The sequence below is a fragment of the Pseudomonas sp. ADAK2 TE3594 genome (assembly GCF_053628675.1).
The window spans coordinates 2,319,021-2,375,715 of record NZ_JBRJGV010000001.1; the positions used below are offsets into that span (position 1 = coordinate 2,319,021).

Below are 56,695 nucleotides of genomic sequence, written 5' to 3' on the forward strand. Positions count from 1 at the left end.
TGGGTTTCGCGCCATTTCGGCGAAGCCCAGGCCATGAACGGAATGGTGTACATCGGTGCCGTCGGTTTGTTCTCGTTGCGGCCCAGGGTGTTATGGCCAGTGGAGTCGAAGACGTCTTCGCCATGGTCGGAGAGGTACAGCAGGAAGCCGTTCGGATCAGACTTGGCGTAGTCCTTGATCAGGCTCGACACCACGAAGTCGTTGTACAGCACCGCGTTGTCATAGCTGTTGTATGTCGGCACCTGATCGTCACGCACGCCATCCGGAACACCTTTGCGGTCGGTGAACTTGTTGAACGTCGGCGGGTAACGGTACTGATAGCTCATGTGCGTGCCGAGCAAATGCACGACGATCAGCTTGCGTGGTGCCGCATCGGCCAGCGCCTTGTTGAACGGCTCTATCACATCGCCATCGTACTGAGCGGCGTTCTGGTTGCGGTTGTTGTTCAGGTACACCTGCTCGTCGGCCTGCTCGGAGAAGGTCGTGAGCATGGTGTTGCGCTTGGTCATGGTCTGCTGGTTGGTGATCCAGAAAGTCTTGTAACCCGCCTGTTTCATCATGCTGACCAACGAGGGTGTCGACAGGTACAGGTCCGGGTTTTCTTCGTCGGCGAACGTCAGCACCTGCTGCAACGCCTCGATGGTGTAAGGGCGTGGGGTAATGACGTTATCGAAAACCGCCAGTTGATCCTTGAGCTTGTCCAGCTCCGGCGTGGTTTGCCGAGGGTAGCCGTACAGGCTCATGCGCTGACGGTTGGTGGACTCGCCGATCACCAGCACCAGGGTCGCCGGCTGATTGGCCATCGAATCGGAGAGGTTCTTGAGCGGTGGAATTTTGCTGGCGCTGTGAAGCATGTCTTGCATGCCGGCCAGGGTATCGAGGTAGCGGTGATAGGCCACGGCCATCTGCCAAGGCACGGCGGGCTCGATGCGGGTTTCGAATTTCTCGAAGCCACCCGCCAGGTTGCCGGTGCGCGCGGTTTGCTTGATCAGCGGGTAACCGACCACGGCCAGCAGAATCGCCGTCGCCGCGACCAACGCCTGGCCGCGTGGCAGGTGTACCGGACGCAAGCGGGTCCACAGGAAATACGCGAACGCGGTATGGGCGAGGAAAGCCGGCACCATCCACCAGGCAAAATACTGGGTCATGTACTCGCCGGCTTCAGACACGTTCGATTCGAACATGATGAAGATGACGCTCTGGGAAAATTCCTGCTGATAGATGAAGAAATAACCAAGGCTGGCCATCGAGCAGGCCCACAGCACCACGCCGATCAGCGCGGCCATCACCCGTGTTTGCTTGGGAAACAGCAGCATCGGCGCGAGCCAGATGGCGCTCATCACAAAGGCCTGGCGGAACCCGGTAAAACCGGAAGTGCCTGTCAGTTGAATCAGCAGTTGGGTGATGCCGGAAAAATACCAGAAGAACAGAAATAACCAGAGAAATCCTGCCCAATCAAAACCTTTCGCAGACGTTTTGCTGCGTTTAAACAAAGCCATTCAGCGCTCCAGCCTGATAATTACTTCGGCCGTCGGCACTCTCCCTGTCGCAGACGAACGAACGCCGCGCGGATACCGAGCGGCCACAATGAGCCGGAGTATCGACAAGAAGGTGTGAAAACTTTGTGAGTTGCCAGAGCTGGCAGAATTGCATCGAGTCGGAAACAGCGGTGGCTGCTTCCGAGTCAAACGAGGGGGTCAGGCGTGAGGGGCGCGTTGGGTGACGGGCAAGGGCTGAGTCTGATTGCCTTGGGTCAGCAGGCGTAATTGCGCGACTTCCCGCTTCAACTGGTCGCGCTCGTCTTTGAGCTGGCGCAGTTCATCGCGACGGATCGTTACGTAAAGGGTTTGTGCTGGCAGTGCTGTGTGTACGGTGCCCATTGCTCACCTCGCAAATGGCTGTCTCAACTGTAAGTTCGCTCCCGATTTCGGGTGCTGACTTACTATCGGCGCCAATTTTGGTTTCTTTTGCCCCCGAAGGGAACTTTTTTATTTTTCATGGTCGTTGTGTCTTCGGGACGATTCCCGGCGTTATCAGTCTGGATCGGGCACAATGCCCGGAAACTATGTGCCAGCGCTCTGGACTAACCCTCATTAGTCGCGTTGGGCTATAACCTTTGACACACTTTATTTGTAGTAGGGAGCATCAGTACATGCAACTCGGGATTATTGGACTGGGCCGCATGGGCGGCAATATTGCGCGACGCCTGATGCTCAACGGGCATACCACCGTTGTTTACGACCGCAATAGCGCCTTTGTCGACACCCTGGCTGAAGAAGGCGCCACCGGTGTTGCCGACTTGCCAGCGCTGGTCGCTGGCCTGGCCAAACCGCGCGCAGTGTGGGTCATGCTGCCCGCCGGCGCACCCACCGAAGACACCATCGACACCCTGAGCACCTTGCTTGACGCTGGCGATACCATTATCGATGGCGGCAACACCTTCTATAAGGATGACATCCGCCGCGCCAAAACCTTGTCGGAAAAAGGCCTGCACTACATCGACGTCGGCACCTCCGGTGGCGTCTGGGGCCTGGAACGTGGCTACTGCATGATGATCGGCGGCGATGCCCAGACCGTTAAGCGCCTCGACCCGCTGTTCGAATCCCTGGCCCCGGGCATGGGCGACATCCCGCGTACCAAGGATCGCCAGTCCGATGACGATCGCGCCGAGCGCGGTTACATCCACGCAGGCCCCGCTGGTGCCGGGCACTTTGTGAAGATGATCCACAACGGTATCGAGTACGGAATGATGCAGGCCTTCGCCGAAGGCTTCGACATCCTCAAGACCAAGGCCAGTACCAACCTGCCGGAAGATCAGCGCTTTGACCTGAACGTCGCTGACATCGCCGAAGTATGGCGTCGTGGCAGCGTGGTGTCGTCCTGGCTGCTCGACCTGACCGCCGACGCCTTGGCCAGCGACCCGAAACTCGACGGTTACTCAGGCTCGGTGGCTGACAGCGGTGAAGGTCGCTGGACTATTGAAGCCGCCATGGAGCAATCAGTGCCCGTGCCGGTGCTGTCGAACTCGCTGTTCTCGCGCTACCGTTCGCGCGGGCAAGGCACCTTTGGCGACAAGATTCTCTCGGCCCAGCGCTTCGGCTTCGGCGGCCATGTGGAGACCTCGAAAAAATGACCCATGTGATCCGCAGGAAATCCAAGGCAGAACCCGCACCGCCGACCACGCTGTTTCTGTTCGGTGCCCATGGTGATCTGGTCAAGCGCCTGCTGATGCCGGCGCTGTACAACCTGAGTCGCGACGGTTTGCTGGGAAATGGACTGCGGATCATCGGCGTTGATCACAACGCCATCAGTGACGAAGCCTTCGCCAAAAAACTCGAAGATTTCATTCGGGCGGAAGTGGCGGCCAAGGTCGGCAAGGGCGATCAAGCCCTTGATCCGGCGTTGTGGGCCAAACTGGCCGAGCACATCAGCTACGTCCAGGGCGACTTCCTCGACGAGCGCACTTATGAAGCGCTGGCGGCGAAAATTGCCGCCAGCGGCACTGGCAATGCGATTTTCTACCTGGCCACCGCACCACGCTTTTTCAGCGAAGTGGTGCAGCGGCTCGGCGCTGCCGGATTGTTGCAAGAAACCCCTGAAGCGTTCAGAAGGGTGGTGATCGAAAAACCTTTCGGCTCCGACTTGCACACCGCCGAAGCCTTGAACGCGTGCCTGCTCAAAGTGATGACGGAAAAGCAGATCTACCGGATCGATCACTATCTGGGCAAGGAAACCGTGCAGAACATTCTGGTCAGCCGGTTCTCCAACAGCCTGTTCGAAGCCTTCTGGAACAACCATTACATCGACCACGTGCAAATCACCGCCGCCGAAACCGTCGGCGTGGAAACCCGTGGCAGTTTTTATGAGGTCACCGGCGCCCTGCGGGACATGGTGCCCAATCACCTGTTCCAATTGTTGGCGATGGTGGCCATGGAACCGCCGGCCGCGTTTGGCGCCGATGCGGTACGCGGCGAAAAAGCCAAAGTCGTCGGGGCGATTCGCCCCTGGACAACCGAGGAAGCGCGAGCCAATTCGGTGCGCGGCCAATACACTGCTGGCCAGATCGATGGCAACTCGCTGCCTGGTTATCGCCAGGAAACCAACGTGGCGCCCGACAGCACGACCGAAACCTATGTCGCGCTCAAAGTGATGATCGACAACTGGCGCTGGGTCGGCGTGCCGTTCTACCTGCGCACCGGCAAGCGCATGAGCGCGCGCGATACCGAGATTGTCATTTGCTTCAAGCCGGCGCCGTATGCGCAGTTTCGCGACACCGAGGTCGATGAGTTGCAGCCGACCTATCTGCGGATCCAGATCCAGCCCAACGAAGGCATGTGGTTCGACCTGCTAGCCAAGCGGCCGGGGCCGGCGTTGAACATGGCCAACATCGAGCTGGGTTTTGCCTACAAGGATTTCTTTGAAATGCAGCCGTCCACTGGCTATGAAACGTTGATCTACGATTGCCTGACCGGCGATCAGACGCTGTTCCAGCGCGCCGACAACATCGAGAACGGCTGGCGCGCCGTGCAGCCATTCCTCGACGCCTGGCAGCAGGACGCAACAGTGCAGAGCTATGCGGCGGGCGAAGATGGGCCAAAGGCCGCTGACGAGCTGCTGACCCGCGACGGCCGCGTCTGGCACAGCGTCGGATGAGTGACGTAACGCAACAGCCCATCCGTTTTCTGCTCAGTGACATGGACGGCACTTTACTGCTTCCCGATCACAGCCTCAGCCAGCGCACGATCGACGCAGTCCGTGCCTTGCGCGAGGCCGGCGTGCTGTTCAGCCTGGCCACCGGGCGTCCGCCCAAAGCCATGTTGCAACAGATCGAAGCCCTGGGGGTCGATCTGCCGACGGCAGCCTTCAATGGCGGCACCCTCGTAAATCCGGACGGCAGTTTGCTGGTTGCGCATTATTTGCCGGCCACGGCAGCGCTGACGGCGCTGACGCTGTTTGCCGATCAGCCGGACATTGAGGTTTGGGTATTCAGTGGCGGCGACTGGCTGTTGAAGGATCAGTACGGCCCGATGGTCCCGCGAGAGCAGCACGGCCTGGGTTATCCGCCGGTGGTGGTCGAGAGTTTCGAGCCTTGCATGGCACGTATCGACAAAATCGTCGCCGCCAGCAGCAACACCGAACTGTTGATCGAACTGGAAGCGCAGTTGCTGCCCAAGGTCGAAGGGCAGGCGCAGGTCTCGCGTTCACAACCGATCTATCTGGACGTGACGGCGATGAAAGCCAACAAGGGCGAGGCATTGGCGACACTGGCCGAGTTTCTCGGGGTGCCGCTGGAGCAGACCGCCGCCATGGGTGACGGTGGCAACGACCCGGCGATGTTTCACCGGGCCGGGTTGTCGATCGCCATGGGGCAGGCGGAAGAGGCGGTGAAGCGTCAGGCCGACGTGGTGACCGGGGCCAATACCGAAGACGGCGCAGCCCAGGCGATCGAGCGGTTTATCCTGAGTTCGGTCTGAGCCGCGTTATCGTTCTTCGCGGGCAAGCCTCGCTCCTACAAGGGAGGGCACGATCAACGCCAACCCCGTAGGAGCGAGGCTTGCCCGCGAAGGCGTCAGACCTACCACCTCAAAGCCAAAAGCTCACCGCATACCAGCCCAACACGCCCATCACCACGGTGTAAGGCAACGCCATCCACACCATCCGCCCATACGACAGGCGAATCAGCGGTGCAATCGCCGAGGTCAGCAGGAACAGGAACGCCGCCTGGCCATTGGGCGTTGCCACGCTCGGCAGGTTGGTGCCGGTATTGATCGCAATCGCCAGGGTTTCAAAGTGCTCGCGGCTCATGTGGCCGGAAATGAACGCTTGCTTCACTTCGGTGATGTAAATGGTCGCTACGAACACGTTATCGCTAATGGCCGACAGCAAGCCATTGGCAATAAACAACATGCCCGGCTGTTGATCTGCCGGCAGCGCCAGCACCCACTGGATCAACGGCGTGAACAGTTGCTGATCGTGAATCACAGCCACCACTGCGAAAAACACCACCAGCAGCGCCGTGAACGGCATGGCGTCCTTGAAGGCGTTGCCAATCCGATGCTCGTCGGTAATGCCCGTGAACGCGGTGATCAGCACGATCACCATCAAACCGATCAGGCCGACTTCAGCGACGTGAAACGCCAGCCCGGCAATCAGGATCAGCGCCGCCACCCCTTGAACCAGCAACGCCGCGCGCTGACGTGAAGTGCGTTCGGCGTTGTCTTCGGCGGCGTAGTTGGCCAGCACGGTACGCACGTTGTCCGGCAGCAGCGTGCCATAGCCGAACCAGCGCAGTTTCTCCAGCAGCACACAGGTCACCAGGCCGGCTGCCAGCACCGGCAACGACACTGGGGCGATCTTCAGAAAGAACTCGGCGAAGTGCCAGCCCATCTCATGGCCGATCAGCAGGTTCTGCGGCTCGCCGACCAGCGTGCACACGCCACCCAACGCCGTGCCGACCGCGCCGTGCATCAGCAAGCTACGCAGGAAAGCGCGGAACTGTTCGAGGTCGGCATGGTGGAGCGTGGGCAAGTGCCGGTCATCGCTGAACTCACTGTCCTGACGCGGATCGTTGCCCGAGGCGACGCGGTGATACACCGAATAAAACCCCACGGCCGCGCTGATGATCACCGCGGTCACGGTCAACGCATCGAGAAACGCCGACAGAAACGCCGACAGGAAGCAGAACATCAACGCCAGCAGTGCCTTGGAGCGAACCCCCAGCAGCAAGCGCGAGAACAGAAACAGCAGCAGGTCTTTCATGAAATAGATGCCCGCCACCATGAACATCAGCAGCAGGATCACCGGGAAGTTATGCACCAACTCGTCGTAGAGTGCCTGGGGCGTGGTCATTTTCAGCAGCAGCGCTTCGACCAGCAGCAGCCCACCGGGCATCAGCGGGTAACATTTCAGCGCCATGGCCAGGGTGAAAATGAACTCCAGCACCAACAGCCAGCCGGCCGCCACCGGACCGACCGTCCATAGCACCAGGGCGTTGAGAATCAGGAAGCCGACAATGCTTGCCTTGTACCAGCGGGGTGAGTGCCCGAGAAAATTGTGCGCGAAGGCCTGGGCCATTGAGCCGGACATCGGCTACTCCTTGTATTAAGAAGCGCGCAACTTGCCGTAAGAGGAAGGGAAGATCAAGTGCAGGAAAATGACGTTGGCCTAACACCGAAAACGCGCGACGACCGCGCGGCGGTTTCCGTCCAGTGAATAGCCGCCTATGACCATGCATCCGTCGGCCTGAATGGCCAATGAAGTAGCGGTATGCGAGCCGCGACTCAGGTGGGTGCGACACCAGCCGATGCCCTTGGCAAAACTGCGATCCAGCTGCCCACTGGGTAAATATCGGGCAAAAATGAAATCGGCTTCGACCCCGCCGACCGTCGCTCCGACTGTCAGCACAGATCCGTCCGACTGAACCCCGGCGGCGGTCCAGTGGCAGCCGCTGCGGTCGACGCCCAATAGCTTTGGCTGGCCACCGTTGCAATGAATATCGGGTCGGCCATTACTGTGGATTTTCAGAGACAGGCAGAGCATCGGGTCGCGACTGCTGCCAAAACAATGCAAGTCACCACTTTCATGCTGGACGATCTGGCAGACCTGAGCGCTGTTCTCCCGTGCCTTGAAGGTCATGAAACCATCCACGGCGAAGCTGTCGTCCAGTCGGCCATCCGGGTGATAACGCGCCAGCAGGCCTTCCTCGGGAAAATTGATTGATCCGCTCACCAGGATCCGGCCATCGCGCTGCACCATCAGGCTGCTGAGCCGGGTGTTCATCAACAAGTGCCGAACCATGACGAAGCCGCGGCCGTTGAAGCTGCTGTCCAGAGAACCGTCGGTATTGAGCCGTATCAGCATGCCGACGTGATCGGTCGGTTCGAAGTAATGATTGGCCAGCAGCAGGATTCGACCGTCGTCCTGCACACAGACATCACAGGCTTCGGCGCTCGGCACGCCGGGCGGTAACCAGGCGTCGCGAGCGCCCCGGGAAAGATCTCCCGGCAGGCGCACCACGCAACGTCCATTGTCGCCGAAACCCTGAGCCGGGCAGCCCTGCTGATCAAACATCGCCAGGGCGGGCAGCGTGCGGTGTGCATTTTCGTAGTGCAGGCCGGCCACCAGAATGTGCCCGTCGGCCAATACCCGCACCTTGCCAGCCATGGCCTCGAAGCCGTGTGCGAACTGCCCGCTGATGCTGCCTTGTTTGCCGAATGCCAGATCCGCCGAACCCTCTGCAAGCAGGCGGGCCAGGCCAAAGCGCTGGCCGCCCGGCGTACCGACCTTTGCCGCCACCAACAACCGGCCGACGTGATCAATCGCAACGTCATTGGCCATGCTGGAGAGACTGCTGGCGAAATACACTTGAGTCTTGCCGGTGCCAGCGAAACTCGTATCGAGCCGTTCGGCGCCATTCACGGTTGCAGGTAAGGCAAAAGCAGGCTGGGGTGACATGCATGCATCTCCTTGCCAGTCGTCCTTATCCGGGTGCCCGGACGGTGACTGCATGAGCAAATCATTCAATCCCTGAATGACTCGGCGCACAACTGTCTTCATGAGCCGGTGGAGGGGCGTTTTGTGCCAGAACAATGTCTTTTCGAACCATTGCCAAGCCTGCCAAGTAATCGGGCAGGTTAGAAGTTGAAACAGGGGAGTGGTGTCACGCGGCTGACCGAAAAAAATCGTCAACTAAGAGGAAGTGGGGGTGCGGATTACCGAGCGGTAATCCGCGAAAACAATTAGTGCGGCATGGACCACGATTGCAGCTTGTAACCTTCCTGGCTCAACTCGGCACGGGCTTCTTCCAGCACATGTTCAAGTTGCGCGGGATCGGAGTAGGCGCTGCTTGGAATCTGTTTGCGGCTGATGCGCGTGTTGGTGCGATCAATGATGGCCAGGCTTAGTTCGCTACCGTCTTGTAGAGCCCAGGCCACGCATTGAAAGGGCTGGAAGGCGCGGTCGGCAATCAAAAGTGCTTCGTTGATACGGAGCGGGGCGTTCATGGGATCTTCTCGCTGTATGCCCAATCAAGTGATGTGCCGTCGGTTGGGCTTACCGTTCGGCTGGTTACTTGTACTGATGTCCGCAACCGGGGGTTGGGTCACACAGAATCAAAAGAATTTTCAACTTTCTTTATTGGATTCGGTATTCAGGCCGTTTCTGAAAGCTGAATGAAAGGTTCAACTCGTTAGGCAACTAATCAAGTGACTTCTTATAACTAATAAGCAAACTGCCCTATAAGCAATCGATACAAGCCTGCGTCAAAATCTTGCTAGTGTTACAACGAAGCCCGCCAAATGACTGTTTTTAATAATATTTCCTAAAATTTGGCGTCAAGGAACAGTCATGATCGAAGCGCCTGCCTTACGACGTCTTTTAGTAGTGGATCCTTGCGACGACTGTCACCGTTTGTTGCCGGGTTTACGCGCCGTGGGTTGGGATGTTGACAGCTGTACCCTGGAAAACGCCAACGAACGAACCTGCGATGTCGGCTTGTTGCGTTTGCAGCCCTTTCATCTGGAGCGCCCGGAAGCCGTCAAGGAATTGATCACCCGTAGCGGTACCGAGTGGATTGCGGTGCTTAATCAAGAAGTCCTGCGATTGCAAAATGTCGGGGACTTCGTCTGCGAATGGTTTTTTGACTTCCATACCCTGCCGTTCGATGTCTCACGGGTTCAAGTCACCCTGGGTCGCGCGTTCGGCATGGCGCGCCTGCGCGGCCAGGGCACGGTTCATATCGATCAGCCTGAACATGAACTGCTTGGCGACAGCAAACCGATTCGCGAACTGCGCAAACTGCTGAGCAAACTGGCACCCACCGAATCTCCGGTGCTGATTCGCGGCGAAAGCGGCACCGGCAAGGAATTGGTCGCCCGCACCCTGCATCGAGAATCCCAGCGTCGCAGCAAACCGTTCGTGGCGATCAACTGCGGCGCGATTCCCGAACACTTGATCCAGTCCGAACTGTTTGGCCATGAGAAGGGTGCCTTTACCGGCGCTCATCAGCGCAAGGTCGGGCGGATCGAGGCGGCCAACGGCGGAACGTTGTTTCTCGATGAAATCGGTGATCTCCCCCTGGAACTGCAAGCCAATCTGCTGCGTTTCCTGCAGGAAAAACACATTGAACGTGTAGGGGGGCACCAGCCTATTCCGGTGGATGTGCGGGTATTGGCGGCGACGCACGTCGACCTTGAAGCGGCCATTGAGAAGAAACTCTTTCGCGAAGATCTGTATTACCGTTTGAATGTCTTGCAAGTCATTACCGTGCCGCTGCGTGAACGCCATGGCGATCTCTCGATGCTGGCCAACCACTTTTCCCATTTCTACAGCCAGGAAACCGGCCGTCGCCCTCGCAGCTTCAGCGAGGACGCGCTGATCGCCATGGGCAAGCACGATTGGCCGGGCAATGTCCGCGAGTTAGCCAACCGGGTACGGCGCGGGCTGGTTCTGGCCGAAGGACGGCAGATCGAGGCGCGAGACCTGGGGTTGATCAGTCAACACGCCACCGCTTCGCCGATGGGCACCCTTGAAGACTACAAGACCCGCGCCGAGCGTCAGGCGTTGTGCGATGTGTTGAACCGGCACAGCGATAACCTGAGTGTCGCCGCCAGAGTTCTGGGGGTGTCGCGGCCGACTTTTTACCGATTGCTGCATAAGCACCAAATCCGCTAGGGCGGGTGAAACGAAAAGGCCCGCTGCGACTTCCATCGCAGCGGGCCTTTTCCATGGGGGTGAAACGGTTAGAAGTAGTACGGGAATTTCAGGCTGAAGGAAAAGTCTGGCGAGTCGTCGGTCAGTCCGATGGACAGGTTGGGAACGATCGTCAGGTTATCGGTTGCTGCCAGGGTCATACCGATGTTGAAGTTGGCCGAGTTGTAATCGCTGTTGGAAATCGATTGCCAATCGCCACCATCCGGCTTGATCTTGCTCTTGCGGGCGAACTGATCGGTGAACGAAAACGACATACTCATCTTCTCGTTCAAGGCGAATGCAATGCCGGCGCCGACCTGCCAGGAATCGCCCAGTTTCACATCGCCGGGCACCTTGGAGTTGACCTGAGGGCTGATGTCGCTGAAAGAGTCTTCCATGTTGTAGGTGTAGGCCAGGCTGCCGAACAGCACGGCCGGGTCGAAGCTCTTGACCAGTGAGATACCCGGGGTGATCGACCAGACACCATTGCCGGTCGGCAAGTCCTCGGGTACCGAGAGGTTGTCGTTGTTCGGGTCATTGACCAGCTTGATGCCGTAAGGGTCCTTACCGGTCGGCGCCTTGACGCGCAGTGTAACGACCGCGTCGGGCAGATTGGCCGACTCATCCAGAAACTTGTAGGCAACGCCAAAGTTCACATCGCCGATGGTCGGGTCGCGGGTCACGGTTGCGTCCGACGTCACCGGGCCTGCACCTCCGGCGCCACCGGAGGAATACGTTGATTCGCGATACACCACGGGGACGTTGATGTCGAACTGCCAACGTTGGGCCACGTTGTAGCGGGCGGTCAGGTCCAGGGTCCAGTTATCCGCCTTGATACGGTCGAGGTTGATATTGCCGAGGAAAATCGCGTCCAGTGCCAGGAAGCCGTTGAGTACCAATGCACGGGTATCGTAGTGCGTGTAGGTCAGGCCGGTTTCGACGCTGAACTTGCCGCCACCGAAGAAGCCGCTGGCTTCGTCATACAGGTTGGAAACGCTTTGCGCAGGCGCCGAATCATCCTTGAGCGATTGGCCGTATGAACTGCCTGTGGTTCCCGGCGCACCGGCAGCCACCGTCTGGCCACTCCTGGGCGTTTCCGCAGGGGATTTGGTCAGGCGTTTGGGAGCGGGTGTCGCAGGTGCTTCTTCGACTTGGCGAACGCGTTGCTCGAGTACCATCAGCGCGTTCTGTTGTGCTTCGTAACGCTGTTTCAACTCCATGAGTTCTTGTTTTAGTGCTTCGACCTGGGGGTCCGGTGCTGCGTACAGCAGTGTGGCCGGGGCCAGGCTACTCAAACAAACGATTGCTCTAAACGTCAACGATCGGTGCATGGGTTAGCCGTCCCTTCTGACTACATCGGGTGACACTGAGCGTAGATCAGAATCCTTGAGCGCGAAGACCTTTGAGTTGGTCCAGGTTGCCATTCAGCGACCCGGCTGTCGCGTTGTCACGCAGCACGACATTGAAGGATGTGAGGTTGCTGACCTGGTTGCCACCGCCGAGCAACGTCGTATTCTGCATCAGCCCACCCTGGGCCAGGCGTTGTACGGTACTGCCCTGGTTGTTGTTGGCGACAATGTTGAGTTGCACACCCGTACCGGTCGAGGAAACACTCAGCGAGCCCGCGCCATTGGCGCCGACCAACGTCGAGCCTGCGGCCAATGCTTGGCCCTGCTGTTGCGTTGCTGGCGCTTGGCTAGCCTTTGTGACGTTGATATCAACGTTGTTGTAGGCAGTGTTATGGTCGCCGGCAGCACGCACGACTTGAGTGACGCCTTCGGTGCTGTTGAGGCCGCTACCGCCAGTGACGGTACCGGTGCCTTGCGAATGCGCTGAGCCATTACCTTTTTCGTTGATAATCGACACATAGAACTGTGGCTTGATGGTCGATTGTTGAATCTGCATCGAGGAAGTTGCCCCGATCACTTCACCGTTGGCATTTTGCCAAGTGCTGGTCATGACGATGCCGAAACTGATGATCCGTCCCGGCATGACATAGCGGCCTCGCAGGGTCGCCAATTCCTGATCCTTCAGTTCAATGGGTTTGAACGTCTGTGCCTGGGTCGGCAGGCTGGCGGCCAGGCAAACCATGGCTAGCCAGAGTGGAGTCTTCATTGGATGCTCCCGGAGCGTCGTGCTCCTTGTCATTAGAAGAAGTCGCTTTGGATGAATCCGAAATCCATTAACTCTGCGTCTCGCACCGGGGTGAAGGCGTTGATGCGGTTCTTGGCGGTCAGTGGCAAGGGCGGGTCGAGCAACGCATTGGTTTTGTCGTAGCCCTGACCGATCACGGCAAAGATGATGCCGTTCCAGCCTTTTACAAAGTCGTCGACTTTGTAGCGTTTATGACCGAGTACCGGATCTCCGATATAGACCCAGCCCTCATGGACTTTTTGCATGACCACAAAATGTTTGTAGCCACGGATATCCAGGAGTACCACAACCGGAATTCTGATTTCGCTCAACGTTTGCGGCGCTACCCGGTAGCCACGGGCCCGCATGCCGATACTTTCCACGTAACGCTTCATGTCGAGCATGGAGAAGCCCTGGACGCGGACAAGATCTTGATCGGAGTGGGCCAGCATGCCTTCGATGATCTGTTCTTCATTCACGTCCAGCCAATAGGCCTGGCGCAATATGGTTGCCAGCGCAGCTGCGCCGCAACTGAAGTCGGTTTTCTGTTGCACCAGGTCGGCAAATTTACGCTCGCGCATGCTCTGGATCGGCTTATACACCACCGCGCCGCCCGGCAGGACGGAAAGCGGCATTTGTGCAGCCTCGCTCACACTGGCCACGTAAAGCAAAAATGCCAAGGCGATAATGCGCATGGTGGGACGCCTTCTGGGTGTGTTGAAACAGGCCCCCGTAAGGGGGCCTCCAGAGACAGCAATTAGAACGAGTTGTTGGAAATGGCCAGCGAGTTGCTTTGTTGGTTACCCACACCGGCAGCTACGTTGACGCCGAGGTTGCCACTGCCACCATTCACCGAACCGCTCAGGGTTGCAGTGTTGGTCACAGGGTTTGCCCAGCCAGTTGGAGTCAGCACTTGATAGGAATAGGTGTTGCTCAAATCAAAAGAGCTGCTTTCACTGAAAGTTTTCGATTTGTCGTACGAAGATTCGGACTCTTTACTGCCCGATTTTTCGAACGAGGAGTCGGACGATCTGTCCCACGATTTATCGTACGATCTTTCGAACGAGGAATTGCTCGATCTATCGCGCGATGCGTCAAGGGATGCATCGATCGATGCGGTAAGCGATCCATCGAAAGTATCGGTGCGGGTGCGTTCGCGACGGCCATCATCCCGAGTAACGGTCCTGGTGGCATTCGCAGCAGCGTCCACGGCTACGTTCAAAGACGCACTGCGAGTAGAGCTGCTATCCGAGCTCCTGGAGCCGCTCGAATCAGAGCTCCTGGAACCACTCGCCGCGGAGCTCCTGGAACCGCTCACGTCAAAGCTCGAAGAAGCGCTTTTATCAACGCTCACATCGGATGACTTGTCGCGAGAGGAGCTACCGCTGGCCGTTCTGGTAAATGTGAACGTATCCTGGCGGTACGTCCGATCGGCGTTGTTATTTACGACCAGGCCAGGACCCTGTTGATCGGCAGAGGCGGTGGCTGTTGCGTTACCGAGCGGAGCATTGGTGTTGGCAATGGCCATGGTGTTTTTCTGCTGGTTAAGGTCGCCACCCGCAATGTTGATACCCATGTTACCGCTGCCACCATTACCCGAGCCGCCCATCACGGCAGAGGCTGTGCTGCCGAAGTTGTTGACCCTGTTGTTGTTGCTGTATTGCGTGACGTCGGCGGTGGCTTCGGCAGTGCCGAACACGAAGCTGTTGTCCTGGCTGGAGTTTGAGGCAGCATTGGCGATGGCGGACGCGTTGTCTTGTTGGTTGCCGTTACCGGCAGCCACGTTGACACCGACGTTGCCGCTGGCGCCTGTGGCGGAGCTGCTCATCTCGGCTTCGTTGACCGTCCCCTCGTTACGGATGCGGTTGCCGGTACTGCTCTGGTTATCCCACGCATTGGCTGTCGCATAGACAGGGATCTTTGTTGGAGGAGGGGGTTTATGACCATGGTGGTGGTCATTGTCACGCCAATCGTTCGCTTGTACAGCAACAGCCATGACCGCAGCAATTGCGAAAACCAGAGGCTTTAGTGCCATCGAAGGTTTCATGGTGATTCTCCGTACTTATTTTAGGTTAAGTGTTGTTTCTACCTGTTTGGGTCAATCCGAGACCCGTACGCTCAGGGTGTTGGCCGTTCGGTTTCCCACCCCGGCGCTCTGATTCAACTGGATCACCCCACGGCTACCGGTGAAGGCCTGATCGCTGGTAGCGACCTGGCGATAGCCTGGTGCAGAGTCAGTTGGATCGGAGTTGGTGATCAGCGTCACGTTCTGCTGCATGAGGACGCTGTCGTCGATACTTTGCGGCTGTGTACTGACGCTTATCCGCAGGGCGTTGGCTTGCTGGTTGCTCGCGCCCGCGCTCTGGTTGACGCCCAGTACGCCGTTGCCGTGGCTGAAGGAGTCGCCTTGAATGCTGGATCGGGCATCGATCCTGGGGTCGACCTGCGTACGCAGCCGTTGGCGAATCTGTGTGGTAGCACTGGCGTTGTTGCCAATGGCGATGGCGCGGGCGTTGGCCTGTTGCTGCTGATCGCCTGCCGCCTGGTTGACCGAGAGGACGCCCTGGTGCTGCATGCCCGAACCGTCGATGTCGGCGTTATTGATGACGGGCGATTGGGCAAAGGTCGATGCACTGCAAAACATGGCGATCAGCAGCAGCGTACGATTCATCTTAACGGTCTCCCGTTACGACTCTCAGAGCACCCAGGCCTTGCTGGATGTTTGAATTGACCATGTTGGCAATACCGTTGCCCGAATTTCCCGAACGTCCAGCGGGGAGGTTGGAAAGCTGGGTCTGGTTGGTGAGATTGCCACCCAGGTTGTTGGTGTTTTGAGTGACCAGGCGGGAGATGCCTGCACCACTGGCGACGCTGGCAAAGTCGCCGTCGCTCAACTCGTCCGTTTGTCTGAGGACTTGTTTGGACGGGTTGGCATTGGCGGTCGTGGGGCCAGGGTCGGGCATCACCGGCGCACGCGTTGCCATGCGCGGCTGGACATCTCGTTTGATAATGATGAGGCCGTTATCAGCCTGTACGGGCAGGCAGACACTTGAACCCAGTGCGCATCCGATCAGCAGGAGGCTGTAGATGCTTCTATCAAATTTCCCCACGGCGGCAATTCCTTCTTTGTTGTGGCTGGTCCTGGTCAGCGTTGTGGAAGGAGTGAGCGAAAGCTGTGCCGGTTTTTGATTGTTGTTTTAATTCAGAGGGTTATCGGTCAACGCTAGTGGATCGATGAAAGGGTGTTTCAGGTCTGAGACAACCGCCGGGCCGGCAATATTGATAAGAGATCGCAATAGCACTGGATCCAAGCTTTGCGCGGGATGTATCAGCGCTCTAACACATCGCATGACAAGACGATGACCAGTGTTGAAACAGGCTGTTCGAGAGGGATGGGGTGTTTCAGAAGCGGACGTATTTTGCAAAAATACTGCAACAAATGCAGGAGTATTTGACCAGTGCCCATCAGTTCCGCGCAATCCAATGTGGGAGCGGGCTTGCCCGCGAAGGCAGCGGCACAGTCAACATTGATTTTGCCTGATACACCGCTATCGCGGGCAAGCCCGCTCCCACAGGGATTTTGGTGTTGGCCCAAATAGGGAAGGTCAGTGCCCGAGCAGCTGCGTGACCGCTTGCAATGCCTGAAGCCGGCGTTCGGCCCAATCGCCCTGAAGCACTTGAACAGGCTGTCGATGCTGTTCCAGCCATGCCAGGGTCGCGTCGAAAAAAGCCCGGCGTTCATCCAGTTCCGGCTGGCAACGCTGGCCATCGTCCGTCCAGTCGACCTGCTCGGGAGACAGCAGCAAGTGCAAGTCATAGTGCCGAGCCCGCAGCGCCTGCTCGATCCAGGCAGGGCAATCGCCAAACAGGGTCTGGCTCCAGAGCATGTTGCTCAGCAAGTGAGTGTCGAGAATCAGCAGCTGCGGCCCGAGGGCGCGGGCGTCATCCTCCCATTGCAGCTGGCCGCGAGCGATTTCGGGGATATCGGCCGGGCACGTGTCGCGCGCCTTCTGCTCAATGAACCAGCGCACGTATTCGCCCACCAGAGCACCGCCGAATTGCTCTTGCAGTTCGGCGGCGAGCCAGCTCTTGCCGCTGGATTCAGGCCCCGTGAGTACCAGTACTTTCATGTGCGCAACGCCGGGTCGGCGCGCCATGTCCGCCAGCCGTGCACCGCCAGCAGTGCGAATACCCCATAGAGGCCGGCGGTCAGGTACAGCGCTTTATAGATGAACAGGCCAACAAAGATGATGTCCAGCGCGATCCACAGCGGCCAGCATTGCAAACGTTTTTGCGCCATCCATAACTGCGCCACCAGGCTGAAACCGGTCAACGCCGCATCGAGCCAGGGTTGGGCGGCATCGGTCCAATTAGCCATTGCGGCCCCCAGCAGCAAACTGCCGAGCGTGCCGACGGCCAAGCCGAGCGCGGTGGATTTGCCATCGAGCAGGCTGACCTGCCGCCCACTATGAGTCACCCCCGAGCGAGTCCACTGCCACCAGCCGTAGAGCTGCAACGCGGCGTAGATCACTTGCAGCAGCATGTCCGAGTACAGCTTCACCTCGAAAAAGATCCAGCTATACAACAACACCATGACCAGGCCGATCGGCCAGCACCAGGGGTTCTGTTTGACCGTCAACCAGACGGCAATCACGCCGAGGGCGGCAGCAAACAGTTCAAGCCCGGACATGGAGGTTCCTTGGTGTCGTAAAAATGAGGGGGGCGAATTGTACCCGGATTGTGGGGAGTGGGGCTTGTTGTGGGGACGGGGGCTTGCCAATGCCAGTCAATCAAACGCAATTCCTGTGGGAGCGGGCTTGCCCGCGAAAGCGGTGTGTCAGGTGGCATCGATATTGACTGTGCCGCCGCCATCGCGGGCAAGCCCGCTCCCACAGGGGATAGCGGGAATGCCGGGGCGCAGTTACACCCGAAACTGCTTGAGCAACCCGTTCAACTGTTCGCTCAGTTCCTTGAGGTGAACGCTGGCCACGCTCGACTGTTCGGCCGCCAGTGCCGTGCTGTGGGACCACCCGGCTGCCTGGGTGACGTTCTGATTGATGTCTTCCACCACGTGGGCCTGCTGCAACGTCGCACTGGCAATCGAGGCGTTCAACCCGTTGAGGTTGCGCAAGGCCTGGCCGATGGCATTCAGGCTGGCGCCGGCCAGACCGGCCTGCTCGATGGTCAGTTGCGATGCACGGCTGCTGTCGCCAATCACCTTGACCGCTGCTTCGGAATGGCTTTGCAGGCGTTCGATCATCGACTGGATTTCCGCCGTCGACTTTTGAGTGCGCTGGGCCAACAGGCGTACTTCATCGGCAACCACCGCAAACCCGCGACCTTGCTCGCCGGCCCGAGCGGCTTCGATGGCGGCGTTGAGAGCCAGCAGGTTGGTTTGCTCGGCGATGGAGCGGATCACTTCCAGAACGCTGCCGATTTGCGTGCTTTCGGCGGCCAGCGTACGAATCACTTCAACAGCTTGATCGATGGTCGCAGACAGCTTGTCGATCTGCTGCAAGCTGCCATCGATATTGACCTGTCCCTGCTGCGCCTCAGATTCGGCATTGCGCATTTCGCTGGCCGCGTGTTCGGCGTTCTTGGCCACGTCCTGCACGCCGTAGGTCACTTCGTTGATCGCGGTCGCCACCAGTTCCATCTGTTGCGACTGCTGCTGGCTGCGTTGCTGGGCTTGCTCGGCATCGTTGCCCAGTTCGCGGGAAGACTGGCCCAGCGCGCCGGCGGATACCTGCAACTGACTGATCACCAGGCGCAGTTTCGCGGTGAAGGCGTTGAAGTGCCGGGCCAATTGCGTGACTTCGTCCTGGCCGTGGGTATCGAGGCTGCGGGTCAGGTCGCTTTCACCGCTGGCGATGTTGGCCATGGCGTTCACGGTTTCCTGGAGCGGGCGCACGATGCTGCGGGCAATCATGATCACCAGCAACGCCATGATCAGGGCAATCACCAGGCCCACGAAAGACGCCTTCCAGACCTGTACATAAAACTCGGCCTGCATGTCATCGATGTACACGCCCGAACCGATCACCCAACCCCAAGGCTCGAACAGTTTCACGTAGGAGGTTTTTTCCACCGGCGCGCTGGCGCCCGGTTTCGGCCAGCGGTAATCGACCATGCCGGCACCCTTGGCCTTGGCGATGGCGACCATCTCGTTGAACAGCGCGAAACCGTCGGGGTCGCGAATCGTTGAAAGGTTCTGGCCTTCAAGTTTCGGATTGGTCGGGTGCATGACCATGACGGGCGTCAGATCATTGATCCAGAAATAGTCATTCTGGTCGTAGCGCAAACCGCGCACGGCGGTCAGTGCCTGCTTTTGCGCGGCGTCGCGGGTGAGGGTGCCGGCAGTTTCCAGGCCTTGATAGTAGGTGAGGATGCCACTGGCGGTCTGCACCACGTGCTGGGTCTTTTGGGCCTTGGCCTGATAGAGATCGTCGTGAATCTGCTTGAGCATCAACACGCCCAACGTCAACAGCATCACCACGGCCACGATCAAGATGAGCCACAAGCGTCGGCTGATCGACACACTGCGCAAGCTGTTCATAACGCTGTTACTCCGTTTTCTTGTTCTTGTCATAAACGATCGCCAGCATCCAACCACACTTTGCCGATCGGGCCTATGCGACTCAGGTCCTATTACGCGGCAGCGTAAATGAGGCGTGTCTGATAGGATTTCGGCCCCGCACGGAAAAACCTGAGTCCAGGTTGATTTTTCACGAAGTTTTTACGGTTTTGTGTGGATATTGCGCGCGCGGGGCTTCAGCCAAGGCTGATTGCGTTTAACGCTTTACAAATTATTAACGGAGCATGCCTGGGGGTATTGCTTCTTGGGGGATTGATGGATCTTTGGACGGCCTTTCAGGCATTGATTTTAGGCGTTGTAGAAGGGCTGACGGAGTTCTTGCCCATTTCCAGTACCGGGCACCAGATCATTGTGGCGGACTTGCTCAACTTTGGGGGCGAGCGGGCCATGGCCTTCAACATCATCATTCAGCTCGGGGCGATCCTGGCGGTGGTCTGGGAGTTTCGTCGCAAGATCTTCGACGTGGCCATCGGTTTGCCGACGCAGCCCAGCGCTCGACGCTTTACCGCGAACCTGTTGATCGCCTTCCTGCCGGCCGTGGTATTGGGGGTGATTTTCGCCGACTTGATTCACAAGTACCTGTTCAACCCGATTACCGTGGCCACCGCATTGGTCGTGGGCGGGATCATCATGTTGTGGGCTGAACGCCGTCAGCATGAAGTGCATGCTGAAAGCGTCGACGACATCACCTGGAAAGATGCCTTGAAAGTCGGCTTTGCCCAATGCCTGGCGATGATCCCCGGAACCTCGCGTTCCGGCTCGACCATCATTGGCGGTTTGCTGTTCGGGCTGTCGCGCAAGACGGCCACCGAGTTCTCGTTCTTCCTCGCCATGCCGACCATGGTCGGCGCGGCAGTGTACTCGGGCTACAAATACCGCGACCTGTTCGTGCCGGCTGATTTTCCGGTGTTCGCCATTGGCTTCGTCACGGCGTTCATCTTTGCGATGATCGCCGTGCGGGGCTTGCTCAAGTTCATCGCCAGCCACAGCTACGCGGCGTTCGCCTGGTATCGCATCGCGTTCGGTCTGGTGATCCTGGCCACTTGGCAATTCGGCTGGGTCGACTGGACAGCGGCCAAGCCATGAGCGATTCCGGTGCGCGCAACAATAACCCCGGACGCAAGCCCGGGGGCGCCATGCAGAACCTGCGGCTGAAACTGCTGGTATTCGTTGTGCTGTGCGCAGTGCCGTTGTTTGGCTCGGTGTCGCTATGGCTGCACGGGGTGTCGGTGATTCCCCTGGCGGCCTACGGCATCGTCAGCGTGCTGGCGTTTTTCCTGTACTGGAGCGACAAGCACAAGGCCCGCGCCGACAGCTGGCGTACGCCGGAGAACGTCTTGCACGCGGTGGAACTGGCGGGTGGTTGGCCGGGCGCCTTGCTGGCCCAGCAAGTGTTTCGGCACAAGACCCGCAAAGTCTCGTTTCAACTGGTGTTCTGGCTCATCGTGCTGATGCATCAGGTGTTCTGGATCGACCAGCTGTTTCTGGGCGCTAACCTGTTTGCGTTGTTTTAAAGCGCTTCAAAGCAATAAGCCGACCTGCGTGCGCTTGGGCAACTTGCTCACCACCAATTGGTGGGAGCGTTGCAGCAAGCCTTGCAGTTCTTCGGTGCCCAGCGGGTAGGGCGTTTCCATGATGACCCACTGGGCCCGGGCCAGATACGGCGCCGGGTGAATGCCCGGCCGGTCGCAGTGGCCCAGGAACAGGTCCTTGTCGACCTTGAAAGCCAGGGACTGTCCGCGCAGGTTTTGCAAAGCGAACATCTTGTTCCCGGCAATCGAAAACACCCGCACGCCACCCCACTTGTAGTCCTCCCGCGCACCAGGCAGCGCCAGGCAAAATTGCGCGACGTCCTCTTCGCTCATTAATCGCGCTTTCATAACAGTCTGTCCCCACAAGCATTGAATGATTCGATCAAATGGTCGATCCAGGCGCGCACCGCTGGCATCACCCCGCGTCGATGAGGGTAGACGGCTTGCAGCCAGCCGCCTGGCAATGACCAGTCGGGCAACAGTTGCACCAGCGTGCCGTTTTCCAGCTCCTGCTCGCAATACATCATGGGCAGCACGGTAAAGCCCAGCCCGGACAGGGTACAAGCCTTGCGCACGAGAAAATCATCGACTCCCAATCGGGCTTCGAATGTCATTTCACAGGCCTTGCCATGCTGGTCGAGCATCCGCAGATGCACCAGCCGATCGGCTTCCAGGGCGCCCAGTATCGGTACGTTTTTCAAGTCGTCCGGGGTTTTGATCTGCCGCTCGCGAAGAAACGCCGGGCTGGCGACCATGACGGTCTGTGCCTGACGCAGGCGGCGGGTGACCAGCAATGGATCTTCATCACCCAGATCCCGCACTCTCAAGGCGACATCGACGCCTTCGGTCACCAGATCAACCCGGCGGTTGAGCAGCATCACCTCCAGTTGCACCTGCGGAAACTTCTCCAGAAAGTTACTGATTATTCCCGGCAGCACTTCGTGGGCCAACCCGACAGGGCAGGACACCCGCAGTCGTCCCCGGGGTTCACTGGACATGCTGGCCACCGCTTCGTCGGCCATCTCGGCTTCCAGCAGCATCGCCTGACAGTGCCGCAGGTAGCGCTCGCCTACGGCGGTCAGGTTGAGTTGGCGGGTAGTGCGTTGCAGCAGGCGCGCGCCCAGGCGCTCTTCCAGCTCGGCAATGCGTCGCGACAACCGGGACTTGGGAATCCCCAGCAAACGCCCGGCCGCTGCGAAACCGCCGGCGTCGACCACCTTGGCGAAGTAATAGAGGTCGTTAAGGTCTTGCATGATTCAAATCCGATTGTTCTATCAGTGAGACGAACTATCGCATTGTTGCTGACTAATCAGCTATTGGTTTCGTCGATAGGATTGTCTCCATCAGATCGCCGGGTGGCGATCCTCACCTTGGAGATCCCACATGAAATTACTGCATATCGATTCGAGCATTCTGGGTGACAACTCGGCTTCCCGTCAGTTGAGCGGCGAAGTCGTCAAAGCCTGGCAAACCGCCGAGCCTGGCGTAGCGGTGACTTACCGCGACCTGGCTGCCGATGCCATCAGCCATTTCTCCGCCACCACCCTGGTTGCCGCCGGTACCGCCGCTGAGCTGCGCAACGCCGCGCAACAACACGAAGCCGAGCTGAGCGCGCAGACCCTGGCCGAATTCCTCGCCGCCGATGCCGTGGTGATTGCAGCGCCAATGTACAACTTCACCATTCCGACCCAGCTCAAGGCCTGGATCGACCGCATCGCCGTGGCCGGTCAGACTTTCCGCTACACCGAAGCCGGCCCTGAAGGCCTGTGCGGCGGCAAGAAAGTAGTCATCGTTTCGACGTCTGGCGGTTTGCATGTTGGCCAACCAACCGGCACTGCTCACGAAGACTACTTGAAGGTGCTGTTTGGCTTCATCGGCATCACCGACATCGAGTTCGTCCGCGCCCATGGCCTGGCCTACGGTGATGAAGTGCGCACTAAAGCCATGAGCGACGCCCAGGCGCACATCAGCGAGCAATTGTTCGCTGCCGCGTAAGGCTTGCGTAAAGTCGTAAACAGCTCGGGCAATACCCTTGAAACTCTGTATTCTGGTCATCGTGATGGCCAGGTACGGAGTTTTTTGTTTCTGGCGGTGATCAGTTTCTGGCCCAGGTTATGCACCCGAGGCTTAACATCTGCGGTCAGGTAACAAGGTGGGGCATCCCATGGCGCGTCTTTGTGCAACGCTACTGATTTGCCTGCTCGGCAGCCTGAATTCAGTGCACGCCGCGCCTGCGCCGCATCCTCACTGGAGCGTCGGCTTCCATGAGATGACGTTCCTCGATCCGCTGGACTTGCAGCCGATGCGCGCCATTGCCTTTTACCCGTCCAGTGAAAGGGAACATTCCAGCACGCTCGAGGGCTACACGGTCGAAGCCGGTGAAGACACCAAAGTCGCCATCGGACGTTTCCCGATGCTGATGCTGTCCCACGGCAACACCGGAACCCCGCTGGCCCTGCACGACCTCGCTACCTCATTGGCGCGCAAGGGTTTCGTGGTGGTGGCGGTGATCCATCCCGGCGACAACTCCAAAGACCATAGCCGCCTCGGCACCTTGAGCAACCTTTATGGTCGGCCGATCCAGATTTCCGAAGCCATTACCGCGACACTCAGCGACCGGATGCTCGCGCCCTTCGTCAATGCCGAACAGGTCGGTGTGATTGGCTATTCGGCGGGCGGTGAGACTGCGTTGATCCTGTCCGGTGCCACCCCGGATCTGGATCGTCTGCGCCGTTATTGCCAGGAGCGCCCGGATGATCACGATGCCTGCAACACGCAGGGCGAACTGATCGTCGACCGCGATGACTTGCAGCCAGTGGCAGACCCGCGCGTGCATGCCTTGCTGCTGATGGCGCCGCTGAGTCTGAAGTTCGGCCGCCATACCCTGGCCGACGTGCATGTGCCGGTGCTGCTATACAGCGGCGATGGCGACAAACTGGTGGCGTTCGACAAAAACGCCGCAGCGCTTGCGCGCAAACTACCGACCGCACCGGACTTCAAACTGCTGGCCGGGGCAGGGCACTTCGTGTTCCTGGCGCCGTGCAACGAAGAACAGATCGCCGCCATGCCGGCACTGTGCACCGATGCCGACGGCGTCGACCGCAAGGATATTCACCGCAACATGATCTCCGAAGCCGGACGGTTCTTCTCCCATGCCTTGGGCAAACCCACCCGCGCCGGGATGCAAACCGCGGATCAATAAACTCCCCGGACCTCTTGTGGGATCGAGCCTGTGGCGAGGGGGCTTGCCCCCGTTTGAGTGCGTAGCACTCACAAAATTTTTGGTACATCAGAGATTTGGGGACTGCTTCGCAGCCCAACGGGGGCAAGCCCCCTCGCCACAGGCTCGCTCCCACAGGGGATTGCAGGTGTGTCAGGCCATTGCGCGGTGTTTCAGTATTAAGGTCAAACCGAGTCCGGTCACCGACAACAACGCCGCACTAAAGAAAATCCACGAATACCCCAGGTTCAACGCCACTGCGCCCATCAGCGGTCCGGCAATCGCCAGTGCCAGATCGAAAAACACCGCATAGGCACTCAAACCCGCTCCGCGACTGGAATTGGGTACTTGCTTGATGGCTTCCACCCCCAGCGCCGGATACACCAGCGACAGGCCGAACCCGGTCAGCCCGGCGCCGATCAAGGCATAACCCGTCGAGGGCGCCAGCCACAGCAGGACCAGCCCCACGGTTTCAATGGTCATGCAGGCGATGGCGGAGGTGAAGCCGCCGAAACGGCTGATGCTGGAGATGAACAACAACCGCGCCAGAATGAAACAGACCCCGAATACCGTCAGGCAATAAGCCGCGCCGGTCCAGCCAAGGCTGACGTAATACAGGGTAATAAAGGTAGTGAGCGTGCCGTAACCGATGGATGCCAGGCTCAGGCTCGCGCCGAAGGGAGCAATGCGCCCGAACACTGCCCAGAATGGCAGCCGCTCGCCGCGAATCACCGGCACCGAAGGTTTGTTGCGGATCAACAGCAACGCCAGCAGGGCCAGTAACGACAGCGCGATCCCGAGGCTGGCGAACCCCAGTTCAGCGACCATCACCACCCCCAGCGGCGCGCCGATAGCGATGGCGCCGTAGGAGGCGATCCCGTTCCAGGAAATCGAACGCGCCGTGTGCTCGGCACCGACCTGGCCCATGCACCAACTGATCGTGCCGACCCCGATCAACCCTTGAGCGATGCCCAGCAACAAGCGGCCAGCGATCAGGATGATCAGGCTCAACAACGGCAAACCTTGCAGCAAGGTCGACAGCAATGTCAGCACGCCGCTCAACGCAATCCCCGACAAGCCGTAAACAATCGCCCGCTTGGTGCCGATGCTGTCCGACAGACGTCCAGCCATGGGCCGGCTGAGCAGGGTGGCCAGGTACTGAGAACCAATGGTCAGCCCCGCCACGATGGCGCTGAACCCCAATTGTTCATGGACATACCCGGGCAACACCGCAATCGGCAGGCCGATGCAGAGGAAGGCAATAAAGGTATAGAAAACGATGGAGACGATCTGCAGGGTGATCGCCATGGAGCTTTGCGGGGGCAGTTGCTGCACAGACATGGGAGCTCGTTCGCGGGCGGCGGTAGGAGAACTGCATCATGGCGCGGGCGGGGAATAAAAGGAAGCAGGCTAACTATATTGGCCTGGCGATCGTTCCCACGCTCTGCGTGGGAATGCATCCCGTGACGCTCTGCGTCACCCTTCAAAGCGGGAACGCGGAGCGTCCCTGGCGGCATTCCCACGCAGAGCGTGGGAACGATCAGCCCCGTCACCAGGACAGGGCTTTTCGATTGAAGCTTGCAGCCGTCTTACATCAACACACCCTGACTACGCAGGTAGTCGTCATAGGTGCCGCTGAAGTCGATCACGCCATCGGCGCTCAACTCGATGATGCGGGTGGCCAGGGACGATACGAACTCACGGTCGTGGCTGACGAAGATCAGCGTGCCCGGGTAGTTCTCCAGCGCCAGGTTCAGCGCTTCGATGGATTCCATGTCCAAGTGGTTGGTCGGTTCGTCCATGATCAGCACGTTTGGCTTTTGCAGGATCAGCTTGCCGAACAGCATGCGACCTTGCTCACCACCGGAGATGACCTTGACCGACTTGAGGATCTCGTCGTTGGAGAACAGCATCCGGCCGAGGGTGCCGCGAACGATTTGCTCGCCGCCCTGGGTCCACTGGCCCATCCAGTCGAACAGGTTGCAATCGTCTTCGAAGTCGTGAGCGTGGTCCTGGGCGTAGTAGCCCAGTTCAGCGGCGTCGGTCCACTTCACGGTGCCGGCATCCGGGGTCAGTTCGTTGACCAGGGTGCGCAGCAGGGTGGTTTTACCGATACCGTTCGGGCCGATGATCGCCACGCGCTCGCCGGCTTCAACCTGGAAGCTGAAGTCCTTGAACAGTGTCTTGCCGTCGAAGCCTTTGGCCATGCGCTCAACGATGACTGCCTGACGGTGCAGCTTCTTGGTTTGCTCGAAACGGATGAACGGGCTCACACGGCTCGAAGGCTTGACTTCGGCCAGTTGGATCTTGTCGATCGCCTTGGCGCGGGAGGTCGCTTGCTTGGCTTTCGAGGCGTTGGCCGAGAAGCGGCTGACGAACGATTGCAGTTCCGAAATTTGTGCCTTCTTCTTGGCGTTGTCCGACAGCAGTTGCTCGCGGGACTGGGTCGCCACGGTCATGTACTCGTCGTAGTTGCCCGGGAACAGGCGCAGCTCGCCGTAATCCAGGTCAGCCATGTGGGTGCACACGCTGTTCAGGAAGTGACGGTCGTGGGAGATGATGATCATCAGGCTGGAGCGCTGGGTCAGAATGTTTTCCAGCCAGCGGATGGTGTTGATGTCCAGGTGGTTGGTCGGTTCGTCGAGCAGCAGCACTTCAGGATCGGAGAACAGCGCCTGCGCCAGCAACACGCGCAGTTTCCAGCCCGGAGACACTTCGCTCATCGGGCCGAAGTGCTGCTCGATGCCGATACCCAGGCCCAGCAACAGCTCGCCGGCACGGGATTCGGCGGTGTAGCCGTCCATTTCGGCAAATTCGGTTTCCAGCTCGGCCACGGCCATGCCGTCTTCTTCGGTCATTTCCGGCAGCGAGTAGATGCGGTCGCGCTCGGCCTTGACCTTCCACAGCTCTTCGTGACCCATGATCACGGTGTCGATCACGGTGAATTCTTCGTAGGCGAACTGGTCCTGGCGCAGTTTACCCAGACGCACATTCGGCTCGAGCATGACCTGGCCGCCGGACGGCTCGAGGTCGTTACCGAGAATTTTCATGAAGGTCGACTTGCCGCAACCGTTGGCGCCGATCAGGCCATAGCGGTTACCGGCGCCGAATTTGACCGAAACGTTTTCGAATAGCGGCTTGGCGCCGAACTGCATCGTGATGTTAGCTGTGGAGATCAATTACTTTACCTATCAATGGGTTGCGAGCTGCGCAATTGGCGCTTAGGCCATTCCTGGGGCGTTCTGGAGTTTCTTTCCATCTCTCCCCAGTCACCGCTAGAGTTCAACCAGCGCGCATAAGTCGAGAGCAGCATCTGGACGCGGTGTCCAAGCTGTTGGGCAATAAAGGCGGGATTCATGCCAGACATTGTGCATATTGTCGCATAAGTGTGACGGCAGTTGTACGGTGGGCGATAACGTGTCGCACGCTTCTTCAAGGTCTGGCCCCGGTTTGTGCAGAACCGGGATCTGTCTGATGGGTTGGCTCATCCTGAAGGGCGGGCAAACACAGGGAAGCTCCTTGATCGCACCTCAATGTTATTTTTGTTCAGCGTTGTGTTCGGGACACTTGGCGTGGCTCTGGGTAAAGTCAGCACCGCTTGCCCGGCCTAGTGTGTTTCAGAAGGATTGCTGAATGGCCAGCACTTGGTCAGGGTGGGCACCCATTCAGACTCGTCTCTCCTTTGCCGCGCATGACGGCAGAAGGTGGAGAGGGGTCTATTCTTCTTCGTCAGGGGCCGGGTTTCCGAGCGCGCTGGCGCTTCGTTGTCATCACCGCTGACCATCACCTGATCGATAGCGGCTCGCAGATACTCTCCCTGGTTCTCGCCCAAGACACGCTCCTCGCCCGTCGTTCCCCCGGCAGGCTGTGAGTGGATTAGTGGATTACGCTGGAAAGCAGGCGGCGTGAGAGCGCAAGCGGACTTTCATCATGAAGGGGATCAAAATGAAACTGATTTTGGTGATGCTTGTTGTGGGTCTGTTGGCTTGGAAGCTGTCCCCTGAATTACAGTCCTGGGCTGCGGCTCAACTATCGACCCCCAAAGAAATCGTTAGAGTCGTGACTGTGCCGAAGCCTGTTTCAGCGCCATTCAAATGTGATGGACGCAAATATTGTTCGCAGATGACCTCGTGCGCAGAGGCCAAGAAATTTCTGCAAAATTGCCCGGGAATGAAAATGGACGGTGACAACGACGCCATCCCCTGTGAGTCGCAGTGGTGCCAATGACTATTGGCCGCTCAGCGTCAGGCCGAATGGTTTAATGACGGTATCAGTGCAGCGGGCGTTGCTGGAGGGAAGAGGGCTGCCGTCAAAACTATTGACCGGCTAATGGATTAGTATTCCTTCCCCCAACCCAAGGAAACATGGAAGTGAGACACAAATACGCAACAGGTTTGTTTTTTCTATTGACGATTGTAACGGCTCAATGTGCTTACTCCGGCGCTACAGACGAGTCCGTTGAGAACGCCTCATTGCTTTGCAAAATTCTGGATGGCAACGACGCCTTGACTCAGGCCTCCGAGTTCTCAAGCGAGGATCGTTCGGTCAATATCTCTGTAGACAGCTCTCCAGAAGAAGCCAGCAAGCTTTGCCCCGTCATCAGTGCCATCGTCGAGCATCACGATCTGGTTTTTGCGCAAGGCTGGACCGTGCAGATCACCTCTTCAGGCAGTGACTATAAAGTTGTCGCTGTCTGCCCACTGTAAACAACTCGCTGGCAGCGGTTGACAGTCTGGCATTGCCGCACGTTGAACAACGTGCGACAAGCCGGCGACTGGCCAGGTCGAGACTCAGAGCAAATACCCAGCGGTTTGTCCGAGATGGTTATCCTGCCCTCCAATAATGAGGTGCAGTGGAATGTGTTGTTGTTCATCCATAGAGGGAATTTCGAAACTTCCCACTATTTGAAGGTGTCGCTCATTCAGCCCGGTCGACTCTTCTTCTTTTGCCTTAGCCATTCTCGCGTGGTTCGCTGCGATTTCATTGAGAGTTGACACGTTACATCTCCCGGTGACTGACCAAGCGTATCGCTGGAGTCCTAAGCGTTAATTTAATTGCCGCCGCGTCAGAATTACGTCGTTCTGGGGCTGCTAGGTCCCGCCTTTGCAAAGCCTAAGCCAGACGGGGCCGCGTATTGAGTGTCGTGTTTACATATTCGACGGATGATGGTATGGCAGGAGGCTACTATCGGGAGAGCGGTTCGCATTACCTGCCGACCCGCGCTACTAATGCGTGGACACATTTTCACAGTTGAAGGTTAACTATTAGTTACAAAGTGTGGCTAAAATGCCATTTTTCGACCCCATGCCGACCGCCGGCATGGCTCAAGAACGCGCCATCGGGACGCAGTTTGTTCATTTCTGACGTGTGACGATTTTCGTGAAACTTATCATTGCCGCTATTTATGTCATCTCCATCGCGTATGTTCACTTGCGCGGTAAGGTGCGCCACAATTTAGGCCGCCAACTGAGCGATCACTCGACGTTTCTGGCGCCGATCAATTGCTTCCTTTATCTGTTCTCGAAAACGCCCAATAAGCCTTATCTCAATCCGGCAGACTTTCCCGACTTGAGCCCTTTGCAGGCTCATTGGGAAGAGATTCGCGCCGAAGGCCAGAATCTGCTCAAGGCCGGGGAGATCAAGCGTTCGAATCAGTATGACGACGTTGGTTTCAATTCGTTTTTCAAAAGTGGCTGGAAACGTTTCTATCTCAAATGGTACGGCGACAGTCACCCGTCGGCCGCAAAGCTCTGCCCGCGTACGACTGAACTGGTGCAAAGCATCGGCTCGATCAAGGCCGCGATGTTCGCCGAACTGCCGCCGGGTTCGAAACTGGTCCGTCACCGCGATCCTTATGCCGGTTCTTACCGTTATCACTTGGGGCTGGAAACGCCGAACGATGCCGGTTGCTACATCAACGTCGACGGTGAGAACTACTATTGGCGCGACGGCGAGGCCGTGATGTTCGATGAGACCTTCATTCACTACGCCGAAAACACCACTGCGCAGAACCGCATCATTCTGTTCTGTGACATCGAGCGGCCGATGAGGTATCGCTGGGCGGCGGCGTTCAACCGTTGGTTCAGCCGTACAGTGATGGCGGCGGCGGGCGCGCCGAACGATGCGGGCGACAAGGTCGGCGGCATCAACCGCTTGTTCGCCAAAATCTACAAAATTCGCCTGCGCGGCAAAGCGCTCAAGAAGCGTAACCGCACTCGCTACTACTTGGAGAAGTGGGCGATTTTTGCTGGGTTGTTGGCGATTTTTGTTTTGATCTGAGTGTTGCGTTGTGGCGCATGACGCCATCGCGGGCAAGCCCGCTCCCACAGTGTCCGCGTCGAATACAAATTTTGCGAACGCCGCCGAACCTGTGGGAGCGGGCTTGCCCGCGAAGAGGCCGGTATTTTCACCGCATAATTTATGAATGCTACTGTGACCCGTCAGCCGCGAGAATGCTTCGTGGCTTTTTTGTCTGCGCTCGTTTTGGCTTTTGCCGAGCCTTTACCGCCGCCCTTGCCACCAAGACTGCGTTTGAGCAGTTCGGTCAGATCAATAACATCGGCGGTTTTACGCACCTCTTCACCCGTCACGGTTTCGACATCTTCGATCTTGCCTTCATTCGCCTTCTTCTCGACCAGCGCCATGATCTTGTCTTCGAAGCTGTCGCGGTACTCTTCGGGCGTCCAGTCGGCACTCATGTCCTCCACCAGCCGTTTGGCCATCTCCAGCTCACCTTTGGCCAGATCCGGCTTGGTCACTTCACTGCCCAGCTCCAGTTGATCCAGGCTGTGCACTTCGGCGGGCCAGCGCAGCATTACCAGCACCATGGCAGACTCCAGCGGCATGAGGGCGGCCAAGTGTTGGCGTGAGTGCAGCACCACACGGGCCAGGGCGACCTTGTCGGTTTTGCTGAGGGTTTCGCGCAACAGCGCATAGACCTTGCCGCCGCGTTTGTCCGGCGCGAGGTAGTAGGGCGTGTCGATGTTTTGCAGGGGGATCTGCTCGCTGCCGACAAAGGCGAAAATGTCGATGGTTTGGGTCGACAGTGGATGAGCCGAGCGAATCTCCTCTTCACTGAGCACCACGTAACGTCCTTTTTCGTACTCGATCCCTTTGACGATGTGCTCTTGGGTGACTTCCTTGCCGGTGACCTTGTTGATGCGCTTGTAGCCGACCGGGTCCATGCTGCGGCTGTCGAGCCAGTTGAAGTCGATCCCGCGCGAAGACGTCGCCGAAACCAGCGCAACGGGAATGTGCACCAGGCCGAAACTGATTGCGCCTTTCCAGATTGCCCGTGCCATCGTCATGATCTCGTCGTTGATGTTCTGGTGACCTGTGGCCGAGGGCAAAAGTTTCAGTCTGCAGCGCCCCGAGCCTGCGGACGGATCGGCGGTGCGGTTAACTCGTGTTACATCTGTGGGGGAGGTTTTAGTTAACAAATCCGAACCCTGGGCGTAGCGTGGCTCTATTCATCCATGAAGCGTGGCACGCTCATTTAGAGAGGTCCTCATGAACCGATGTGTGCTCGGCGTCATCGCGATATTGAGTGGCGTGCTAAGCCCTTTGGCTCTGGCAGACGCCGCATCGCCGTCCTCGCCCTTGCTGCTGGCGCAGAACCTGCCGGGAAGCAACAACAATCCCTACAACAGCCCGATTCGCCGGGCCAATCCCAACAGCATGCAAGGCACACAACCCAACATCCCGGTAATCCGCGGGCCCAACACGGTGCCTGTGCCACGACCGCCAACGCTCGATAACGGCGGTATCGGCAACCGCTATCCGCAAGATCGACCGGCGCCCACCAGCCAACCGAAATTCATTCCCAATCCACCGTCCCGGGACTCGAACCGCAACTACCGTTGAACGGCAGGACAGAGGTCTTGCCAGCCATTTTGACGACAAAAGGAATCGTGCATGTTGCGTAAAACCCTCTTGGCCACCTTCTGTGCCAGCGCATTATTTACAGTCACGGCGCCCGTTTTCGCGGCGCCGACACAGGATATGAAAAGCGAGCAAGGCACCCTTGAGCTCACGCCCATCGTTAAAGGCCTGGAACACCCTTGGGCGCTGGCGTTTCTGCCCGACCGTCAAGGGATGCTGGTGACCGAGCGGCCCGGCAACCTGCGGCTGGTCAGCGCCGACGGCAAACTCTCGGGCCCGCTCAGCGGCGTGCCTCAGGTCTGGGCCAAGGGGCAAGGCGGATTGCTCGACGTGGTGTTGTCGCCCGACTTCAAACAAGACCGCATGGTCTATCTGTCTTACGCCGAAGGCGGCGGTGAGGGCGGCAAGGCCGGCACGGCGGTCGGTCGCGGACGGTTGTCGGAAGACCTGACGGCCATCAAGGATTTCAGGGTGATCTTCCGTCAGGAGCCCAAGCTCTCGGTCGGCAATCACTTCGGTTCGCGACTGGTGTTCGACCGCGACGGTTATCTGTTCATCACCCTGGGCGAGAATAACGACCGGCCCACGGCGCAGGACCTCGACAAGCTGCAAGGCAAGATCGTGCGGCTCTATCCGGACGGCAAGGTGCCGAAGGACAATCCCTTTGTCGGGCAAAAAGGCGTTCGCCCGGAAATCTGGTCCTACGGCCATCGCAACCCGCAAGGCGCGGCGCTCAACCCCTGGAGCGGCACGCTCTGGGAAAACGAGCACGGCCCCCAGGGCGGTGACGAGATCAACATCATCGAACGAGGCAAGAACTACGGCTGGCCGCTGGCAACCCACGGCATCAACTATTCCGGCCTGCCGATCCCGGAAGCCAAGGGCGAAACCGCCGAAGGCACCGTGGGCCCGCACCACGTCTGGGAAAAATCCCCTGGCCTCAGCGGCATGGCTTTCTACGATGGCGATCGCTTCAAGGCCTGGCAGCACAATGTGTTTATCGGGGCATTGGTGAATCAGGAGCTGATTCGCCTGCAGTTCGAAGGCGACAGGGTTGTTCACGAAGAGCGGTTGTTGGGTGAGCTCAACAAACGGATTCGCGATGTGCGGCAGGGACCGGATGGTTATTTGTATATACTGACCGATGAAGATGACGGGGGGCTGTACAAGCTTGGCCTGAAGTAACGCAAAAGTCCTGTGGCGAGGGAGCTTGCTCCCGTCGGGGTGCGAAGCGCCCCCATGCAATCGACTGCTTCGCACTCGAACGGGAGCATGCTCCCTCGCCACAGGTTTACTCACACCGATAGAGAATCACCGCAGCCCGCAGCTTGCCTCGCCCAAAACTGCACATTTTGTCGAATTCCCCATGGCTGACCGGCAAGTGCTGGCAGTCCATCGGCTGACGATGCTGGCTGTGATCCACATCCGGATCGTGCAGGTAGACGAACTCTTCATCGCAATCGGTGACGATCACCCAGTGTGGCGCCTTGGAACGGGTCAGGCGATAGCTGCTGATCAATACCAGCGGCTGTCCGCCATCGTGCAGTAACCGTGGCAGATCCAGTGGTCCGCCGATCATTCGTTCCACGTCGGTGGCTTGCAACTGCGCCGTGAACGCCTCGTGTACCAGGCGCATTACGTCTTTTTTATGAGCATCGCGCACGCCGTCGAGAAACAGCGGCCCGGCCATGCTCAGTTGCAGCCGCACCCGAAAGCCACGCCGCCACGCTGCCAGCGCCAGACCTTGAGGGCTGCAGCCACCGTGGCCAGACGTCATGAACACCGTGGTCGCCTCGCGCCAGATTTGCAGTTCTTCGCCTCGCTCCAGCGTTCGATCGTCTTGCAGCGCGCCCATGGCCATCAGCAGGCAGGCAGGGCCACAGGTGAACTCGGTGGTCTGCGGGTAGTAAGGCACCTTGATGTTGCGTGAATCGCGGTGCTGGAGGATACGTTTTTCCAGGCGCAGCGCGTCGGCATGGTCCTGGTAATAGTCGTGAATCAGCGCGAAACGCCGGTAGCCGTTACGCTCATACAGAGCAATCGCCGTTGGATTGTCGATGCGCACTTCCAGCCGCAGGTAGGCGCAGTCATGCTCAATGGCGCAGGCCTCGACACGTTCGAGCAACTGCTTGCCCAGTCCACTGCCGCGAGCATCAAGGGCTATCGCAATCGAGTACAGGCGCGCCAATGAAGTGCCCCGGTGGAACAGCACCACCGCATAGCCCACTAATTGCTCGCCACGTTGGGCCACCAGCAGTTGCCCGTGAGCTCGAATGATCATCCATTGAAAACTGCGGCTGTTGAGCCGGTCCGTGGTGAAACATTGCTGTTCGAGTGCCAGCAGTGCCGGTATGTCTTCAACTACCGCCAAGCGAAAAACAGGATTCATATGACCGCCGTAAAAGTTGCGTAACGAAACGGGACTTTAAAAAAAGTTCGTGCTTAATAGGAAAGGTCTTGTTCTTCAAATGGATCAATCACTATGTCAGCGGTACAAGGTCATTGGCGCGAAGTATCTGAGCAAAAGTTGCTAACAGCAATAACTTCTGAAAACTATTTGAATGGCTCGATCAGAACTTCCAGCCAGCTGATGATCATCGTCGAACGCAAGGAAGACTGGGCCTCCTATTTTCCCAGTGAAGACATCGTCACCGCCCAGGAATACCTCGAACAGACCCGCGACAACGAGCAGGGCAAGCGGGTTCAGGTAATCAACCTGTGCCGCAGCTACAAGTATCTCGGGCACGGTTATTACTGCTCGCTGCTGGCCGAAGCGCGGGGGCACAAGGTTATTCCGTCGGTGCGGACCATTAGCGAACTGACCCGAAAATCCCTGTATGGCCTGGCCCTGGATGATCTGGATAAAACCCTGGAAAAGGCCCTCAGTCATCACCTTTACAGCGATACCGAAGGATTTACCCTGACACTGTACTTCGGCCAAACCTCTATCGAGCCATTACAGGATCTGGCGCGGCAGTTATTCGAGGTTTTTCCTTGTCCGATAGTGCTGGTTGAGTTTCGCCGAACTAACGGTTGGCACATCGAAGGTGTAAAGTTTGGCGCCTTGCATAAGTTGCGTGAAGATCAGGAAGATCAATTCGCTAATGCGCTCGACAGTTTCAGTCGCAAGATCTGGCGCATGCCGCGCTCCAGGCGATTGGCCCGTTATGACCTGGCCATTTTGCACGATCCGCAAGAAGCACTGCCGCCCTCCAATCCCAAGGCTTTGGACAACTTCGTCAGGGTTGGCAAGACGCTAGGCATCGACGTCGAGCTGATTGAACGCAAGGACTACGCCCGAATCGCTGAATACGACGGGCTCCTGATCCGCGAGACAACGAGCGTCGACAACCACACCTACCGTTTCGCCAAAAAGGCCGAGAGCGAAGGTTTGGTGGTGATGGATGACCCGGCGTCGATCCTGCGCTGCACCAACAAGGTTTACCTGGCCGATTTGCTCAAGAGCCATCAGCTGGGCATGCCCGCCACTGAAATCCTCTACAAGGAACGCCCGGAAGATTTCGAGCGGGTAGGCGAGCGCCTGGGGTTTCCACTGGTGCTGAAGATCCCCGATGGTTGTTTCTCAAAGGGCGTTATCAAGGTCGAAAGCCAGCAAGCCTTGCTTGAAGCCACCGCCGAACTGTTCGAACACTCGGTGTTGCTGCTGGCCCAGGAGTTTTTCTACACCGAATACGACTGGCGCATTGGCGTGCTCAACCGCAAACCGATCTTTGCCTGCCAGTACTTCATGTCCAAGGGCCATTGGCAAATCTACAACCACAAAGCCAAAGGCCAGGACATCAACGGCGAATGCCGCACCCTGGCGGTTCATGACGCGCCGCGAGCGGTGGTTGAACTGGCGGTGAAAACCGCGAATCTCATCGGCGACGGCCTCTACGGCGTCGACCTCAAACAGTCCGGCGACAAAGTGGTGGTGATCGAAGTCAACGACAACCCGAACATGGACGCAGGCATCGAAGACGCCTGGCTGCAGGACGATTTGTACTCCTTGGTGCTGGAGGAGTTTGTCCGTCGGCTGGAGCTCAAACGCCGCGGCCAGGCCTGGTGAGCGGCCGATGATCAAAAGCTTTGAACTAAGCCATGGCACCTTGCAAGCGGTTGAACGGCTGGACGCCGACGTGATGCTGTTCAGCAACCCTGATGCAGCTGAACGGGATCTGTTGCACAGCCATTTCAAACTCGATGAACACGCTCTGGCCTCGGCCCTGGACCCCGACGAGGTGTCGCGCATCGAGTTCCACCCCGACAACCTGTTCCTGATCTGGAAACGCCCGGAAAACTACTCCGGCGGCGGCAGCCTGGCCTTCGAAGTGTCGTCCTGCGGCTTGCTGTTTTCCCCGGGGCGTCTGCTGGTGATCGCCACCGACGACTCTCCGCTCAGCGGCCTCGGCACGCGGCAGTCACTAAAGACGCCACTGGATGTGTTGCTCGACCTGTTGTTCAACAACATTCACCACTATCTGGGGCACCTCAAGGTGATCAAGATGGTTGCCCGGGAGCTGCAGCAAAAATTCAATGCCTCGATGCAGAACCAGCATCTGGTCCAGATGTTCAACCTCAGCGAAAGCCTCATCTATTACATCAACGCCATTCACAGCAACGGCGCGGTCCTGACCCGGCTGCGTAATCATGCGGCGAAGGAACACTTCAGCCCTGAAGCCATTGGTTTGATCGACGATCTGATTATCGAGAACAACCAGTGCTACAAGCAGGCGGAAATCTACTCCACGGTGTTCTCCGGGCTGATCGACGCCCGGGGCAACCTGATGAACAACAGCATGAACAACCTGCTGCGCAAACTGACGTTGATCAACGTGGTGTTTCTGCCGTTGAACCTGATTGCGAGCATTGGCGGCATGTCTGAGTTCAGCATGATGACCGCCGGTACGCCGTGGTGGATTTCCTATCCGTTGTTTCTGACGGCGATGATGCTGGGGGCGGGGGTGATGGTGATTGGCCTCAAGCGGCTGGCGAAGTGACTTCGGCGGCTGTCAAATCGCCTTCGCGAGCAGGCTCGCTCCCACATTTTGATCCGGGTTGCCCCAACTTCCGAGTCCAGCGCAACCCTCCCTGTGGGAGCGTGCCTGCTCGCGATAGCTACCTCAAAATCAGACCCATTCTGGATCATGCTTGTTGAGTGGCATCGATGGAGTTCTTGCGGCGTTGAAACCCCCGCACCACCAGATACAACAACGGCCCGACCGACACAAAAATCGCCGTCACCAACAGATAGGGAACCACCGACAATCCCGACTGCCCACGCTTGCGCGCATCCTTGTACATCCAGATACCGGCAAGGGTCGCCAACAGGTATAGATCAATCACCACCTGCGCTGTATCGGGCCGCGACATCAGGCTGATGCCGAAGTCGAGCAGCGACTGTTCTGCCTGCAGCATCACCGAAACGGTGTAGCCGGCGAAAGCGATCAGGGCGATGAGGGGCAGGGCGACAGACTTCATGGTTTCCTTCCTTGGACAATGAACAGAATCGCCAGCCTACAGCGGCCGTCGAAAATTGGCCATTGACTTGCCATCAGCCTCCGGCTAATTTCCAGTCATGACTTCCACCGTATTGCGCTGCCAGCCAAGCATTATTACCGCCATTCCTTATTTGGCGGGCTAGCTCACGACTGCAGCACCCAACCCGCCCTAGAGGCGGGTTTTTACTTTCTGTCTCTGGGGCTCCGATCAAAGTCAGGAGACGACCATGAGCAGCACCCCCGCCCAGCAGCGCTTGCTTGAGCACTACGTGAAAAAAATCCTCGCCGCGCCGGTTTACGAACTCGCCGTACGCACGCCATTGCAAGCCGCGCCGGCCTTGTCCGAGGCATTGGGCAATCAGGTCCTGCTCAAGCGCGAAGACTTGCAACCGACGTTTTCTTTCAAGATCCGCGGTGCCTACAACAAACTGGTGCACCTGAGTGACGAACAAAAGGCCCGTGGCGTGATCACGGCCTCGGCGGGCAATCATGCCCAGGGCGTAGCGTTGGCGGCCCGCGAGTTGGGGATCGGCGCAACCATTGTCATGCCCTGCACGACGCCGGAATTGAAGGTACTCGGGGTTCGCAGCCGGGGAGCCGATGCGCTGCTGCACGGTGAGAGTTTTCCGTTTGCCCTGGAATACGCGCTGAGCCTGGCACAGCAAACCGGCCGCACCTTTGTCTCGCCCTTCGACGACCCGGACGTGATCGCGGGGCAGGGCACCGTCGCCATGGAAATCCTTCGCCAGCACCAAGGGCCGCTGGACGCGATCTTCGTTCCGGTGGGCGGTGGAGGCTTGATCGCTGGCATTGCCGCATACGTCAAATACCTGCGCCCTGAAGTGCGCATCATCGGCGTCGAGTCGGAACATTCCGCTTGCTTGCAGGCCGCATTACAGGCCGGCGAACGGGTTGTGCTGCCAACCGTCGGCACCTTCGCCGATGGCGTGGCCGTCGCTCAGATCGGCGCCCATGGTTTCGAGGTCTGCCGGTTTTGCGTCGATGAAGTGCTGACCGTCAGCAACGATGAGCTCTGCGCCGCGATCAAGAACATTTACGACGATACCCGCTCGATCACCGAACCTTCCGGCGCCCTGGCCGTGGCCGGGATCAAACAGTACGTGGCACAAACCGGCGCACGGGGTCAGACCCTGGTGGCCATCGATTCCGGGGCGAATATCAATTTCGACAGTTTGCGGCATGTGGCCGAGCGCGCCGCGTTGAGCGGCGCCCCGGTGTGAGGGACGGGTCGGCTATTCCTGAACGGCGTTCTCGACATGACTCGACGCCGACCAGATCCGGTAGCGCACTTCGACGTCGTTGGGCACGTAGAGCACGATTGACAGCTTGCTGTTGTAACGCAGCCTGAAACCGTCACCGACCACCGGTACGAAATCCTTTTTGCGCTTGCCATCGGGGCAGGCCATTAGCGTGCTCATCGGGCCGGTGACGTTCTCCAGCCGGTAAAACGGGTAACCCCAGCCCTCAAGGTTCTTTTCTTCAAGCACGCCGGCCAAGCGCTGACGGTTGCAGTCCACGGTCAGGGTCTTGCCGGCAAGAATTTCGACCTGATAACTGTCTTCCTGTTGTTGCGGGACGAGATGAATGACCTGGCGGGTAAAACCGCTCTCAGGCTTGGGATACGGCGCGACGTCTTCGAGGGTGGCGGCGTGGGCTACGGAGGATAGAACGGCAACTATCAGCCCGACGGTCGTGTTAAAGGGCAAAGTACCCATGATGCCTCCTTGCGTGTGTGTGGGGTCAGCGGATACTGAAGGGATGGGCCGCATTCTCACTGCCGTCCTCAGCCAATGCAAACCCGCCACCGGCGTGTTTGAAAAATGCAGGTCTTGAAACAGTCCTTTCTTGCATTTTGCCCGAGTCGTTTTATTGCCATCCCCGCCAAACCCTTGATTTGCCGACGAGGCGCAGAGCGAAATCCTGGGCATGTTTTATGCTGTAGCTGTCTTGAACTGACTGTGATTCCTGCCCAGTCAGTGCTAACACAAGAAAACGGTCGGACGTTGGAACAATGAAGCCCGCACAGAAGAAAAAGAACGGGCGATTTGAGCTCCGACCGACATTGATTTTCGATTGGCAATCTCACCATAACGAGAGGGTGTCCATGTTTCTTTCTGCCTTGGAACTACGCAATATCATAGAGAGCAGTTTTCTCCCGAAACGCTGTCAATGCACGCTGTCGCCGAACCTGTCGATGACCATCAAGGTGTATTCGGACGTCGAGACTGACCACCTCGATCTGATCGTTACCGGCATAGACGCCCAGCGGCTCAATGGATGTAGGGAAATCAACGACCTGATAGCCGAGTTGCGCACCGGCCTCGCGCACAACAGGCATGGTCAACTGTTCATCGCGAAGTCAAAACTCCATTAACCGGCCGCTTCAGCCATTTTGACCGACACGCGCTGGGTCTGGATAAACCCCAGACCCAGTGCAAACTCAACCAGGATCGCCAGCAAAATACCCGGCCCGGCATGGCCATAGAGCCATTCGCCGAAGCCCAGTGCCGCCAAACCGAAACAGCCCACGATAAACCCGCTGCCCAGGGCGCTTCTCGCCGCTGAGGGCGGAGCCTGGCGCACGAGATAAAACATCACCCCCAACGCCGCGAATAGCACCGCACTGCGCCGGGCCACAAACCCCGCCCCGGACGAATACTCGATACTCCAGATCGCCAGCAATGCTTGCGGCATCAAACCCCAGACCAGCGCCAGCAGAAAACAAAGGGCGGCGGTGAACGTCGACAGCGTGCGAAACGAGAGCTGCATGGCGAATCCTTGCGGCAGTGAGGGAAGCGCCAGAGCATAGCGTCAGAACCCTCGCTGGCCTACTGTCAGTTCTGATAGCTGCACGCGTCAGACATTTTTCGATAGGTAATTTCAGCAGGCTTGCCCGAGGCGCTATCGATGTACTTCATGTCCGCCGTGACCACTTGGCACTCCAGCGTCGACGGCTCGGTCAGGGAAATGACCTTGCCCACATGCAGCGCCATGCCGTAGTGATAGGGCACGGCCTGGGAGGACGACGTATCGTTGGCCTGCGCAATGCCTGCGAATGCGGCGCAGGCGAGGGCGGTGGTGATCAGTAGTGTTCGCATATTCATGATGGGTCTCCAGTGCAGAGGGGAAGTCAGTTCGACGCAAGAGGTCGAACCTGCCGCACTGGGCGTCAGAGGAGGCTGAGGGCGTGCGGTCCAGTAAAGTTTTGGACCGTGGGGTTAAGCGATGGTTAACCGGGCTGAAGGCCGCCTGTCGTGAGGAGGTTTCTGTCAGAGGTTTCATGTAGGTAAAAAAACTGAGGGAGCTTCGGCCCGTTCCTACAGGCGAGGGCGCCTTGTCTTCTTTCGCCGGCCGGCTACCAGCGTTTACTGTTTGGCATCGCTGCAAAATCAGCGAACAGGTTTGGTCACCTGACTAACACTGCACATAAATGTGCCATCATTCGCCCTGCGGACTTCTATGTCTCGTAGTGCGTTGCAATGGTGGCTGTGTGCAGGACGCTTTCGGGCGAGCCGTTTGGGTGTTAGCGGTTGACCAAGCCTGTACACAGCCGCCTCCATCGTTTGGTCACGGTGCTGGCGATTACTAATTAATACTCGAGTAATTACTATGCCAACGATAAATCCATTCCCCGAACGCTACCGTTCAATCAAAAGCAGCGTCACCGACTCCAATCCCTTGGTGATCGACACCGAAGCCAATCCCCAAGATATTCTCGAATCCGCGTCGCAGCGCATTCGAGCCTCCAGCCAGTTACTTGAAACACTCCACTGCCTATGCTTCAAGCATGGTGACGTTCAAGACATCCCGCACATTACCCATGCGCTTTATCTGTTGACTCAGGATGGTTACGACCTGCTGCAGGTTGCGCAGCAGCGGATGATGGCCTGGAAAGCGCCGGCCTGACGCCGCACCTTCAAAAACAAGCCTGCCTCCTGTGGGGTAGGCTTTGAAGCTAGATGTCCGAGGGTGATGATTAAGCTGAAATAAAATGGTGCCTCATTGTTTGGCATTGTTCAGATCAATCAGCGTTTCACCCGCTTCAGCAGAGGTCGCGGGGAGCTCGGATAGTTCAAGATAGGCCCCGTGTTTTCCATAGCTCAAATATTTGCTTGAGCTTTCATGGCCTGTGTTCTCAAAAACGACTTGAGCACCCTTTGCAGATATTTTTACCCAGCGAGGACGATTCCTTTCAGCGAAATCGATTCGTTCTATTTTTCCGTCACCTGAGTCGAAATAGAACAAGGCTCCTTGTAGAAAGTTTGAAGTAAACTCGCCAGAAATCACGAGTGCATTTAGATCGTGCCCGCCGGAAGCGCACTGCCACTGCACTTCGCTCCCCCGAGATTCGTTCGAGTCGTCGTACATGAATCTGGTCTTTTTGTCGTAACGGATTTTATAGACATAAGAGTCTTCAATGGGTGAGCTGCGTAACAGTGAAATAGTATGTTCGGGCCCGGCCAGTTCGCAGTTGATTGCTGTATTTAACTGCGGTTGAACTGCAAATGCCTGAATGCTGGATGCTGCAAGTCCGATGCTGATCAGAAGGTTTTTCATTTAACGTATTCAGTTGCCGTCGGAATTTTTTTTACGGGTGAGAAGGTTGCCAGATTTATCGTTGTTTGCAGGGATGGGAATAGTTGGGGTGAGAACTTGAATCCCAGTACCAGCACCAGGCCCACCCCCGGAATTCACCTTCACCTCCGCCCCGCTAATCGTCACCCCACCCGCATCAATCTTCACAAAGCTCCCGCCAGCCTTGGCCGTCAGCTCCATGCCACCCTCAACCACCACCTTCTCCCCAGCGTGGTAATGAATCTCCGTCCCGGCCTCCACAAACTGCGCCGTCCCGACTTTCACGTGCCGGGTCACGCCGACAGTCAGGTGATCATCCGCCCGCGCTTCGGTCTTGCGGTCCAGATGGGTGAGGCGATGCTCTTCCACCTTGAACTCGCTGAACACGTTGGCTTCGACCGTGTCATGCCGTTCATTGCCGATGCGAATCTTCTGGTCGTGCTCGATGTTTTCATCCCAGTCGCGCTGGGCGTGCAGGTAGATCTGTTCCGCGCCTTTTTTGTCTTCGATGCGAAACTCGTTGTAGCCCTTGCCGCCCGGTGAGCTGAGGGTCTTGAAGGTGCTGCGGGTTTTGTTCGCCGGCAGGTCGTAGGGGACGACGTTTTCCTTGTGGTACAGGCAGCCGGTGATCAGCGGTTGGTCGGGGTCACCTTCGAGGAAGGTCACGAGCACTTCCATGCCGACTCGCGGGATGGCGATGCCGCCATAGGCGTTGCCGGCCCAGCCGGTGGCGACGCGCAGCCAGCAGCTGCTGGTGTCGTTGCCCTGGCCGTCGCGGGCCCAATGGAATTGCACTTTGACGCGACCGTATTCATCACAATGAATTTCTTCGCCCGGCGGGCCAGTGACGATCGCGGTCTGGCTGCCCAAGGCCTTGGGTTTCGGGTGTTCCAGGGCCGGGCGGAAGTGCGCGTCCCACGGCGTGGCGAGGAAGCGGTTGCGGTAGCCCTGGTGGAAGTCGTCCTTGTTATGGGTGACGTCGCTGGTGATGTTCTCGCCGAGCACTTGCGGCTGTTTGCCTTCGTGGACGATTTCCAGCAACAGCCAGAGGTCGTTCCACTCGGTGCGCGGGTGTTCGCTGAGGGCCATGAAGTGGCCGCTGACCAGGGTCGGTTCGTCGCCTTTGCCTTCGGCGAGTTGGTAGTCGCTGCGATGGCGTTCCAGGGCGCGGGTCGCCAATTGCTTGCCGCGCGCACGGTCGGTGAAGCGGCCGGGGTAGTCGTAGTCTTCGAGGTCCGGGGCGAACGCGCTTTTGGCCGCGCCCTCAGGCAGCAGGTGCGGTTTTTCGAAGTCGTAGTCGCGGCGGCTGACGCGGGTGGTACGGGTTTCCAGGCGCAGGTTGAAGCGCTTGATCACCGGTTTTTTGGCGGCCATACCGGAGTCTTGCTGATAGCTCACCGGCGCGAGTTTGCGGAACACTGTCTGGTCATCGCCGAACACCAGTTTGTGGCCGCTGGCCGAGTGCTGGAAGTGGAAGTGAATGCCTTCCTCTTCGCACAGGCGCTGGATGAAGTGCAGGTCGGACTCGTCGTACTGCACGCAGTACACGCGCTCGGGGTAGATCGCGCCGAGCTGGAAGCTGTAGGCGTCGGCCAGAATGCCTCGCGCCTCAAGCACCTGGGCGATGATCTTCGGCACAGTTAAATGCTGGAAAATCTGCTGGTCGTGGTTGTGCCGCAGGTAGGCCAGTTGCGGCACCAGGCTGATGCTGTAGCGGGTCAGGCTCTTGCCGGAATCGCCTTGCTCGATGCGGTACACCAGGCCATGGATCTTGCCTTGGCCGGTGGCGCCGAAGGTCAGGCAACCGGGCTTGTGCAGCAGCTCTTCGAGTTTCAGGTCGGGGCGGGCGCTGACCAGTTCGATGTCGAAACAGAACGGCTGGTTGAGGGCTTCGCGACCGACGAAGCTGAGGACCTGCAGGTCGACGGAAACGCCTTCGAGTGTGAGGGAAATATGGATTGCGTTTGCGTCCAGCATGCCTTGAGTTCCGTCCTTTGAAAAAGCAGGGGCGGATGGTGCAATATTAAACTGCCATGTTCAAGGCGAAAATGGAGGGCACGCTGTATAGGGGAAACCCTTGTCTAGAGGGTTTCGAGCAATGGATATGGGCTTGTGCCGTTGATTGCGGAGTTACAATTTTTCGGTGTGCAACCGGTAGGCCGCCTTCGCGGGCAAGCCTCGCTCCTACAGGATTTGTGTCGAGCCATTGATCATGCCAACGCCGGGGTTGTGTCGATCCGTTGATCATGCCAACACCGGACCTGTAGGAGCGAGGCTTGCCCGCGAAGGGGCCATCAGCTTCAGCGCACTTCCAACTGCTGCCGATACGGCAAATCCGGCCCGGTCTTGCTGCACGTCAGCGCCGCTGCGCTCACCGCAAACCTGAGCATCGCGTCGATCTGTTCACGGCTCAGCTGCTGCAAACCTTCAACCGAATCCAACTGCTGCTCGGTCAGCCAGGTAATCAGCGCCGCCTGGAAGGTATCGCCGGCTCCCACGGTGTCGGCAATCTTCACCGAACTGGCCGGCACCGACCACGAACCGTGGGCACGGCTGAACACTGTTGCGCCTTCGCCGCCACGGGTCAGGAACACCAACTGACAGCGATATTCCAGCCAGCCTTCGATGACGCGCTGAGGATCTTGCTCGGGGTACAGCAGACTCAAGTCTTCGTCGCTGACCTTGATCAGGTCGGCGAGCTCCACCAGCGTGGCAATCCGCGAACGCCACAATTCGATGTTCGGCTCAGGATTCAGGCGCACGTTCGGGTCGAGGCTGATCAGGCGCTTGCCGCTTTCCCGTTGCACCAATGCCAGCAAGGTATCGGCAATCGGTTGCACCACCAGCGAAAACGAGCCGACGTGCAAACCGCGCACTTCAGGCCCTAGCTCTGGCAGATGCGCCAGGCTCAACTGCCGATCAGCGCAGCCTTCGCCACGAAAGCTGTAATGGGGCGAGCCATTGGCACCGACCGCGACCATTGCCAAGGTGGTCGGCGCGGCAAAGTCCACGAGGTAATCCGGGCACACGCCTTCATCCTGCAGCACTTGCTGCAAACGTCGGCCGAGGTAATCGGTCGATAGCCCGCCAAACAGCGCGGCGTCTACGCCCAAGCGGCGCAAACCTACGGCCACATTGAACGGCGAGCCGCCGGCAATTGCCTTGAAATTCACTTTGGATGCCAAGCCGCTGGCATCGTCTTCGCTGAAGAAATCGAACAGCGCTTCGCCACATACCAGATACATAGTTTCTCGCTCTTTAAAGGGTTGCGACATGCTGTCGATAGCGTTCATAGGCCTGCTGACAGGCCGCCACATTTTCTGCAATAGGTAAGGTTTCACTGGCCAGATCGAGCTTTACGCAACGCTCGCACAAGTCCGTCAGGCTGTCTTCGTGACCGTTTGCCCAGGACTTGCACCACGCCGCCTGAATCGCTGCGCCGAGGGCCGCGGCTTCACTTTGCTCGGTACAAATCACTGGCGTATTCATGATGTCAGCGACGATCTGTCGCCACACCGGGCTCTTCGAACCACCCCCAGTCAGGCAGATGCGCAGGCTTTGTAAGCCATTGTGGCGCAGCAGGTCCAGCCCGTAACGCAAACCGAAGGTGGTGCCTTCCACCACGGCGCGGCACAGATTGGCCCGGGTCAGGTTGGTCATGGTCAACCCCAGCAGGCTGCCGCTGGCATGGGGCAGGGCGGGAACGCGCTCGCCATTGAGGAACGGCAGCATGCACACGCCGTCGGCACCGATCGGCGCTTGCTCGACCAAGCCGTTGAACGCCTCGATATCCAGTTCGAACAGCTCGCGAATCGTGCTGGTCGCGTTGGTCAGGTTCATCGTGCAGATCAGTGGCAGCCAGCCGCCGCTGGAGGAACAGAACGTCGCGACCGAGGCGTCCGGGCTGACGTTCGCTTGCTCGGCATAGGCGTAGACCGTTCCCGAGGAGCCGAGGCTCATGGTGATCGCGCCGGGCTTTATATTGCCGGTGCCGATGGCGCCCATCATGTTGTCGCCGCCGCCGCTGGAGACCAGTGCGTGCGGGTTGATGCCAAGGTGTTCGGCGATACTCGGCAGGATTGTGCCGACCGGTTGGTGGGCATCGATCAGTTCCGGGAGCGCGGCTTGCAGGCGCCCGGTGGGGTCGATGTCGCGCAGCAGTTGCAAGTCCCACTGGCGGGTGCGCACGTTGAAATACCCGGTGCCCGAGGCATCGCCGTACTCGCTGCAACTGCGGCCGGTGAGCCAGTAGTTGAGGTAGTCATGGGGCAGCAAAATGCGGGCGATCCGGGCGAACACCTCCGGGTGCTGTTCTTTGGTCCAGAGCAATTTGGACACGGTGTAGCCCGGCGCGATGACAACGCCGAGGCGCTCCAGGGAGCCTTTTTCGCCGCCCAGATGGGCGAGCAAGCGGTCGTTCTCCGGCGTGGACTCGGTGTCGCACCAGAGCTTGGCCGGGCGCAGCACCTGGCCGCGATCGTCGAGCAGCACCAAGCCATGTTGCTGGCCGGAAACACCGATGCCGAGGATGGCCTGACCGTCTACATTTGCTGCGAGCAACGCGCGACGAGTGGCCAGGGTAAAGGCTTCCAGCCATTGGGCAGTGTCTTGCTCGCGACGACCATTGGCGCCGCTGATGAGGCTGTGGGCAGCGGCGCCCTGACCGAGGACCTGGCCGCTGTGCGCATCGAGGATGACGGCTTTGGTGCCCTGGGTGCCGCAGTCGATACCGAGGAATAATTGTTGGTTTGCCATGGAAGATCCTTGGATCGTCAGGTCGATATCAATGCCCATTCAACATTTATGGTGTCTGTCAGTCAGCCATCGCGGGCAAGCCCGCTCCCACAATGGTCTGGGGTGGAACACAGATTTGTGAACGACCTCGATCCCTGTGGGAGCGGGCTTGCCCGCGATGGCGACAGCAGCTTCACCGCAGGGCTTACGCCAAAACCCGCTCCAGCGTCCGCGTCACCCCAACATCCCGCAAGCTGTTACAGCACCACTCGAACGCAGCGACAAACTCTGGAGAGCGCGGAATCGCCTTCCCGAAAATCTCCTCCACTTCCAACAACCGCTGAGTGATCAACACATCATCGGCCACCAGCGCCTGGCAGAACGCCGCCCGCGGATCCGCAATTGCATAGGTCTGGCCATTCTCATCCACGCCTTTGAGGTACAGCGCCCACGCCGCGACCACCAGCGCCGCACGCTTGGTCTCCTGTCCATCGGCAATCAAGCGATTGATCGTCGGCACAGTGAACTTCGGAAACTTCGACGAGCCATCCGAACACACCCGCTCCAGTTGATCGGCAATCGCCTGATTGGAGAAGCGCGCCACCAGGGTGTTTTTGTACTCGGTCAGGTCGATCCCCGGCACCGGCGCCAGTTGCGGGGTCACGTCCAGGTCCATGTAGGCGCGCATGTAGCGCACGAACAGCGGGTCGTTCATGGTTTCGTGAACGAAGCGGTAACCTTTCAAAAAGCCCAGATAGGTCAGGGCCAGATGGCTGCCGTTGAGCAGTTTGATTTTCATCTCTTCGTAAGGCGTGACGTCATCGGTGAACTGCACGCCGACCTTTTCCCAGGCCGGGCGGCCGTTGACGAATTTGTCTTCCAGCACCCATTGCACAAACGGTTCGCAGACCACCGGCCAAGCGTCATCCACTGCATGTTTGTCGGCCAGTTGCAGACGATGCTCGGTGCTGGTCATCGGCGTGATGCGGTCGACCATCGCGTTAGGGAAACTGACATGGCGCTCGATCCAGTCGCGCAGATCGGCGTCGCGCAGGGCCGCGAACGCGAGCAGGGCTTTACGGGTCACCGCGCCGTTGTGCGGCAGGTTATCGCAAGACATCAGCGTGAACGCGGGCGTGCCGGCTGCACGACGTTTGGCCAGTGCGGCGCAGAGGAAACCGAATACAGTCTTTGGCGCGTTCGGGTGAGCCAGGTCGTGCTGGATCTGTGGCAGGTGCGCCATGAACTCACCGTTGCTGTCATCGATGCAATAGCCGCCTTCGGTGATGGTCAGCGAGACGATGCGGATGTCTGGATCGGCGAGTTTGTCGATCAACACTTCGGCGCTGTCCTCGGCCAGTAGCATGTCACGGATGGCACCGATGACCCGGACCTCGGCGTCGTCGGCGTCACCGAGTTCGAACAGGGTAAACAGATAATCCTGCTCTTTGAGATCGTCCCGTGCGCGGCGGTCTTCGGCGCGCAGGCCGACCCCGCAGATGGCCCAGTCCAGCGCTTCGCCGGTATTCATCAAGGCGTCGGTGTAGTACGCCTGATGCGCGCGGTGGAAACCGCCGACGCCAATGTGCGCGATGCCTTGGCGGGTGTCGCTCAGGGTGTAGGCGGGCAGGGCCACCTCGGGGGCGAGGCGGTTGAGGTTCTGTCTATTGAGTTTCATCGCATGCCCTCGGATCAGGCTGCGGCGCGCAGTGGGCGGGTCAGCGCCACGCCGTCGGCATCGAATAAATGGCAGTGTTCGGCGTCCAGGTGCAGGCTCAGGGTTTCGCCATAACGGCTGGCCAGATCGCCGCGAACGCGCATGGTCAGCGCTTCGCCGGAAGACGTCAGGACGTGGCAGAAGGTATCGCTGCCCAAGCGTTCGCTGACGTCGGCAGTGACTTGCAAGGTGCAGTCGCCGGGTTGCGCCAGTTCAAGATGTTCCGGACGAATCCCTAAAGTCACCGCACCGCCGACACTCAGATTCGCCCCGCTCAGCGGCAGGGTGATACGAGTGCCGGCGTCCAGCAGCACTTCGCAGCTTTGGCCGTTAATGCGGGTGACTTTGCCCTTGAGGAAGCCCATTTTCGGCGTGCCGAGGAAGCCTGCGACAAACAGGTTAGCCGGCTGGTGATACAGGTCCAGTGGCGAGCCGACTTGCTCGATCTTGCCGCCATTGAGGACGACGACTTTGTCGGCCATGGTCATTGCTTCGACCTGGTCGTGGGTCACGTAGATCATCGTGGCTTGCAGTTCTTTGTGCAGTCGCAACAGTTCCAGGCGCATCTGCACCCGCAGGGCGGCGTCGAGGTTGGACAGCGGTTCGTCGAACAGGAAGATTTTCGGGTTGCGCACGATCGCCCGGCCGATGGCCACGCGTTGACGCTGACCACCGGACAGTTGCTTGGGCTTGCGCTCCAGCATCGGCCCGAGTTCAAGGATGCGCGCCGCTTCGCCGACTTTTTTCTCGACTTCGGCTTTCGCTACACCGGCCAGGTCCAGCGCGAACGACATGTTTTTGCGCACGCTCATGTGTGGGTACAGGGCGTAAGTCTGGAACACCATCGCCAGGTCGCGCTTGGCCGGGCTGACTTCGGTGATGTCGCGGCCATCCAGTTCGATGGTGCCGCCGCTGACTTCTTCAAGGCCGGCGATCAGCCGCAGCAGGGTGGATTTGCCACAGCCCGACGGGCCGACGAACACCACGAATTCCTTGTCATTCACTTCCAGGTCGATGCCTTTGATGATGGAAAAACCTTCGAAGCCTTTTTGCAGATTTTTGATTTTCAGGTTGGCCATGATGATGGGCCTCCACTTGTTGTTATTCATTTAAGCCGGACGGCTTTTTGTAGGAGCCAGGCTTGCCGGCGAAGGCATCCGTCAAACCGCCTTCGCCGGCAAGCCGTGCTCCTACAGGGATCGGATTCATTTCACGGCGCCGAACGACAGGCCGCGGACCAATTGTTTCTGGCTGATCCAGCCGAAGATCAGGATCGGCGCACAGGCCAGGGTCGACACCGCCGACAACTTGGCCCAGAACAGACCTTCGGGGCTCGAGTACGAGGCGATCAATGCGGTCAGTGGCGCGGCCTGGGACGAGGTCAGGTTCAGCGACCAGAACGCCTCGTTCCAGCACAGGATCAGCGACAGCAAAACCGTCGAAGCCAGGCCGCCCTTGGCGATCGGCAGCAGCACCCGGACCATTTCCTGCCACAGCGTCGCGCCGTCCAGGCGTGCGGCTTCGAGGATGTCCTTGGGGATGTCTTTGAAGTAGGTGTAAATCATCCAGACCACGATCGGCAGGTTGATCAGCGTGTAGATCACGATCAGCGCGATTCGCGTATCCAGCAGGCCGAAACTCTTGGCCAGCAGGTAGATCGGCATCAGCACGCCCACTGGCGGCAGCATCTTGGTCGAGAGCATCCACAGCAGCGTGCGTTTGGTGCGCTGGGTTTCATAGAACGCCATCGAGTAGGCCGCCGGCACCGCAATCAGCAAGCACAGGGCCGTGGCGCTGAAGGAAATCACCACCGAGTTCCAGGCGAAGCTGAAGTAATCGCTGCGCTCGTTGATGTGCAGGTAGTTCTCCAGCGTCGGCGTGAAGATGAACTGCGGCGGCGTGGCGAACGCGTCGATTTCGGATTTGAAACTGGTCAGCACCATCCAGAAGATCGGGAAGAAGATCAGGATCGCGATGGCCCAGGCCAGAGTGCCGAGCAGCAGGCTTTGCAGGCGGCGAGATTGTTGAAGAGTCATGGCGCAGGCCTCAGGCTTTGTCTGTCAGGTTTTTGCCGATCATGCGCACCAGCACGATGGCCGCGACGTTGGCAATCAACACCGCGATCAAACCACCGGCGGACGCCATGCCGACGTCGAACTGCACCAGCGCCTGGTTGTAGATCAGGTAGGCGAGGTTGGTCGAGGCGTAGCCGGGGCCACCGTTGGTGGTGGTGAAGATTTCGGCGAACACCGACAGCAGGAAGATGGTTTCAATCATCACCACCACCGCAATCGGCCGGGCCAGGTGCGGCAGGGTCAGGTGCCAGAAGATCGCGACCGGACCGGCTCCGTCCAGGCGTGCGGCTTCTTTCTGTTCCTGATCGAGGGACTGCATGGCGGTCATCAGGATCAGGATCGCGAAGGGCAGCCATTGCCACGAGACAATGATGATGATCGACAGCAGCGGGTAGTGCGCCAGCCAGTCCACCGGTTGCGCGCCGAACAGTTTCCAGATGTAGGCGAGAATCCCCGACACCGGATGGAAGATCAGGTTTTTCCAGATCAGCGCACCGACGGTGGGCATGATGAAGAACGGTGAAATCAACATCACCCGCACGATGCCGCGGCCGAGAAATTCACTGGCCTCCAGCAACGCGCTGATCAATACACCGAACACCACGCTGATCAGCAACACACTGCCCACCAGCAACAGGGTGTTGCTGGCGCCGGGCAGGAAACCCGAATCGCTCAGAAAGTAACTGAAGTTCTCCAGCCCCACGAACTGGTTTTCACCGGGGTAGAGCAGGTTGTAGCGAATCATTGAAAAGTAAACGGTCATGCCCAGCGGCACGATCATCCACAGCAGCAGCAACGCTACCGAGGGGCGTGACCAGAAACCAGCCGGGGTTGGTCAACCGGCTTTTACGCACCGGTTGGGGAATGTCCATGTGAGCTTTGACAGTTGAAATATTCATGGCGTTAAACCGATTAAGTGCAAGGACAGATGGAGCGCGATCCCTGTAGGAGCGAGGCTTGCCCGCGAAAGCGATTTGTCTGACACACCGCTTTCGCGGGCAAGCCTCGCTCCTACAGGATTTGGGGTTATTTGGGATAACCGGCGCGCTTCATCTCACGTTCGGTGGTTGACTGGGCGGCGGTCAGGGCCTGGTCGACCGTGGTCTGGCCGATCAACGCCGCCGAGAACAGTTTGCCGACCTGGGTGCCCACGGCCTGGAACTCAGGAATGGTTACCAACTGGATACCGATGTAGGGCACCGGTTTGGCGCTCGGCTTGCTCGGGTCCGCAGCTTTCAGCGATTCCAGTGTCACCTTGGCGAACGGCGCGGCATTCATATAGGCCTCGGTGTAGGTCGAGGCGCGAGTGCCTGGCGGCACGTTGGCGATGCCGTCTTTTTCCGCGACCAGCGCACCGTATTCCTTGGAGGTGGCCCAGGCGCTGAACGTTTTCGCCGCGTCCTTGGCCTTGGAACTGGTCGGAATGGCCAGCGCCCAGGAATACAACCAGGCCGAACCTTTGTCGGTGGTTTCATGCGGTGCGTAGGTGAAGCCGACGTGATCGCTGACCTTGCTTTGGGTCTTGTCGGTGACGAACGAGCCGGCGACGCTGGCATCGACCCAGATCGCACACTTGCCGCTGTTGAACAGCGCCAGGTTTTCGTTGAAGCCGTTGCTTGAGGCGCCCGGCGGGCCGGATTTCTTCATGGTGTCGACGTAGAAGTTCAGCGCGTTTTTCCATTCGGGGCCGATGAATTCCGGTTTCCACTGCTCATCGAACCAGCGTGCGCCGTAAGCATTGGCGACGGTGGTGATCAGCGCCATGTTCTCGCCCCAGCCAGCCTTGCCGCGCAGGCAGATGCCGTACTGCTCTTTATCCTTGTTGGTGAGTTTGCTGGCGAATTCGCCGATCTGAGTCCAGGTCGGGCGTTCCGGCATGGTCAGCCCTGCGTCCTTGAACAGGTCGGTGCGGTAATAGGTAATGGAGCTTTCAGCGTAGAACGGCAGGGCATAGAGCGTGCCCTTGACCGAAAGGCCTTCACGGACCGACGGGAACACGTCGTCGAGGGCGTAACTGGCCGGCAAGTCTTTCATCGGCTCCAGCCAACCCTTGGCGCCCCAGAGTGCGGCTTCGTACATGCCGATGGTCAACACATCGAACTGTCCGCCCTGGGTGGCGATGTCGGTGGTCAGGCGTTGACGCAGGACGTTTTCTTCGAGCACCACCCAATTGAGCTTGATGTCCGGATGCTCGGCCTCGAAGGTTTTCGAGAGTTTTTGCATGCGGATCATGTCGCTGTTGTTGACGGTGGCAATGGTCAGGGTCTGGGCGCCGAGGCTGACGCTACTGAGGGTCATGCAGGTGAGAGCAAGCAGAGCTTTTACAGAAGGTTGCATCGTGCACTCCTTTTCTGAACCCGGCGGGTACAGAAGGACAGTTATTGTTTTTGTGTCTTCCTGCGCAGGAAGAATGTGCACTGATTACAGCCTTCAATCGATGGGGTGACAAATCATCCATCGCACTGTGACCGATACTTTTTTGCACTGGGCTTTGGCGTGTGAGGCGTAAGGCACGGTTATCTAGCGATTAGCTGCTATCGAATCCGTATAGGTTTTTGATCTGTAATAGGGGGGATCTGTAGGAGCGAGGCTTGCCCGCGAAGGCGTTTTGTCTGACACACCGCCTTCGCGGGCAAGCCTCGCTCCTACGAAAAGCGGTTAGCCCAGGTTTTGCTCGGTCAAACGCTGCACTGCCAACCGCCGGTAATGCGACGGTGTCATGCCCTTGAGCTGCTGAAAACGCCGGTTGAAGTTGGAAATATTATTGAAGCCCGACTCGAAACACACATCGGTCACCGTTTTGTCGCCATCGGCCAGCAGCTCGCAGGATTTGCTGATGCGCAGGCGATTGACGAATTCGATGAAACAGCGCCCCGTGGCCTGTTTGAACACTCGGCTGAAGTAGGTCGGTGTCAGACCCAGGTGCTCGGCGACTTCTTCCAGCGGCAGTTCCCGGGCGTAATGGGCAAAGATGTAATCCACCGCCCGGTTGGTGCGGTCGATGTTGTGTTCATCGGCCAATTGCGGCGTCGTGGCACCGGAAAGCAGCTGATAGTCATCGGACGCCGCCAGCAACTCCAGCAGAATGAAAAAGTGCCCGAGCCGGGTCATGCCCCGGGTGTCGGCGATGCGCTGCATCAAGGTCATGGCCTGGCGGATCGTGCGCTTGCAGCGAAACTCGATGCCGTACTGCGCGCGCTCGAGCAAGGGTGCAAGCGTCTTGAGTTCGGCGAACACCTGATGGCCGCTTTCAAACAGTTCGTCAGTGAAGTTGACCAGCATGTCGCGCTTGGGCACCACTTCGTCTTCGGCCACCTGGCTGATCCAGTTGTGGGGCAGGTTGGGACCGGTCAGGAACAGCGTTTCCGGGTAGAAGTTACCGATGTAGTCACCGATGAACACCTTGCCGGAGCTGGCGACGATCAGGTGCAGTTCGTATTCCTTGTGGAAATGCCAGCGCACCAAAGGGCACGGGAAGCCGTGCTGACGATAGATGATGGACAACCCGTTATGGTCGTCCATCAATTCGTAGGAAGGATCGGTAACTCTGGCTGGTCGGCTCATGTCAGGGCACTTTTATTGTTATCGCCCGTTGATCATGCCTCTTTCCAGGCGCTCTGTACCAGCCTGCGACGTTCACCGTTCAGGACCGTCCATGCAACGAACGGGCATACACGGCTTTCATGCTGGAGGCGATGCAGCATTAGCGGACATAACCAACTGATAGCGCGCCTGCGTGAAAGTTTATTTGATTCGATTGTTCGCTTTTATCACGCTGGCGGTCCGGCAATAGGAAACCAGTTTTGATTCTTCAATGAAATCGACGTTGATAATGTTGCACTTGGTCGCCCAATCGCGTTTGGCGAGGTCGAACCACCAGGCAAGATTTCCCTTGATATCGACAGGGCCACCGGTAACGCTATAACAGGTTGCGGATAGTGACCACGGAGCCCATTTGCCGGGAGGGTTTTTCAGTACTTCGATGATGTGTTTTTCCAGCTCGGCGACACTCGTGTCAGCGATGCCACTCCACCTATGCTCGATTTTTTCGCAAAACCAGGCCCGATCAAGCGCTCTGTGCCATGGTGCCGCGACCAATATTCTCTGATCACTGCTGATTTTCTTGAGTTCGCCAAGGGACAGATGCATATTCCCGGCGGGAATCATTCTGCGGCCCAGATACCTGAGCATCATCTCGTTGAAAAGCCTGTAGTCAAACGGCTGTGTTCCATCTTTCAGTTCATGAAAGTCCAGAACTAAAAACTCGTCTGGGTTGTGTTGCAAGAAAAGGTTTACATCTGCAAAAAGATTCAGCACGTTGCGGGAGGAGCGGTATCCATTGTGCTGGAATCGGAATTTGTCAAACTCTGTGGCCTCGAATTCGAAGTCCAGTCGAACATCGAGCGCACGCGCACCGCTGTGCAGTTGGGCATAAAACGAGTCGTTCTGGCACGCCAGCCAGTGGGCGCCTGGAATGATCGGGTAGGACGCTTTCCAGTCACAACCGGCGTTATGGGAGCCCGGCAGCGTCAATTCACAGAGCGATAATGTATCGAGCGCCGGCGTGGCAGCCATCCAGTTGTTGAGTGCGTAGTCTTCTAAAATGCTATTGCTCATTAATGCATCCTTGCATCGATTAATAGAAAAGCCGCACCTTCGTTGTTGATAGGTCGGAAGGGGCGGCTTATTCATGTTTATAGCGATGAAAGTGTGAGTGGGCAATCGCTCGGTTAATGCAAGGTGTGTGCTATGTCGGTGTTGGCTTTTTGCTTGTTAGTTGTAGTGAAAGTTGAAAATCAATCACTATTGATTTCGATTTTTTGCCTCGATCCACTGGGCCATGTATTGAGTGCTTTTGTGATGGTGATGGCGCAACATGCTGCCAGTGAAGTTGTCCCTTCTAAGTTGTGCCAGGTGTTGCTGGCAATACAACAACTTCTCGATCAGTGCCGGGCCGTGTATCGCCGACTGATAACGATCGGCTAATAACATCTGCCCATTGGATTGGGCGCTCATCCAAAGGTCTTTGTCTTTATAAAGACGAACCGCACCATCGGCGAACTCACGCGCGGTCTGGGTCACGACGCCGGGCCACGGCTGCTCGCGGTGCATCGCTTCTGCGCCGATCGGGGTGGTGACATTGGGTGTGCCACACAGCATGGCGTCGACAATCTTGCCTTTGATACCCGCACCGAAGCGTAACGGCGCCAGGCACACCCGTGCCGCGGACATGACTTGCAATGCATCTTCTGCCCAGTTCATCACATGAAACCCTTGGGCCGCATTGTGCAGGGCGGTGGCTTTGGGCGGCGTATAGGCGCCATAGATATGCAGTTGCGCCTCTGGCAACTGCGCACGGATCAGCGGCCAGATCGTGTTTTTCATCCAGAGCACGGCATCCCAGTTGGGCGCGTGGCGGAAGTTACCGATACTGAGGAAATGCGCGCGGTCTTCAAAGGCTGGCGATTCGGTGGTCAGCGGTTCGACCATTAACGGGCACCAGTGCAGCAGTTGTTTTGGTAACCCGAACTGCTCGACCAGCAATTCAATCTCCACCTCGGAGATCATCAGGTTCAAGTCGCAGCGATACAGCGCGGCGATCTCCCGTTTCGCCAGGTCGGTATCGGCCATGAGCTCGAACTCTTCACGCAATGCCGGGGCGAATAACTCGCTGAAATCATTGGCGTCGTCACTGGCCTTCAAGCGGTCCTTGAGCCGCTGATGCCGGGCATGCCGAAGGCTTTGCAGATCGGAAGTCTCCAGCACGCGCAAGGCGTCGGGGCAGTGTTTCTCTACTCGCCAGCCGAACTGTTCCTCCATCATGAACTGGTCGAACAACACGATATCCGGGGCCAGTTCGCTGACAAAGGTGTCGAAACTGCTGTTGTTCAACTCGATCGGCACTTCGCGAATGCCCAGCGCGGTCAGGTCCGCACGGTGCTCACCGGTGCCGGCGGGGCTACTGAAGGTGATGTCCCAGCCTTGCTGCAGGAACGTATCGAGAATTTGCATCACATGCCCA

At 58.4% G+C, this 56,695-nt stretch carries 53 protein-coding genes and 2 pseudogenes (2 of these 55 only partly in view); 18 read left to right on the top strand and 37 right to left on the bottom strand.

Annotation, left to right across the window (positions count from 1 at the left end; all coding sequences use genetic code 11):
- Both AB7M22_RS10570 and AB7M22_RS10575 read right to left on the bottom strand, forming a co-directional pair.
- Positions 1–1,499, bottom strand: partial view of a phosphoethanolamine transferase CptA gene (locus tag AB7M22_RS10570; protein ID WP_454186223.1) — the 5' portion only. 247 nt of this gene lie to the left of the window's left edge; the window shows 1,499 of its 1,746 coding nt (coding positions 1–1,499); it begins with the start codon at positions 1,497–1,499; the stop codon falls past the left edge of the window.
- Positions 1,500–1,697: 198 nt separating this feature from the next.
- On the bottom strand, positions 1,698–1,880 hold the full coding sequence (locus AB7M22_RS10575) for a DUF6026 family protein (RefSeq protein WP_007897365.1): 183 nt from the start codon (positions 1,878–1,880) through the stop codon (positions 1,698–1,700).
- 272 nt (positions 1,881–2,152) lie between these two features.
- Here AB7M22_RS10575 and gnd point away from each other — a divergent pair, with 272 nt between their 5' ends.
- Genes gnd through AB7M22_RS10590 form a run of 3 tightly spaced genes read left to right on the top strand, consistent with a single transcriptional unit; the run spans position 2,153 to position 5,474 of the window.
- On the top strand, positions 2,153–3,133 hold the full coding sequence (gene gnd / locus AB7M22_RS10580; protein ID WP_454186224.1) for a phosphogluconate dehydrogenase (NAD(+)-dependent, decarboxylating): 981 nt from the start codon (positions 2,153–2,155) through the stop codon (positions 3,131–3,133).
- Positions 3,130–4,653 carry a glucose-6-phosphate dehydrogenase gene (gene zwf / locus AB7M22_RS10585; RefSeq protein WP_454186225.1) on the top strand — a complete coding sequence of 508 codons (1,524 nt, stop codon included), beginning with the start codon at positions 3,130–3,132 and terminating at the stop codon, positions 4,651–4,653. The genes gnd and zwf overlap by 4 nt, the downstream gene beginning before the upstream one ends.
- Complete coding sequence (locus tag AB7M22_RS10590; RefSeq protein ID WP_008010780.1) at positions 4,650–5,474, top strand: Cof-type HAD-IIB family hydrolase; 825 nt, start codon at positions 4,650–4,652, stop codon at positions 5,472–5,474. The genes zwf and AB7M22_RS10590 overlap by 4 nt, the downstream gene beginning before the upstream one ends.
- 109 nt (positions 5,475–5,583) lie before the next feature.
- On the opposite strand, the gene nhaB is transcribed toward AB7M22_RS10590, so the two are convergent.
- The 3 genes from nhaB to AB7M22_RS10605 form a co-directional block, all read right to left on the bottom strand.
- On the bottom strand, positions 5,584–7,086 hold the full coding sequence (gene nhaB / locus AB7M22_RS10595; RefSeq protein WP_008010781.1) for a sodium/proton antiporter NhaB: 1,503 nt from the start codon (positions 7,084–7,086) through the stop codon (positions 5,584–5,586).
- Positions 7,087–7,164: 78 nt separating this feature from the next.
- A complete protein-coding gene (locus AB7M22_RS10600; RefSeq protein WP_454186226.1) occupies positions 7,165–8,454 on the bottom strand; it encodes a hypothetical protein in 1,290 nt (429 codons plus the stop codon).
- Between the two features lie 284 nt (positions 8,455–8,738).
- Entirely contained in the window at positions 8,739–9,002 is a 264-nt protein-coding gene (locus AB7M22_RS10605; protein WP_007897359.1) for a hypothetical protein, read from the bottom strand.
- A gap of 343 nt (positions 9,003–9,345) precedes the next feature.
- Between AB7M22_RS10605 and AB7M22_RS10610 the strand changes: the two genes are divergently transcribed.
- Positions 9,346–10,671, top strand: coding sequence for a sigma 54-interacting transcriptional regulator (locus AB7M22_RS10610; RefSeq protein WP_454186227.1), 1,326 nt, complete (start codon positions 9,346–9,348; stop codon positions 10,669–10,671).
- Positions 10,672–10,739: 68 nt separating this feature from the next.
- Here the strand turns inward: AB7M22_RS10610 and AB7M22_RS10615 are convergent, their stop codons facing one another.
- From AB7M22_RS10615 to AB7M22_RS10655, 9 genes are all read right to left on the bottom strand, one after another.
- Positions 10,740–12,020 carry a hypothetical protein gene (locus tag AB7M22_RS10615; protein ID WP_454186228.1) on the bottom strand — a complete coding sequence of 427 codons (1,281 nt, stop codon included), beginning with the start codon at positions 12,018–12,020 and terminating at the stop codon, positions 10,740–10,742.
- 46 nt (positions 12,021–12,066) lie between these two features.
- A complete protein-coding gene (locus AB7M22_RS10620; protein WP_454186229.1) occupies positions 12,067–12,804 on the bottom strand; it encodes a hypothetical protein in 738 nt (245 codons plus the stop codon).
- A gap of 32 nt (positions 12,805–12,836) precedes the next feature.
- Positions 12,837–13,517: a C39 family peptidase gene (locus tag AB7M22_RS10625; protein WP_454186230.1), complete on the bottom strand. Its 681-nt coding sequence runs from the start codon at positions 13,515–13,517 to the stop codon at positions 12,837–12,839.
- Between the two features lie 62 nt (positions 13,518–13,579).
- Entirely contained in the window at positions 13,580–14,869 is a 1,290-nt protein-coding gene (locus tag AB7M22_RS10630; protein ID WP_454186231.1) for a heme utilization protein, read from the bottom strand.
- A 51-nt stretch (positions 14,870–14,920) separates the two neighbouring features.
- Positions 14,921–15,493 (bottom strand): adhesin, encoded by a 573-nt coding sequence (locus AB7M22_RS10635; protein ID WP_454186232.1) that lies wholly within the window; start codon positions 15,491–15,493, stop codon positions 14,921–14,923.
- Between the two features lies 1 nt (position 15,494).
- Positions 15,495–15,932, bottom strand: coding sequence for a hypothetical protein (locus AB7M22_RS10640; RefSeq protein WP_008010796.1), 438 nt, complete (start codon positions 15,930–15,932; stop codon positions 15,495–15,497).
- Positions 15,933–16,427: 495 nt separating this feature from the next.
- Positions 16,428–16,952, bottom strand: a complete 525-nt coding sequence (locus AB7M22_RS10645; RefSeq protein ID WP_454186233.1) for an AAA family ATPase — start codon at positions 16,950–16,952, stop codon at positions 16,428–16,430.
- Entirely contained in the window at positions 16,949–17,512 is a 564-nt protein-coding gene (gene pnuC / locus AB7M22_RS10650; protein WP_454186234.1) for a nicotinamide riboside transporter PnuC, read from the bottom strand. Before pnuC ends, AB7M22_RS10645 begins: the two co-directional genes overlap by 4 nt.
- A 231-nt stretch (positions 17,513–17,743) precedes the next feature.
- Positions 17,744–19,378, bottom strand: coding sequence for a methyl-accepting chemotaxis protein (locus AB7M22_RS10655; protein ID WP_454186235.1), 1,635 nt, complete (start codon positions 19,376–19,378; stop codon positions 17,744–17,746).
- Between the two features lie 294 nt (positions 19,379–19,672).
- Between AB7M22_RS10655 and AB7M22_RS10660 the strand changes: the two genes are divergently transcribed.
- Positions 19,673–20,503 (top strand): undecaprenyl-diphosphate phosphatase, encoded by an 831-nt coding sequence (locus tag AB7M22_RS10660; protein ID WP_454186236.1) that lies wholly within the window; start codon positions 19,673–19,675, stop codon positions 20,501–20,503.
- Positions 20,500–20,931: a DUF1294 domain-containing protein gene (locus AB7M22_RS10665; RefSeq protein WP_454186237.1), complete on the top strand. Its 432-nt coding sequence runs from the start codon at positions 20,500–20,502 to the stop codon at positions 20,929–20,931. The genes AB7M22_RS10660 and AB7M22_RS10665 overlap by 4 nt, the downstream gene beginning before the upstream one ends.
- 6 nt (positions 20,932–20,937) lie before the next feature.
- Here the strand turns inward: AB7M22_RS10665 and AB7M22_RS10670 are convergent, their stop codons facing one another.
- Both AB7M22_RS10670 and AB7M22_RS10675 read right to left on the bottom strand, forming a co-directional pair.
- Positions 20,938–21,297, bottom strand: coding sequence for an MmcQ/YjbR family DNA-binding protein (locus tag AB7M22_RS10670; protein WP_007897338.1), 360 nt, complete (start codon positions 21,295–21,297; stop codon positions 20,938–20,940).
- Positions 21,294–22,202, bottom strand: a complete 909-nt coding sequence (locus tag AB7M22_RS10675) for a LysR substrate-binding domain-containing protein (protein WP_454186238.1) — start codon at positions 22,200–22,202, stop codon at positions 21,294–21,296. Before AB7M22_RS10675 ends, AB7M22_RS10670 begins: the two co-directional genes overlap by 4 nt.
- A gap of 130 nt (positions 22,203–22,332) precedes the next feature.
- Here AB7M22_RS10675 and AB7M22_RS10680 point away from each other — a divergent pair, with 130 nt between their 5' ends.
- Entirely contained in the window at positions 22,333–22,944 is a 612-nt protein-coding gene (locus AB7M22_RS10680) for an FMN-dependent NADH-azoreductase (RefSeq protein ID WP_454186239.1), read from the top strand.
- Positions 22,945–23,113: 169 nt separating this feature from the next.
- Entirely contained in the window at positions 23,114–24,151 is a 1,038-nt protein-coding gene (locus AB7M22_RS10685; protein ID WP_008010810.1) for an alpha/beta hydrolase family protein, read from the top strand.
- 171 nt (positions 24,152–24,322) lie between these two features.
- On the opposite strand, the gene AB7M22_RS10690 is transcribed toward AB7M22_RS10685, so the two are convergent.
- Both AB7M22_RS10690 and AB7M22_RS10695 read right to left on the bottom strand, forming a co-directional pair.
- Entirely contained in the window at positions 24,323–25,510 is a 1,188-nt protein-coding gene (locus tag AB7M22_RS10690; protein WP_454186240.1) for an MFS transporter, read from the bottom strand.
- A gap of 248 nt (positions 25,511–25,758) precedes the next feature.
- Positions 25,759–27,348, bottom strand: a complete 1,590-nt coding sequence (locus AB7M22_RS10695; RefSeq protein WP_080772150.1) for an ABC-F family ATPase — start codon at positions 27,346–27,348, stop codon at positions 25,759–25,761.
- Positions 27,349–28,114: 766 nt separating this feature from the next.
- Between AB7M22_RS10695 and AB7M22_RS10700 the strand changes: the two genes are divergently transcribed.
- Together AB7M22_RS10700 and AB7M22_RS10705 are read left to right on the top strand one after the other, a co-directional pair.
- The gene (locus AB7M22_RS10700; protein WP_008015179.1) at positions 28,115–28,396 is read left to right on the top strand and encodes an excalibur calcium-binding domain-containing protein; all 282 of its coding nucleotides are present in this window, start codon (positions 28,115–28,117) and stop codon (positions 28,394–28,396) included.
- A gap of 137 nt (positions 28,397–28,533) precedes the next feature.
- Positions 28,534–28,875 carry a hypothetical protein gene (locus AB7M22_RS10705; protein ID WP_454186241.1) on the top strand — a complete coding sequence of 114 codons (342 nt, stop codon included), beginning with the start codon at positions 28,534–28,536 and terminating at the stop codon, positions 28,873–28,875.
- A gap of 84 nt (positions 28,876–28,959) precedes the next feature.
- Here AB7M22_RS10705 and AB7M22_RS10710 read toward each other — a convergent pair whose 3' ends face one another.
- A complete protein-coding gene (locus tag AB7M22_RS10710) occupies positions 28,960–29,166 on the bottom strand; it encodes a hypothetical protein (protein ID WP_454186242.1) in 207 nt (68 codons plus the stop codon).
- 382 nt (positions 29,167–29,548) lie between these two features.
- Between AB7M22_RS10710 and lpxO the strand changes: the two genes are divergently transcribed.
- Entirely contained in the window at positions 29,549–30,448 is a 900-nt protein-coding gene (lpxO, locus tag AB7M22_RS10715) for a lipid A hydroxylase LpxO (protein ID WP_454186243.1), read from the top strand.
- Between the two features lie 161 nt (positions 30,449–30,609).
- Here the strand turns inward: lpxO and ku are convergent, their stop codons facing one another.
- Positions 30,610–31,470: a non-homologous end joining protein Ku gene (gene ku, locus AB7M22_RS10720; protein WP_454188786.1), complete on the bottom strand. Its 861-nt coding sequence runs from the start codon at positions 31,468–31,470 to the stop codon at positions 30,610–30,612.
- A gap of 208 nt (positions 31,471–31,678) precedes the next feature.
- Between ku and AB7M22_RS10725 the strand changes: the two genes are divergently transcribed.
- Entirely contained in the window at positions 31,679–32,032 is a 354-nt protein-coding gene (locus AB7M22_RS10725; protein ID WP_454186244.1) for a hypothetical protein, read from the top strand.
- A 51-nt stretch (positions 32,033–32,083) separates the two neighbouring features.
- Positions 32,084–33,235: a PQQ-dependent sugar dehydrogenase gene (locus AB7M22_RS10730; protein ID WP_454186245.1), complete on the top strand. Its 1,152-nt coding sequence runs from the start codon at positions 32,084–32,086 to the stop codon at positions 33,233–33,235.
- A gap of 106 nt (positions 33,236–33,341) precedes the next feature.
- Here the strand turns inward: AB7M22_RS10730 and rimI are convergent, their stop codons facing one another.
- On the bottom strand, positions 33,342–34,439 hold the full coding sequence (gene rimI, locus AB7M22_RS10735; protein WP_454186246.1) for a ribosomal protein S18-alanine N-acetyltransferase: 1,098 nt from the start codon (positions 34,437–34,439) through the stop codon (positions 33,342–33,344).
- 201 nt (positions 34,440–34,640) lie between these two features.
- On the opposite strand from rimI, the gene AB7M22_RS10740 reads away from it, so the two are divergent.
- Together AB7M22_RS10740 and AB7M22_RS10745 are read left to right on the top strand one after the other, a co-directional pair.
- On the top strand, positions 34,641–36,119 hold the full coding sequence (locus AB7M22_RS10740; RefSeq protein ID WP_454186247.1) for a RimK family protein: 1,479 nt from the start codon (positions 34,641–34,643) through the stop codon (positions 36,117–36,119).
- A gap of 7 nt (positions 36,120–36,126) precedes the next feature.
- Positions 36,127–37,050 carry a magnesium transporter CorA family protein gene (locus AB7M22_RS10745; RefSeq protein ID WP_454186248.1) on the top strand — a complete coding sequence of 308 codons (924 nt, stop codon included), beginning with the start codon at positions 36,127–36,129 and terminating at the stop codon, positions 37,048–37,050.
- 145 nt (positions 37,051–37,195) lie between these two features.
- On the opposite strand, the gene AB7M22_RS10750 is transcribed toward AB7M22_RS10745, so the two are convergent.
- Positions 37,196–37,531, bottom strand: a complete 336-nt coding sequence (locus AB7M22_RS10750) for a DUF2834 domain-containing protein (protein WP_454186249.1) — start codon at positions 37,529–37,531, stop codon at positions 37,196–37,198.
- 247 nt (positions 37,532–37,778) lie between these two features.
- On the opposite strand from AB7M22_RS10750, the pseudogene ilvA reads away from it, so the two are divergent.
- Positions 37,779–38,774, top strand: a pseudogene (gene ilvA, locus AB7M22_RS10755) (threonine ammonia-lyase, biosynthetic); the annotation flags it as partial.
- Positions 38,775–38,804: 30 nt separating this feature from the next.
- On the opposite strand, the gene eco reads toward ilvA, so the two are convergent.
- Entirely contained in the window at positions 38,805–39,287 is a 483-nt protein-coding gene (gene eco, locus AB7M22_RS10760; RefSeq protein ID WP_454186250.1) for a serine protease inhibitor ecotin, read from the bottom strand.
- A 389-nt stretch (positions 39,288–39,676) separates the two neighbouring features.
- Here eco and AB7M22_RS10765 point away from each other — a divergent pair, with 389 nt between their 5' ends.
- Positions 39,677–39,946, top strand: a complete 270-nt coding sequence (locus AB7M22_RS10765; RefSeq protein ID WP_454186251.1) for a DUF1652 domain-containing protein — start codon at positions 39,677–39,679, stop codon at positions 39,944–39,946.
- Here the strand turns inward: AB7M22_RS10765 and AB7M22_RS10770 are convergent.
- Both AB7M22_RS10770 and AB7M22_RS10775 read right to left on the bottom strand, forming a co-directional pair.
- Positions 39,943–40,341: a hypothetical protein gene (locus tag AB7M22_RS10770; RefSeq protein ID WP_454186252.1), complete on the bottom strand. Its 399-nt coding sequence runs from the start codon at positions 40,339–40,341 to the stop codon at positions 39,943–39,945. The two genes, AB7M22_RS10765 and AB7M22_RS10770, sit on opposite strands and share 4 nt — an antisense overlap.
- Positions 40,342–40,406: 65 nt before the next feature.
- A complete protein-coding gene (locus tag AB7M22_RS10775; protein ID WP_454186253.1) occupies positions 40,407–40,676 on the bottom strand; it encodes a DUF2790 domain-containing protein in 270 nt (89 codons plus the stop codon).
- A gap of 505 nt (positions 40,677–41,181) precedes the next feature.
- Here AB7M22_RS10775 and AB7M22_RS10780 point away from each other — a divergent pair.
- A complete protein-coding gene (locus tag AB7M22_RS10780) occupies positions 41,182–41,478 on the top strand; it encodes a hypothetical protein (protein WP_454186254.1) in 297 nt (98 codons plus the stop codon).
- A gap of 93 nt (positions 41,479–41,571) precedes the next feature.
- Here AB7M22_RS10780 and AB7M22_RS10785 read toward each other — a convergent pair whose 3' ends face one another.
- From AB7M22_RS10785 to AB7M22_RS10840, 12 genes and pseudogenes are all read right to left on the bottom strand, one after another.
- Entirely contained in the window at positions 41,572–42,129 is a 558-nt protein-coding gene (locus tag AB7M22_RS10785) for a hypothetical protein (RefSeq protein WP_454186255.1), read from the bottom strand.
- 9 nt (positions 42,130–42,138) lie between these two features.
- Positions 42,139–44,124, bottom strand: a complete 1,986-nt coding sequence (locus tag AB7M22_RS10790) for a type VI secretion system Vgr family protein (RefSeq protein ID WP_454186256.1) — start codon at positions 44,122–44,124, stop codon at positions 42,139–42,141.
- Positions 44,125–44,447: 323 nt separating this feature from the next.
- On the bottom strand, positions 44,448–45,392 hold the full coding sequence (locus tag AB7M22_RS10795) for a carbohydrate kinase family protein (RefSeq protein ID WP_454186257.1): 945 nt from the start codon (positions 45,390–45,392) through the stop codon (positions 44,448–44,450).
- A 13-nt stretch (positions 45,393–45,405) separates the two neighbouring features.
- Positions 45,406–46,902 (bottom strand): xylulokinase, encoded by a 1,497-nt coding sequence (gene xylB, locus AB7M22_RS10800; RefSeq protein WP_454186258.1) that lies wholly within the window; start codon positions 46,900–46,902, stop codon positions 45,406–45,408.
- A 184-nt stretch (positions 46,903–47,086) separates the two neighbouring features.
- Positions 47,087–48,559, bottom strand: a complete 1,473-nt coding sequence (locus AB7M22_RS10805; protein ID WP_454186259.1) for a mannitol dehydrogenase family protein — start codon at positions 48,557–48,559, stop codon at positions 47,087–47,089.
- A 14-nt stretch (positions 48,560–48,573) separates the two neighbouring features.
- Positions 48,574–49,677 (bottom strand): ABC transporter ATP-binding protein, encoded by a 1,104-nt coding sequence (locus AB7M22_RS10810; RefSeq protein ID WP_454186260.1) that lies wholly within the window; start codon positions 49,675–49,677, stop codon positions 48,574–48,576.
- A 126-nt stretch (positions 49,678–49,803) separates the two neighbouring features.
- Positions 49,804–50,634, bottom strand: coding sequence for a carbohydrate ABC transporter permease (locus tag AB7M22_RS10815; protein WP_454186261.1), 831 nt, complete (start codon positions 50,632–50,634; stop codon positions 49,804–49,806).
- A gap of 10 nt (positions 50,635–50,644) precedes the next feature.
- Positions 50,645–51,545 (bottom strand): annotated as a pseudogene (locus AB7M22_RS10820) (carbohydrate ABC transporter permease).
- 154 nt (positions 51,546–51,699) lie between these two features.
- Entirely contained in the window at positions 51,700–53,010 is a 1,311-nt protein-coding gene (locus AB7M22_RS10825; protein ID WP_454186262.1) for an ABC transporter substrate-binding protein, read from the bottom strand.
- 321 nt (positions 53,011–53,331) lie between these two features.
- Positions 53,332–54,237, bottom strand: a complete 906-nt coding sequence (locus AB7M22_RS10830) for an AraC family transcriptional regulator (RefSeq protein WP_454186263.1) — start codon at positions 54,235–54,237, stop codon at positions 53,332–53,334.
- A gap of 180 nt (positions 54,238–54,417) precedes the next feature.
- On the bottom strand, positions 54,418–55,290 hold the full coding sequence (locus AB7M22_RS10835; RefSeq protein ID WP_454186264.1) for a phospholipase: 873 nt from the start codon (positions 55,288–55,290) through the stop codon (positions 54,418–54,420).
- A 186-nt stretch (positions 55,291–55,476) separates the two neighbouring features.
- On the bottom strand, positions 55,477–56,695 hold the 3' portion of the coding sequence (locus tag AB7M22_RS10840; RefSeq protein ID WP_454186265.1) for a glycosyltransferase. Its footprint extends 74 nt past the window's final position; 1,219 of the gene's 1,293 nt are visible here — the last part of the coding sequence; the start codon falls outside the window, past its right edge; it ends in the stop codon at positions 55,477–55,479.

Coding starts and splice junctions, on each gene's coding strand:
- AB7M22_RS10750 (WP_454186249.1), bottom strand. CDS start 37,531: ATGAAGTCTGTCGCCCTGCCCCTCATCGCCCTGATCGCTTTCGCCGGC.
- AB7M22_RS10830 (WP_454186263.1), bottom strand. CDS start 54,237: ATGAGCCGACCAGCCAGAGTTACCGATCCTTCCTACGAATTGATGGAC.
- rimI (WP_454186246.1), bottom strand. CDS start 34,439: ATGAATCCTGTTTTTCGCTTGGCGGTAGTTGAAGACATACCGGCACTG.
- AB7M22_RS10630 (WP_454186231.1), bottom strand. CDS start 14,869: ATGAAACCTTCGATGGCACTAAAGCCTCTGGTTTTCGCAATTGCTGCG.
- AB7M22_RS10675 (WP_454186238.1), bottom strand. CDS start 22,202: ATGCAAGACCTTAACGACCTCTATTACTTCGCCAAGGTGGTCGACGCC.
- AB7M22_RS10805 (WP_454186259.1), bottom strand. CDS start 48,559: ATGAAACTCAATAGACAGAACCTCAACCGCCTCGCCCCCGAGGTGGCC.
- AB7M22_RS10685 (WP_008010810.1), top strand. CDS start 23,114: ATGGCGCGTCTTTGTGCAACGCTACTGATTTGCCTGCTCGGCAGCCTG.
- AB7M22_RS10745 (WP_454186248.1), top strand. CDS start 36,127: ATGATCAAAAGCTTTGAACTAAGCCATGGCACCTTGCAAGCGGTTGAA.
- AB7M22_RS10605 (WP_007897359.1), bottom strand. CDS start 9,002: ATGAACGCCCCGCTCCGTATCAACGAAGCACTTTTGATTGCCGACCGC.
- AB7M22_RS10790 (WP_454186256.1), bottom strand. CDS start 44,124: ATGCTGGACGCAAACGCAATCCATATTTCCCTCACACTCGAAGGCGTT.
- AB7M22_RS10825 (WP_454186262.1), bottom strand. CDS start 53,010: ATGCAACCTTCTGTAAAAGCTCTGCTTGCTCTCACCTGCATGACCCTC.
- AB7M22_RS10590 (WP_008010780.1), top strand. CDS start 4,650: ATGAGTGACGTAACGCAACAGCCCATCCGTTTTCTGCTCAGTGACATG.
- AB7M22_RS10795 (WP_454186257.1), bottom strand. CDS start 45,392: ATGTATCTGGTATGTGGCGAAGCGCTGTTCGATTTCTTCAGCGAAGAC.
- AB7M22_RS10645 (WP_454186233.1), bottom strand. CDS start 16,952: ATGAAAGTACTGGTACTCACGGGGCCTGAATCCAGCGGCAAGAGCTGG.
- AB7M22_RS10600 (WP_454186226.1), bottom strand. CDS start 8,454: ATGTCACCCCAGCCTGCTTTTGCCTTACCTGCAACCGTGAATGGCGCC.
- AB7M22_RS10740 (WP_454186247.1), top strand. CDS start 34,641: ATGATCATCGTCGAACGCAAGGAAGACTGGGCCTCCTATTTTCCCAGT.
- AB7M22_RS10620 (WP_454186229.1), bottom strand. CDS start 12,804: ATGAAGACTCCACTCTGGCTAGCCATGGTTTGCCTGGCCGCCAGCCTG.
- AB7M22_RS10780 (WP_454186254.1), top strand. CDS start 41,182: ATGCCAACGATAAATCCATTCCCCGAACGCTACCGTTCAATCAAAAGC.
- AB7M22_RS10665 (WP_454186237.1), top strand. CDS start 20,500: ATGAGCGATTCCGGTGCGCGCAACAATAACCCCGGACGCAAGCCCGGG.
- ku (WP_454188786.1), bottom strand. CDS start 31,470: ATGGCACGGGCAATCTGGAAAGGCGCAATCAGTTTCGGCCTGGTGCAC.
- AB7M22_RS10730 (WP_454186245.1), top strand. CDS start 32,084: ATGTTGCGTAAAACCCTCTTGGCCACCTTCTGTGCCAGCGCATTATTT.
- pnuC (WP_454186234.1), bottom strand. CDS start 17,512: ATGTCCGGGCTTGAACTGTTTGCTGCCGCCCTCGGCGTGATTGCCGTC.
- AB7M22_RS10680 (WP_454186239.1), top strand. CDS start 22,333: ATGAAATTACTGCATATCGATTCGAGCATTCTGGGTGACAACTCGGCT.
- AB7M22_RS10765 (WP_454186251.1), top strand. CDS start 39,677: ATGTTTCTTTCTGCCTTGGAACTACGCAATATCATAGAGAGCAGTTTT.
- AB7M22_RS10655 (WP_454186235.1), bottom strand. CDS start 19,378: ATGAACAGCTTGCGCAGTGTGTCGATCAGCCGACGCTTGTGGCTCATC.
- zwf (WP_454186225.1), top strand. CDS start 3,130: ATGACCCATGTGATCCGCAGGAAATCCAAGGCAGAACCCGCACCGCCG.
- AB7M22_RS10725 (WP_454186244.1), top strand. CDS start 31,679: ATGAACCGATGTGTGCTCGGCGTCATCGCGATATTGAGTGGCGTGCTA.
- AB7M22_RS10815 (WP_454186261.1), bottom strand. CDS start 50,634: ATGACTCTTCAACAATCTCGCCGCCTGCAAAGCCTGCTGCTCGGCACT.
- AB7M22_RS10670 (WP_007897338.1), bottom strand. CDS start 21,297: ATGAAAGCGCGATTAATGAGCGAAGAGGACGTCGCGCAATTTTGCCTG.
- AB7M22_RS10770 (WP_454186252.1), bottom strand. CDS start 40,341: ATGCAGCTCTCGTTTCGCACGCTGTCGACGTTCACCGCCGCCCTTTGT.
- AB7M22_RS10700 (WP_008015179.1), top strand. CDS start 28,115: ATGAAACTGATTTTGGTGATGCTTGTTGTGGGTCTGTTGGCTTGGAAG.
- AB7M22_RS10705 (WP_454186241.1), top strand. CDS start 28,534: ATGGAAGTGAGACACAAATACGCAACAGGTTTGTTTTTTCTATTGACG.
- AB7M22_RS10785 (WP_454186255.1), bottom strand. CDS start 42,129: ATGAAAAACCTTCTGATCAGCATCGGACTTGCAGCATCCAGCATTCAG.
- xylB (WP_454186258.1), bottom strand. CDS start 46,902: ATGGCAAACCAACAATTATTCCTCGGTATCGACTGCGGCACCCAGGGC.
- AB7M22_RS10835 (WP_454186264.1), bottom strand. CDS start 55,290: ATGAGCAATAGCATTTTAGAAGACTACGCACTCAACAACTGGATGGCT.
- gnd (WP_454186224.1), top strand. CDS start 2,153: ATGCAACTCGGGATTATTGGACTGGGCCGCATGGGCGGCAATATTGCG.
- AB7M22_RS10690 (WP_454186240.1), bottom strand. CDS start 25,510: ATGTCTGTGCAGCAACTGCCCCCGCAAAGCTCCATGGCGATCACCCTG.
- eco (WP_454186250.1), bottom strand. CDS start 39,287: ATGGGTACTTTGCCCTTTAACACGACCGTCGGGCTGATAGTTGCCGTT.
- AB7M22_RS10615 (WP_454186228.1), bottom strand. CDS start 12,020: ATGCACCGATCGTTGACGTTTAGAGCAATCGTTTGTTTGAGTAGCCTG.
- nhaB (WP_008010781.1), bottom strand. CDS start 7,086: ATGTCCGGCTCAATGGCCCAGGCCTTCGCGCACAATTTTCTCGGGCAC.
- AB7M22_RS10635 (WP_454186232.1), bottom strand. CDS start 15,493: ATGAATCGTACGCTGCTGCTGATCGCCATGTTTTGCAGTGCATCGACC.
- AB7M22_RS10810 (WP_454186260.1), bottom strand. CDS start 49,677: ATGGCCAACCTGAAAATCAAAAATCTGCAAAAAGGCTTCGAAGGTTTT.
- AB7M22_RS10610 (WP_454186227.1), top strand. CDS start 9,346: ATGATCGAAGCGCCTGCCTTACGACGTCTTTTAGTAGTGGATCCTTGC.
- AB7M22_RS10660 (WP_454186236.1), top strand. CDS start 19,673: ATGGATCTTTGGACGGCCTTTCAGGCATTGATTTTAGGCGTTGTAGAA.
- AB7M22_RS10575 (WP_007897365.1), bottom strand. CDS start 1,880: ATGGGCACCGTACACACAGCACTGCCAGCACAAACCCTTTACGTAACG.
- AB7M22_RS10625 (WP_454186230.1), bottom strand. CDS start 13,517: ATGCGCATTATCGCCTTGGCATTTTTGCTTTACGTGGCCAGTGTGAGC.
- AB7M22_RS10775 (WP_454186253.1), bottom strand. CDS start 40,676: ATGAATATGCGAACACTACTGATCACCACCGCCCTCGCCTGCGCCGCA.